Genomic DNA, 56,635 nt, shown 5'->3' with positions numbered 1-56,635 from the left:
TTCCAGCGCCTGCCAGCGTGCCAGAGGCACGATGGCGGGGGTGGCAGCCGGAAGCTCCGCTTCGGCGTCGCGAATCAGCGCCCAGCGGTCGTCGGCCGGCTTGCCGTCACGGATGAAAGGGCGCTGGGTGGCGTTCTGATCAGGCATAGACCCGCTCCTTGAATGGCTTGAGGCCGATACGGCGATACGTTTCGATGAAGGTCTCGCCTTCGGCACGCTCGCCGACGTAGACCTGCAGCACCTTGTCGATGACGTCGGGCACGCTCTCGCGGTCGAACGAGGGGCCGAGAATCTTGCCCAGCGAGGAGTCGTTGCCCTGGGCTCCGCCGAGGGAGATCTGGTACCACTCCTCACCCTTCTTGTCGACGCCGAGAATGCCGATGTGGCCCACGTGGTGGTGACCGCAGGCATTCATGCAGCCGGAAATGTTGAGATCCAGCGGCCCCAGGTCATAGAGGTAGTCGATGTCCTCGAAGCGCTCCTGAATCGCCTGAGCCACCGGGATCGACTTGGCATTGGCCAGGGCGCAGTAATCGCCGCCGGGGCAGCAGATCAGGTCGGCCAGGGTGCCCACGGTGGGGTTGGCCAGGCCCAGCTCTTCCAGGCGATGCCAGAGTTCCTCGAGGCGGTCCACCGCCACGTCGGCCAGCACCAGGTTCTGCTCGTGGGTGACACGGATCTCGCCGTAGCTGAACTCGTCGGCCAGATCGGCCACCTGGTGCATCTGCTCCCAGGTCAGGTCGCCCGGAGAATGGTTCTTGCGCTTGAGCGAGAGGGTGACGGCCTTGTAGCCCGGCACCTTGTGGCCGTGCACGTTGTTGGTGACGAAACGCGCAAAGGCGCGATTCTCGCCGCGCAGGCGCTCGAACTCGGCAATCGCCTCTTCACCGATGGCGCGGCGCTCCGGGTCGACGAAGTGAGACTGCATCGCCTCGACGGCTTCGCGGGTCAGCGTCTGGGGGCCATCCTTGAGATGCGCCCACTCGGCGTCGACCCGGCGACGGAATTCCTCGACGCCCAGCGCCTTGACCAGGATCTTGATGCGCGCCTTGAACTTGTTGTCGCGGCGGCCGAACTGGTTGTAGACGCGAACCAGCGCCTCGAGATAGGTCAGCAGGTGCTGCCAGGGCAGGTCGTCACGCACTACCTCGCCGATCATCGGCGTGCGGCCGAGACCACCACCGGCCAGCACCTTGACCCGCACCTCGCCTTTGTCGTCGCGCCACAGGCGCAGGCCGACGTCGTGCACCTGGATGGCGGCGCGATCCTCGGCGGCACCGGTCACGGCGATCTTGAACTTGCGCGGCAGGTAGGTGAACTCGGGGTGGAACGTCGACCACTGACGAATCAGCTCGCACCAGGGCCGCGGATCGACTTCCTCGTCCTCGGAGATGCCGGCGAACTGATCGGTGGAGGTGTTGCGAATATCGTTGCCGCTGGTCTGGATGCCGTGCATCTGCACGCTGGCCAGTTCGGCCAGCATGTCGGGCACGGTTTCCAGCTTCGGCCAGTTCAGCTGCAGATTGGTACGGGTAGTGAAGTGACCGTAGCCGCGATCGTAGTCACGTGCCAGATCGCCCAGCTTGCGCAGCTGATAGGAGGCCAGCATGCCGTAGGGGATGGCGATACGCAGCATGGGCGCGTAGCGCTGAACATAGAGGCCGTTCTGCACGCGCAGCGGCAAGAATTCTTCGTCGCTGATCCGTCCGGCCAGATAGCGGTTCATCTGGTCGCGAAACTGAGCGACGCGTTCATTGACCAGAGTCTGATCATGGGTGTCGTAGCGATACATTCAGCCGGTCCTGCTGCAGGGGAAATGGCGGAGCGTCAGGGGGCACCTTAACGCCCCTGGCATATTCTTTGAAAGAATAAATATTCATATTTTTTATACGTAAAGACATATAAAGGTCAAGTCACCTCTCTATCACCTCTCTATCACCTCTCTGTCAGATCTCCAGCCGCAGCCACTGCCGCCGCTGCCAGATCGTCACGAACCATAGCGAGTTGAGACAGCGATAGCCAAGCTGCACCCACCAGATGCCCAGCAGCCCTTGCTCCATGACCACACCGACCCACCATGCCAGCGGCAGGAAGACCAGCCACTGAAGTGAGAGCGTGGTGGTCATCACGGTGCGACTGGCACCGGCACCCAGCAGGGCCTGGGCCAGCACCAGAGCGGCGCCGTCCAGCACGATCATGACCGCGGTGAGCTGCAGCGGCAAGCGAGCGAGGGCGATGAGCTCGGGGTCGCGCAGGAAGATGCCGAGGATCTGTTCCGGAAACAGCGCCATGGGCAACGCCAGGGCCGCCAGGCACAGCCAGGCGAGACGTACCACGTCCCAGCCCCAGCGATGGGCGTCGCCATGAGCCTGACGACCGAGTGACTGGCCGACCAGGCTCATGGCGGCCATGCCCAGCCCCACGCCGGGCAGGATCAACAGCAGCGAGAGGTTCACCAGCACGTGGCCAACGGCGACGCTGGCCGTGTCGATGCGCCCCAGGATCCAGAACAGCACCGCATAGCCGGCAGCGAACCACAGCTGCTGAAAGGAGTGGGGCGTGGCCAAGCGCAAAGTGGTCAGCAGCGCCGGGCGGCGGGGCACGCCCGCGAGAAAGCCGCTGGGCACGGCGTGGCGCAGGCTCAGCAGCGCCCAGAGCGCGAGGCCGACGTAGAGCGAGAGCGTGGTGCCCGCACCGGCGCCGGCGGCGCCCATGGCCGGCAGCCCCAGGTAGCCGAAGATCAGGCACACGCTGGCCGCCACGTTGACCGCGTGCATCACCAGCATGATGCGCAGATAGAAGCCGCTCTGCTCGATGCCGTTCCAGTAGCCTCGGAAGCAGAAGATCATGGCCACGGCGACGAGCGACAGCACGCGCCAGCGGAAGTACTCGACCGCGACGGCATTGACCGCGGCATCGGGGTTGATGAGGGCCATTAGGCGCGGCGCCTGCCACAGGCACAGCAGCGTCAACGGCAGCGAGACGAGCAGGGCGATGGCCAGCCCGGCATTGAGCGGCCTGGCCCGCAGCTGCCAGGCCTCTTCGCCATGGCGCCTGGCCGTCTGCGACTGCACGCCGGAAGAGAGCCCGAAGACCAGGGCCGTGACCAGGAACATGGCATAGCCGCCGATACCGACGCCGGCCAGCGGTACCTCGCCGAGCGAGCCGACCAGCGCCGCATCGATCAGATTGATCAGGCTCTGGGTCAGCATCGCGGCGATGATCGGCGTGGCTAGGCGCAGGATACGTCGACGGCGGATCGAATCTGGCAGCATGCTCTATCGTTGGGTTCGAGAATGCCCCGCGCCGGGGCACGGGGCATCAGGGGTCGTCGTCTCAGGCCGGATCGTAGGAGAGTACCGGCGAGAGCCAGCGCTCCAGCTCCGCCAGGCTCATACCCTTGCGCTCGGCCAGGGCCTCGACCTGGTCGCGGGTGATCTTGCCGGTGGAGAAGTACTTGGCCTGGGGATGCGAGAAGTACCACCCCGACACCGCGGCAGCCGGCCACATGGCGAAGTTCTCGGTCAACTCGATGCCGGCGTTCTCGGTGGCATCGAGCAGCTGGAACAGGGTGCGCTTCTCGGTGTGGTCGGGGCAGGCGGGGTAACCCGGCGCCGGCCGGATGCCCTGGTACTTCTCGGCAATCAGGGCGTCGTTGTCCAGGGTCTCCTCGGGCACGTAGCCCCAGAACTCCTTGCGCACCCGCTCGTGCATGCGCTCGGCAAAGGCCTCGGCCAGACGATCGGTAAGAGCCTGCACCATGATCGCGCTGTAGTCGTCACCGGCGGCCTTGTAACGTTCGGCCAGCGCTTCCACGCCGTGGCCGGTGGTCACGGCAAAGCCGCCGACCCAATCGAGCTGATCGCGCTCGTTGCCGTCGGCGTCGTAACGAGGGCTGACGAAATCGGCCAGGCTGTAGCAGACGCCATCACGGTTCTTGGTGGTCTGCTGGCGGATGTGGTGCAGGCGGGCGATCACCTCGCTGCGCGACTCGTCCGCATATACCTCTATGATGTCGTCGTCGACGCTGTTGGCCGGCCACAGACCGATCACCCCGCGCGCCTCGACGTGCTTGCCGTCGATCAGCTTGCGCAGCATCTGCTGGGCATCGGCGAACAGGTTGCGGGCGGCTTCGCCAACCACCACGTCGTCGAGAATTTTCGGGTACTTGCCCGCCAGCTCCCAGCTCATGAAGAAGGGTGTCCAGTCGATGCGCTCGACCAGCTCCTCGATGTCGTAGCCGTCGAATACCTTGAGCCCGATGATGGCGGGCCGGGGCGGCGTGTAGCTGTCCCAGTCGATGGGCAGCTTGCGCTGGCGGGCCTCGGCGTAGCTCAGGTCCGCCGCCTTGGGGCGGCGCTTGGCGTTACGCTCGCGCACCTGCTCGTACTCCGCCTTGATCTCGGCCACATAGGCGGGCTTGAGCGTGGGGGAGAGCAGCTTGCCGGCAACGCCCACCGCCCGCGAGGCGTCGGTCACGTAGATGACCGGTTCGTCGTACTGCGGTTCGACCTTCACCGCGGTGTGGGCCTTGGAAGTGGTGGCACCACCGATCAGCAGCGGCAGCTTGAAGCCCTGGCGCTTCATCTCCTTGGCCACGTGGACCATCTCGTCCAGCGAGGGCGTGATCAGCCCCGAGAGGCCGATGATGTCGGCATTGACCTCGCGGGCCGTCTGCAGAATCTTTTCCGCCGGCACCATCACGCCCAGGTCGACCACATCGTAGTTGTTGCACTGCAGGACCACGCCGACGATGTTCTTGCCGATGTCGTGCACGTCGCCCTTCACCGTGGCCATGACGATCTTGCCCTTGGCCTGAGTGCCTTCGCTCTTCTCCGCCTCGATGAAGGGGATGAGGTAGGCCACCGCCTGCTTCATGACCCGCGCCGACTTGACCACCTGGGGCAGGAACATCTTGCCGGCGCCGAACAGGTCGCCGACCACGTTCATGCCATCCATCAGCGGTCCTTCGATCACTTCGATGGGGCGCGCGGCGCGCTGCCGGGCCAACTCAGTGTCCTCTTCGATGAATGCGGTGATGCCCTTGACCAGGGCATGCTCGATACGCTTCTCCACCGGCCAGGAGCGCCACTCCAGGTCCTCTTTCTTCGCCGCGCCGCTGCCGTCGCCCTTGTACTTATCGGCCAGATCGACCAGGCGTTCGGTACCATCGCTGCGACGGTTGAGCACCACATCCTCGACCGCCTCGCGCAGCTCCGCCGACAGGTCGTCGTAGACCGCCAACTGGCCGGCGTTGACGATGCCCATGGTCAGACCGGCACGGATGGCGTGGTAGAGGAACACCGAGTGAATCGCCTCGCGCACCGGATCGTTGCCGCGGAAGGAGAACGAAACGTTGGAGACCCCGCCCGAGACCATGGCGTGGGGCAGGTGCTCGCGGATCCAGCGGGTGGCCTCGATGAAGTCGACGGCGTAGTTGTCGTGCTCCTCGATACCGGTGGCGATGGCGAAGATGTTGGGGTCGAAGATGATGTCTTCCGGCGGGAAGCCGACCCGTTCGACCAGCAGCTCATAGGCGCGCTGACAGATCTCGGTCTTGCGCGCGAAGGTGTCGGCCTGTCCGGTCTCGTCGAAGGCCATCACCACCACGGCGGCCCCGTAGCGGCGGCACAGCGTGGCCTGCTCGAGGAAGGCTTCCTCGCCCTCCTTGAGCGAGATGGAGTTGACCACCGCCTTGCCCTGGACGCACTTGAGGCCGGCCTCGATGATCTCCCACTTGGAGGAGTCGATCATGATCGGCACCCGGGCGATGTCGGGCTCGCCGGCGATCAGGTTGAGGAAGCGCACCATCGCCTCCTGCGACTCCAGCATGCCCTCGTCCATGTTGATGTCGATGATCTGGGCGCCGTTCTCGACCTGGTCCAGCGCCACTTCCAGGGCGGTGGTGTAATCCTCTTCGACGATCAGGCGCTTGAAGCGCGCCGAGCCGGTGACGTTGGTACGCTCGCCGACGTTGACGAACAGCGAGCCCTTCTCGATGTTGAAGGGCTCCAGCCCCGCCAGGCGGCAGGCACGCGGACGCTCGGGCACCTTGCGCGGCGCCATGCCCTGGATGGCGGCATGAATCGCGGCGATGTGCTCGGGCGTCGAGCCGCAGCAACCGCCGATGATGTTGACCAGGCCGCTCGAGGCGAACTCGGCGACGATGGCCGCCATCTCTTCGGGGGTCTGATCGTACTCGCCGAATTCGTTGGGCAACCCGGCGTTGGGGTGCGCCGAGACGAAGGTGTCGGCCTTGGTCGAGAGCTCTTCCAGGTAGGGGCGCAGCTCCTCGGCGCCCAGCGCACAGTTCAGGCCGATGGAGAGCGGCTGGGCATGGCGCACCGAGTTCCAGAACGCCTCGGTGGTCTGGCCGGAGAGGGTGCGACCGGAAGCGTCGGTGATGGTGCCGGATATCATCACCGGCAGCCGCTCGCCACGGTCGTCGAACAGCGCCTCCAGGGCGAAGATGGCCGCCTTGGCGTTGAGGGTGTCGAAGATCGTCTCGATCAGGATCAGGTCGGCGCCGCCCTCGATCAGCGCTTCGGCCGCCTCGTAGTAGTTGTCACGCAGCTGGTCGAAGGTGACGTTGCGCTTGGCCGGGTCGTTGACGTCGGGCGAGAGCGAGGCGGTGCGCGAGGTCGGCCCCAGCACCCCGGCCACGTAGCGCGGCACACCGGTCTCTGCCGCCACCGCATCGCATGCCTCGCGGGCCAGACGCGCCGATTCGCGGTTGATCTCCGGCACCAGCGCCTCCATGCCGTAATCGGCCTGGGAGAGGCGGGTGCTGTTGAAGGTGTTGGTCTCGATAATGTCGGCGCCGGCCTCGAGATAAGCGCGATGAAGGCGCGTGACGAGATCGGGGCAGGTCAGTGCCAGCAGGTCGTTGTTGCCCTTGAGTTCCGAGGGCCAGTCGCCGAATCGCTCACCGCGGAAGTCGGCTTCCTCGAGCTTGGCATTCTGTATCATGGTACCCATGCCGCCATCCAGCATGAGGATGCGCTCGCCGAGCCGTTCGGTGAGAGTGGCGGTCAGTGCAGAGGGAAGGGCGGCCATGGGTCGGGTCTGTCTCCAGCGAAGTCACGTCCAGGTATGTGACCGCCCTTGGATCCTGGTGCTCTTTGGCAGGGGCGGCCTTGTCGGCCGGCTATGGTAGCAAAACCAGCGGCTTGAGGGCAGGGTTGCTCAAAAACCGAGCAAAACAGTCGGGATTGTCTCGAAGCCTGCTTTTGCTTACCATGATGGCATGTCACCTATGGCCGGCCCCGTTGCCGCGTCCGACCAGCGAGAACATCATGAGCGAGATCATCCAGATTACCGACAGCGCCCAGGAATACCTTGCCGAGCTGCTGGCAAAGCAGAACGTCGAGGGCATTGCGGTGCGCATCTTCATCACCCAGCCGGGCACACCCTACGCCGAGACCTGCCTGGCCTACTGCCGGCCCGGCGAAGAAGAGCCCACTGACGAGCGTCTGGAGCTCGACAAGATCGCCGTGCTGCTCGACAAGAACAGCATCCCTTTCCTCGAAGAAGCGGTGGTCGACTTCAACGCCGACCGCATGGGTGGGCAGCTCACCATCAAGGCGCCCAACGCCAAGATGCCCAAGGTCAACGCCGACAGCCCGCTCGAGGATCGCGTCAATTATATCCTCTACAGCGAGATCAATCCGGGCCTTGCCGCCCACGGCGGCGAGATCAAGCTGGTCGAACTGACCGAAGATCAGGTCGCGGTTCTGGCCTTCGGCGGCGGCTGCCAGGGCTGTGCTGCGGTCGACTTGACGCTCAAGGAAGGGGTGGAGAAAACCCTGATGGAGCGCATCCCGGAACTGGCCGGCATTCGCGACGTGACCGATCACACCGACACCACCAACGCCTACTATCGCTGAAATCGGGCTCCATCCGCCCATACCCTTCGCAACAGCACCCTTCGGATAGCAAGCGACGCGCCGCTCGAGGCGCGCCGCCTCATGCTCAACGAACGCTTTCGGAAGGTGCCGTCTCGGCGCCTTTCAGCGTTTCACCTCCTTCTCCTACGCGGCCTTCGTCCGCGCGCCGAGCGACGCCTTCCTCGACGGGCTGCCAGGTGCGCCGCATGAGTTCGGCGTCCTGGGTGCGCAGCCGGGCCGCCTGCTCTTCGATGTGGCGCTTCTGGTCCTCGATGCGCGCCTGCAGCAGCGACTGTTCGTGGCGCAGCGTATCGATACGCTCTTCGGCGCGACTCCTCGCCCACTGGGTCTCGCGGTGCTGCTTCTCCTCGCGGCCCAGCGCAGCCTGGGTCTCGTGCAGCTGACGCTGCAGGTTCTCCTGACGCTTCTCCAACTGCTGGGTCGCGGCATCGTAGCGCTTTTCGGCCGCCACTCGCTCCTGGCGCGCCTCATCCAGCAGCGTCATCAGGCGCGCTTCGGCGGCCTCATGGCGCTGCTCCTCCTGATTGAGGCGAGCCAAGTGCTGCGCATCACGGTCGGCCAGGGCCTGCTGATGCGCCTGAGCCTGCTGCTCGCTTTCCTGCTGTAGCTTGTCGAGCTGCTGCAGGGCACGACTCAGACGCTCCTCGAACTGGCGAGCGCGCTCCTGCCACTGATCGCGCTCGGCCTCGACCCGCGCCAGGGCGGCGCTACGCGCCTCCAGCCGCTGCTCGGTACCCGCCACGTGAGCGGAGAGGGCGGCTTCGCGCTGCTCGGCATCCTCGACCTGCCGCTGCGCCTCCTGCATGGCTTCCTGCGCCTCGGCAACACGGCGGTCGGCGCGCTCGCGATACTCCGCCAGCGCCTCGCCGGCTGCCTCCTGGGCCTTGTGCCAGAGGGTTTCCGCCAAGCGCTGCACTGGCTCGGGCATGGCTTGCGACGCAGGCGGCTCGCGGCTGCTTTCCCGCCGCAAGCGCCATTCGCGCAGATGATCGCTGATAGTGGTGAAGCTACCGGTACCCAACACTTCGCGAATCTTCTGCACGCTGGGGGCTTCTCCCCGCGCCTGCAGGGATTCGATGGCGCCCAGTACATCCTCGTATTGCACACCGCTGCGTGCCATGTCGATCTCCTTGATGGTGTGGCTGCTGCTCCATGCATCACGCGGCGGGCGACGCTTGTTCTTGCTCTGCCATGCGCCCGCTTGAGTGGTTCAAGCATAGCCGTTTTCCCGGCTGCGGGGAAGGAAATTACATTTTATGTATTACGTAATTTACATTACGTTATTAATCAAAATTCATGATTACCCGTCTTATCTTGAAAAAATGATCGATATGTCTGACCCTGAACGCTCAGGGAATGGGATAAGGGCCCATCAGGATGTCGAGCGAGACAAGCAGGGCAGAGGCGGGCTCACAGCCCGAACCGCAATCAAGCGAGGTAGCGCCCATTGGCGGACTGATGCCCGGCCGCCCGCGCGCAGGCCATGTCCATATCGCCGCACACAGCGACACCGAAGCCGTAGCACGCTGGCTTGCCGAATATCGCGACAGTCCGCGAACGCTGCGCACCTATCGCCGCGAGGCCGAGCGGCTACTGCTGTGGCTGGAACGGGAAGGGCGGGGGCTGGCCGAACTGCGCCGTCACGACCTGGATGCCTATGAGGCGTTTCTGGCCGCCCCCACACCGCGCGAGCATTGGGTAGGGCCGCCGCGGCCGCGCCATGCTCCCGACTGGCGCCCGTTCCGCGGGCCGCTGTCGCCCAGCAGTCGGCGGCAGAGCCTGGTGATCCTGCAGGGCATGTTCGCCTGGCTGGTGGAAGCGGGGTGGCTGGCACACAACCCCTTTCGCCTGATGCGCGACAAGCGCCGTCGGCTGAACAACCGCCAGACCGGCATCGAGCGCTACCTGGAGCGGCCGCTGTGGAAATGGCTATGGCAGTGGCTGAACGAGCCACCGACACAGGAGGCCAGCCTCAGGGAGCACTATCTCCACCAACGACGGCGACTGATCTTCGGCTTTGCCTATCTGCTGGCACCGCGTATCGGCGAGATGGCCGCCGCCGAGATGAGCGACTTCTTCCTACGCGAAGGACGCTGGTGGTGGCGCGTGGTGGGGAAGGGCGACAAGCTGGCACGCATTCCCGTACCGCCCGACATGCTGGAGCTGCTGGAGCAGTGGCGGGAAACGCTGGGGCTTTCGCGCCACCCCAAGCCCGGAGAAGCCGGAGCGTTGCTGCGCGGGCTGGACGGCCAGCGCCGCCTGGGTGACAACCAGCTCTACCGGCTGATTCGCAGCACCTTTCACGCCGCCGCCGACGCCCTGCAAACCGAAGCCGGCGAGACGGCTGCCGCTCAGGTGGCACGGCTGCGCGCCGCCACGCCGCACTGGCTGCGCCACACCTCACTGACCCATCAGGCTCAGGCCGGGGTCGAGCTGCGCTACCTGGCCAGCACCGCACGCCACGCGCGGCTCGACACCACGGCGCAATACCTGCACACCGAAGACGAGGAGTGGCATCGTCAACAAGCCGCTCACGGTTTGCCCGGCGGGGCACCCTAACCGGTATAATGACCTTCGAGTCATCACGGGAGGCCACATGACCACCGAAGCCACGGCCGAGCAGGCCCAGCAGGCACTGCTGGAAGAGTTCGAGATGTTCGACAACTGGATGGACCGCTACCAGTACATCATCGACATGGGCAAACAGCTGCCGCCGTTTCCCGAGGAGTGGAAGACCCCGGAACGCAAGATCCAGGGCTGTCAATCCAACGTCTGGATTCACCATCGCCGCGAAGGCGAGGCGCTGCACTTCGACGCGGTATCCGATGCCGCCATCGTTTCCGGGCTGATTGCCGTGCTGATGCGCATCTTCAACGACCGCCCGCCGGCCGAGATCCGCAGCACCAGCCCTCACTTCCTGCAGGATCTGGGGCTCGACAAGCACCTGTCGCCGACGCGCAGCAACGGTCTGCACGCCATGCTGGCAAAGATCTACGAAGTCGCCGAGAGCGAGGCCGCCTGAGGTCTCGCTGCGCGCCGCCCCGCGGCATGGCGTCGCCGCTCCCTGGCCAGTATGCCTTCGGCGTCAAGGCTGGCGATGGCCACATCCGGCTGCGCGGGGATCTCACCCGCCAGCTGCAGCGCCTGATAACGGCCGCAGCACACCCTCAGAAAGGAAGCGAAGTTGGCGGGATCGTGGCCGGCCTCGGCGCACTCCCGCGCCAGCCTGGCCACCAGCTGACTGAGTGACAGTCCGTCACGCCTGCCCACCTCTTCGAGTACCGCCCAGAAGAAGCGCTCCAGACGCACGCTGGTGGAAACGCCATCGATACGCATGGAGCGCGTCTGCGGCTCCCAGAGATCTGCTTCGGCACCGATGAAAAGCCTGCACATGACTCTTTCCCCCTGATCCGGCTCGCGACGATGCCTTCAGCATGGCGCCGGTCGCGAGCCAGGGCAAGGTGGCCAGCACTGACCGTTCAAAGTTCGATACGCGTTCCCAGTACGGCGAGGAACTGGGCCAGCCAGGCGGGGTGAGCGGGCCAGGCGGGCGCCGTCACCAGCTTACCGTCGGTCACGGCATCGTCCACGGCGATATCGGCATAACGGCCACCGGCCAGCTCCACCTCGGGCCGACAGGCGGGATAGGCCGAGCAGGTGCGGCCTTCCAGCACCCGTGCCGCGGCCAGTAGCTGAGCGCCATGACAGATCGCCGCCACCGGCTTGTCTTCGGTGAAGAAATGACGCACCACCTCGATGACCCGCTCATTGAGGCGCAGGTACTCGGGGGCGCGTCCTCCGGCGACCACCAGGCCGTCATAGTCGGCAGGGTCGACGGCGGCGAAATCGGCGTTCAAGGTAAAGCGGTGGCCGGGTTTCTCGCTGTAGGTCTGGTCGCCCTCGAAGTCGTGAATGGCGGTGGCGATACTTTCGCCTGCCCGCTTGTCCGGGCAGACGGCATCGACGCGGTGCCCCACGGCCTGCAGCGCCTGGAACGGCACCATGGTTTCATAGTCTTCGGCGAAATCGCCGCAAAGCAAAAGCAGTCGCTTGGCAGACATGGCGTGTTTCCTCATCGGATCGTTGTGTTGGGTGTGCCATTGAGCAGTCTGGCACGGGCGAACCGGGTGAGGGTGGTAGCGGGCTACTACAGTGGGACGACTACAGCGAGGAAGATGCAGGACGGATGCAAGGGCAGGGTAAGGTGATGGCGGCGGTCGGGCGCACTCTACGCCATCTTCAATGCTTGGTCACGTGCTGCGAGCAGCAGCGATAGTGCTCGTCGAGCTCCGGATCTTCACGGCACAGGCGTTCACTGGGCCCGCCCGGCACGGGGTCGATACCGCCATCGCTGCCGGGATGACAGCGTACGATGCGCTTCACCGCCAGCCAGCCGCCGCGCAACGGACCGTGCACCTGAACGGCCTCGACGGTGTAATGGGAGCAGCTGGGCCAGTAGCGGCAGCGTGGGCCGAGCAGAGGACTGATAACCAGTTGATAGAGCCTGACGAGAGCGATCATCGCCAGCCCCAGGGCGCGCGCCATCAACCCGCCGAGGCGCTGCAGCCAGGCCGCCGGGCGAGCCACGCTCAGCCTTCCTTCGACGGCTTGCCGTACAGGGTGTCTGGATCGATCAGCGGCTCGCTGGTGATCCTCGCTTCGCCGCCCTCCAGCGCTACGTAGAAGCAGCTGCGCCGGCCGGTATGGCAGGCCGGGCCGCTCTGTTCCACCTGCAGCAGCAGGGTGTCGCCATCGCAATCGAGGCTGGCCGCACGCAGATGCTGCTGCTGACCGGAAGACTCCCCCTTGCGCCACAGCTTGCCCCGCGAGCGCGACCAGTAGCAGACACGCCCGCTGGCCAGGGTCTCTTCGAGAGCCTCACGGTTCATCCATGCCATCATCAGCACCTCGCCGCTATCGTGCTGCTGAGCGATGGCCGGGATCAGACCGTCTTGATTGAAGCGCACTTCCGCCAATACGCGCTCGATGGGGAGGCGGGCATCGAGCTCGGCGCGCTCGAGCTGTTTGAAGGTATCGCTCATGACGTTTCCGTAGTGGCTGGCTTGTCGTCTCTTGCCGGCGCGGCAAGGCAAAGGTCGCAGCTGCCCAGGAGTTCGATGGTCTGACGCTCGACGCGAAACCCGAGTTCCCGCGCCCGGGTGCTCAGCTGCGCATTGACGTCATCCAGATGCAGCTCTTCGACGCGGCCGCAGTGACGACAGATCAGCAGTTGGAAGCCGTGAGCATGCTCGGGGCAGGGGCAGGCCACATACGCATTGAGGGACTCGATGCGGTGCACCAGCCCCTGTTCGATCAGAAAATCGAGCGCACGATAAACGGTCGGCGGGCGGGCAGCGGCATGCTCGACGGCGAGCCGGTCGAGTAACTCATAGGCCTTCAGACCACCGCTGGTTGCCGCGATCATCTCGAGCACGCGGCGCCTGATCGGGGTGAAGCGAACCCCACGAAGCTGGCATTGTCTTTCGGCCTGCGCAAGCAGGGCAGTAGCGTCGGTCATGGTAGAGCCGATGTTTAGGGAATGGCATTCATTCTACGTGCTGAGGCTTGCCTCGGCCAGCACGGGCTCAGGAAGCGCCTTGAGTTCGCCATGACGCGCGAAGTGGCGCTGCGAGAAGGCGACTCGCTCCTTGACGCTCACTCCTTCGGGTTGCTTCTCCACCAGGTCCAGACGCGCACGCAACCCTTCGCCATTGGCCATCTGAATGGCCAGGCCGGGGCGGGCATTGAGCTCCAGCAGCATGGGCCCACGGTTGCGATCGATGACCATATCGGTGCCCAGATAGCCAAGCCCCGTCATCTCGTAACAGCCGGCCGCCAGTTCCAGCAGGTTGGACCAGTCGGGAATCCGCAGGCTGGCGAGCTCATGGCCGGTATCGGGATGGTCGCGCCTGGTACGGTCGAACTGGACGCCGCGTACCGCCGTGCCCGTGGCAATGTCCAGCCCCACGCCCACTGCACCCTGGTGCAGGTTGGCCTTGCCGTCGGAAGCCGCCGTGGAGAGACGCATCATGGCCATCACCGGATAGCCGCGGAAGATGATCACGCGAATGTCGGGTACGCCTTCGTAGGTGTACTCGGAGAGCTTCTCGTCGAAGTTGATCAACCCCTCGATCATGGCCACGTCGGGCGTACCGCCCAGCGAATAGAGACCGGAGAGGATATTCGAGACGTGGCGATGGAGATCCTCGATGCTCAGGCGGGCACCGCTGGGCTTGATGAAACTCTCTCCATCGACATGTTCGATGACCAGGATGCCCTTGCCGCCGCTACCCTTGGCGGGCTTGATGACGAACCCCGGATGACCGGCAATCATGCTGCCCAGCGCCTTGACGCCGAACTGGGTGGACACGGTGCCGATCAGCGCCGGTGTGGTGATCCCGTGTTTTTCCGCCAGCAGCTTGGTCTTCAGCTTGTCATCCACCAGCGGGTACAAGCGCCGGCTGTTGTAGCGCCCGATATAGCGGATGTTGCGCCGATTCATGCCGATGATGCCTCGGAGCTTGAGCTGCTTCGGTCGTGCCCACATGGGACTCAATCCTCGGTGACCGGTTTGAAGCGTCGCAGCTCGAGCAGCCGATATCCCGTGTAGTTACCCAACAGCAGGATCAGCGACATGATGATGAGCTGCACGCCCAGGAAGTTGAAGGTGAGATGGCGTATCCAGGGGTTGTTCATGGCCAGGTACGCCAGTATGGCGGTAATGAGGCTTCCGCCGCCTTGAATCAAGACCTCCTTGGGACCCTCTTCCTCCCACAGGATCGACATCCGTTCGATGGTCCAGGCCAGGATGATCATCGGGAAGAAGGTGATCGTCAGGCCTGCATTGAGTCCCACTCGATACGATAGCACCGAAAACAGAGAAATGATCGCGATCACCGTGATGATGACCGCCGACACTCGCGCCACCAGCAGCAAGTTGAGGTAGGAGAGGTAGTTACGTATCACCAGTCCCACCGCCACGATCAACAGAAAACCGATCATGCCGGTTGGCAGAGTCGTCTGAATGAAGGCGAGGGCGATCAACACGGGCATGAAGGTGCCGGAGGTCTTGATGCCGACGATGATGCGCAGGAAAACCACCACCAGAGCCCCGATGGGGATCAACAGGATGGTCTGGAAGAGGGCCTGTTCCTCCAGCGGCAGACTGTGGATCGAGAAGTTGAGCAGGGTATCGTCCGCCAACTGGCTGCGCACCGCCGCCGCTGCCGGTTGATTGCGCGACAGCATCGAGAAGGTCACGCGCGAATTGGTCCCGCCCTGAACTTCGAGCACGGCGCGCCCGCCGGCTTCCCACAGCAGCAGGTTGTCCGGCTGCCCCTGGTCGGCGGTACGGGGATTGAACAGGGTCCAGTTCTGCTCGTCCTCGAACACCATGATCCAGGATGTCAGCGACTGCCGGCGGCGGCCATCCTCGAGCATCAGCCCGCTCACCTCGCGGGCATGTACGCCGGCCTGGTTGAGCAGCCGTACCAGCAGCGGGGTGCGCTCGAATTGGGTCAGCAAAAGACGCGCGTTCTCGCCCTGGCGGTCTTCGCTGAAGTCGCGGATCAACTCGCGGGTGAAGGTGTAGGGGTCGGCGCTGCGCATCCAGGCCCGCTCGATGACTTGGGCGGCGGCGGTATCGTAGGGCCGCTCCCAGCTGATCTCTCGCAGCGGCGGGCGCACCATCTGCTGCTGACGCCTGTCTTCGGTCACCTGCAAGCGCACGGAGTAATAGAGCTGCTGGCTGCCCGTGGCACTGCGAATCGACCACTGCGCGCGGCGACTGCGCTCATCCTGCAGAAACGAGAGGCCGTAGCCCGGCGAGGCCGTATTCTCGGTCAGAATGCGATAGCCACGCTGGTGCGAAGGCAGCGCCAGATCGACCCGCACGGGATCGCCAAGTGCGGAGAAGTCGACGATGGCCTCGACCTCCCAGATCTGGCGTTGCTCACCGGGCGTCCAGGGCACCTCCATCTGAATGTGCCGATGCAGGCTCGTGCCGATGCCAAGCACCATCAGCAGGCCCACGATGAGGTAGAAGGGCAGTCGTGACATGTAGAATCCTTGCAGGTAGGGCAGTCAGGCCACGATCAGCCTTCTTCTTCGTCCCGGTCGTTGATCTGGTCCTCGGCCGCCTCGGAGGCAGGGCGGCCACCGGGGAATTCGGGACGGGGGTGGAGATAGTTCTCTGCCACGTCGATCAGGGCGATGTCCATGAGGAAACGACGACCGAGCAGCACCGGATAGTTGAGGTGAGTACGGTCACTCAGGGTGAACTCCACGGTTTCGCGGATCGGACCCAGCGTCATCATGAGGCTGACGACCGGGCGCGACTCGCTGCCGGCGGCCTGCATGATGCGTACCCGGCGCTCGACCGGGCGCTCGATCCACTCGTCGCGCACATGCTCGACGACGATATCGTTGTCGGTGAGGCCTAGCTTGAAACGCACCCAATCCTCACCGTCGCGCTCGAAGCGAGTGACGTCCGTCGCACTCAGCGAGGAGGTGTTGGCCCCGGAATCGACCCGGGCGCGCAGATAGGTACCCACCTCCGGCAGCCCGATCCATTCGGCACGACCCACCATCTCCTTGGAGGAGAGCGCTTCGCTCAGCTCGTTGTTGCATTCGGCCGGAACAAGGATCGGCTCGTCGCCGCTACGTTGCTCGAGCCGCTCGATGTCGCCACGCAGGTGGCGCAGCGTGACACCCGCATCGCGCAGTTCGGCAAGCAGCTCGGCCTGGTGGCGCTCATGCTGTGCGAAGTGAGCCTCGGTCTGGTCGCAGCGCAAGGCCATGCGTTCCTCGAGCTGGCCGATACGCGCTTCGAAAAGGTCGGGACTCAGTGTGGGCTCAGGCTCGACCTGAGGCCCGGAATTGAGGGCGCATCCGCTGATCAACAACGAACTCAGCAACCAGACGGCGGGGGCGGATAGCGTTCTCGGTTGCATGAAAATCGACAGCCTCCATTTGGACAGCGCATTGGGCGCAGCGACAGTGGGCTTGGCACAATCCCGGGTAACACCGGGGTCTGGGGCGCTTGGGCAATCGCGCCGGGCATGACGGGGGATGATAAGGATTTCGAGGTGGGCTTGTCCAACATCGTAACAGATAGCTGATTTAACATAATATACATTATGCGAACTATCGGGATGCAGAATCACTGCGCTCGGGCGATGCCGTCCTTACCTGTCTCTTTCCTTGATACGCCAGACCCCGGTGCCTTGATACGCCAAACCCCGGGCGTTGGCCGGGGTTGCGGTCTGTACCTGAGCCTTTGAGTCTATCAGGCTTCGTCGGGCGGCGCGTAGGAACCGTCCTCGCGATGCACTTCCTTGCCGGTGATCGGCGGCGTGAACACACAGGCCAGATGCATGGTCTTGTGTGCGCGCAGCAGGTGTTCGTCGTGCTGGTCGAGAACGTAGATGTCACCGGGCTTGATCGGCCAGATCTTGCCGTCGGCCAGAGTCTCCACTTCACCTTCGCCTTCGATGCAGTACACCGACTCGTAGTGATGCTTGTAGTGAATGTGAGTCTCGGTGCCTTCGTAGATCCGCGTGATGTGGAACGAGAAGCCGCCACCATCGCTGGCCAGCACCAGACGCGTGCTGTCCCAGGTGCCGCTTTCCGACTTGACCAGGCGGTCGGTCTTACGCGCTTCCTCGAGATTGCGAACGATCATTGCTCTGTCACTCCATACGATCCATGGACTGGCCGGCTGACACCGCAGCCGGCCGGTTTCTGCCCGTTGCTCGGCGAATCGCCGCTCAACCAAAGACTTCCTTTACGCTGGCCTCGAGGATATCCAGCCCCTCGAGCAGATCCTCGTCGGGAATCGTCAGCGGACACAGACACTTGACCACCTCGCCGGCCTGACCACTGGTCTCGATCACCAGCCCCTTCTCGAAGGCCTTGGCGGTGATCTTGTCGGCCAGCTCGCCGTCGCCCACATCGATGCCGCGCATCAGACCACGGCCGCGCTCGCTGGCATTCACACCCTGCTCGCCAATCCAGGCGGCAATCTTCTGGAAGCGGTCCTCGACCACCCTGCCCTTGCGCTGAACGTCACGCTCGAAGGTGTCGTCCTGCCAGTACTTTCGCATGGCCGCCGCGGCCGTGGCAAAAGCCAGGTTGAAGCCGCGGAAGGTGCCGTTGTACTGGCCGGGCTTCCATTTATCGAGTTCCGGCCGCATCAGCACGTGAGCGAACGGCAGGCCGAAACCGGACAGCGATTTGGAGTTGGTGACGATGTCGGGCGTGATGCCGGCATGCTCGAAGCTGAAGAACTTGCCGGTGCGGCCGCAGCCGGCCTGAATGTCGTCGACGATCAGCAGGATGCCGTGGTCGCGGCAGATCCGCTCCAGACGTTTGAGCCAGTCGAGCCCGGCCACGTTGATACCGCCTTCGCCCTGTACGGTCTCGACGATCACCGCCGCCGGCAGGTCGAGGCCGCTGGAGTTGTCGCCCAGCAGCTTCTCGAAGTAATCGAGCGTGTCAGCATGCTCGCCAAGATAGCCGTCATATGGCATGAAAGCGCTGCCCTGCAGCGGGATGCCACCGGTGGCTTCGCGGAACTTGCGGTTGCCGGTGGTGGCAAGCGCGCCCATGGTCACGCCGTGAAAGCCGTTGGTGAAGGTCACGATGTTGTGCCGGCCCTGGGCTACCCGGGCCAGGCGAATCGCCGCCTCGACGGCGTTGGTGCCGGTCGGGCCCGGCAGATGCACCTTGTAGTCCAGCCCACGCGGCTTGAGGATCACTTCCTCGAGGGTTTCCAGGTAGTCGCGCTTGGCGGCGGTCCAGAAGTCGAGGCCGTGAACGATGCCGTCGCTATCGAGATAGTCCAGCAGCGCCTGCTTCAGGTGCGGGTTGTTATGGCCATAGTTGAGGGTGCCGGCGCCGGCCAGAAAATCGATGTACTCGCGGCCGTCCTCGTCGGTCAGGCGTGCGTTCCTGGCCTTGGTGAAAACCACCGGAAACGAGCGGGAATAGGTTCGGACATTGGATTCGAGACGTTCGAGTGTCTGGGTCTGCATGGTGACCTCCTGTCAGATGATCAGGCGAAAGGCTGCGTGGACGACCGAGCCGCTCGGCCGTCCGGCAATGGGATGGGGATCAGATGCGCCGCGTATCGAAAGGGCCGATACGTACGAGATTCTCGGGGTCGTGCTCGCCGCCGAGTTGATCCGTCGAGAAGTATTCACGGCTGTTGAGGGGTGCCTGCCAGCGATCGGCAAGGCGGCGGAAAAGCCCCCAGGACGCCTGATTGTCAGGCGTGATGGTGGTTTCCAGATGGTGCACGTCGAGCAATTCGGGGCGGCTCATGACGGCTTCTACCAGGCGCCGGGCCAGACCGGTGCCGCGCGCCTTCTCACCCACCGCCACCTGCCACAGGAAATAGGTGTCCGGTGCGTTGCTCTTCACGTAGCCGGAAACGAAGCCGACGATTTCGCCCTCTTCATTGGTGGCAACGGCACAGGTGTCGCGAAATTGGGTCGCCAGAAGCAGGTAGGCGTAGGCGGAATTGACATCGAGTGGCGGGCAGGACTTGACCAGTTCGTAGATGCCCCAGCCGTCGTCTGGGTTGGGTTTGCGGATGAACAGCGGCGAGGCATCGCTACCGACCACGGCATCGGCCACGCTGGGGCGGGCCAGGTCGGCGGAAGGAGTGAAAGGCTGCGGTGTCATGTTCATGGTCAGGTTTCGCTGTAGCGATGTTGCAGCTAATGATAACAGGGCTTAGCGACAAATCAAAACTAGCGTTATGACTGAGGCACAGTTCAATAACAAAAAATTATCAAGATTTTCCAAGCCGTACGCATCGCCTACAACGCGAAGCCGGCCTGGATAGGATCTATCGCAAGTCTAGTCCAGGATTTCACCGGCGTAGGAAATGAAACGGGCCGCCTGAAAAGGCGGCCCGACGTGAGGCACTGAGTGCTTGCAGAGAACGTGCTCGATTGGCGGCCGCTCTAGCGCCTCGACAGCGTGCGCATGGTGACGAATTCTTCGGCAGCAGTAGGATGAATGCCCACGGTGGCATCGAAGTCCGCCTTGGTGAGCCCCGCCTTCACCGCAATGGCGATGCCCTGAATGAGCTCCCCCGCCTCTTCGCCGACCATATGGGCACCGACCACCACGTCGCTGACATCGTCGACGATCAGCTTCATCAGGCAGCGCTCCTCGCTGCCGGAAAGCGTATGCTTCATCGGTCGGAAATCGGTGCGGTAGACGCGAATCGCGTCATACTCCTTGCGCGCCTGCTCTTCCGACAAGCCAACCGTGCCGATGTTGGGATGACAGAACACGGCCGTGGCGATGTTGCGGTAATCCATGGGCTTGGGCGGTGCCTCACCGAAATGCTGGCTGACCAGATGCATGGCTTCCGCCAGCGCCACCGGCGTCAGCTCCGGCCCGCCCGTTACGTCGCCCAGCGCCAGGATGGAGGGCATGGTGGTCTCGAAGCGGTCGTTCACCTTGACGGTACCGTCGGGGTTGAGGGCGATGTCCAGCGCATCGAGCCCGACACCCTCGAGATTGGGCTTGCGGCCGGTAGCCGCCAGCACCACGTCCACCTCCATCGACTCGCCGTTGGTCAGCGTCACGAGAAGCCCGCCCTCTACCTTCTCGATACTCTCGATGTTGGTCTCGAAGTGCAGGTTCACGCCCTTGACGGCCATCTGCTCACGGGTGAATTCACGCACCTCGCGATCGAAGCCGCGCAGGAACAGCTCGCCGCGATAGACCAGGTGCGACTCGCTGCCCAGCCCATTGAAGATGCTGGCAAACTCCACCGCGATGTAGCCGCCGCCCAGCACCAGGAAACGCTGCGGCATGCGCTCCAGATCGAACACTTCGTTGGACGTCACGGCCATTTCGCGACCGGGGAAGTCGGGTACCCAGGGCCAGCCGCCCACGGCCACCAGAATCTTGGCAGCGGTGTAGGCACGGCCATCGACCTCGACGCGGTGAGCATCGACTACCCGCGCCCGGCCGTGAATCAACTCGACCCCGGCGTTGGCCAGCAGACGACCGTAGATCTCGTTGAGGCGTTTGATCTCGCGCACCTTGTTGTCGCGCAGGGTGGCCCAGTCGAAGCGCGGGGCCTGGGGCAGGCTCCAGCCGAACCCTCGGGCGTCTTCGAAGGCGTCGTGAAAATGGGCGGCATAGGAATAGAGTTTCTTGGGCACGCAACCCACGTTCACGCAGGTGCCGCCCAGATAGCGATCTTCGGCAACGGCCACTCTGGCACCGGTTGCCGCTGCGGTGCGGGCGGCACGAACCCCACCGGAGCCGGCGCCAATCACGAACAGGTCATAGTCGAAGTCTGACACGCATTTCTCCTCGTCTAGCCGGGATTGGTGGCATACCCGGTCTGATCGGCAGATCATAACAGTGCAGGTGTAACCCTGTAGAGCGATGCCCCACGTAGAGCGGTGCCCCATGTAGAGTGGTACCTAGGTGCAGCTCCTGGTTGACCGACTCGGGGCATGGCGGTAAAAGGTGCCCTCCCCACTCTCTGACCTTCGGACGGACTCTGCCATGAACCAGGAAATCGACTGCCTGCTGGAAAACAACCGGCGCTGGGCAGAGCGGATGTGTCAGGAAGATGCGGACTATTTCACCCGCCTTTCCCGCCAGCAAAACCCCGACTATCTTTGGATCGGCTGCTCCGACAGCCGGGTGCCGGCCAATCAGATCGTCTCGCTGCCACCGGGTGAAGTCTTCGTCCACCGCAACGTCGCCAACCTGCTGCATCACAACGACATGAACGCCCTTTCCGTGGTGCAGTATGCCGTCGATGTCCTCAAGGTCAGACACATCATGGTGGTCGGTCACTACGGCTGCGGCGGCGTGCGAGCGGCAGTGACGGGCGGCGATTGCGGCATGGTGGATTACTGGCTGCATTCGGTGCGCGAGCTCTACAGCCAGCATCGCCCTTCGCTCGAGGATTTACCGCTGGACCAGCAGGTCGACCGGCTTTGCGAGCTCAACGTGCAGGCACAGGTCAACAACCTGTGTCGCACCAAGATCGTTCAGCTCGCCTGGCAGCGCGGCCAAGAACTTTCCGTTCACGGCTGGATCTACGGCCTGGGCGATGGTCGCATCGCCGATCTCGGCTGTACCGTGGAAGGACTGGATCAGGTGGCCACGCTTTATCGCATCGACCGGCTTCAGGCAGCGTCCGACAGTTGCTAGGCTCTGGCTGAAGCTGACCGGCTCGAAACCGCCCATACCAGGCCTTACACTTGAATCGAAGCCACCAACTGCCGGAACCTGACATGCCCGACGCTCTTGCCCCGCTTCAGAACAGACACCTCGAGGCCCTGGAACGGCGCTACGCCGAGGTGTTGGGCGCCCTGGGGTATGACGGCGTATTGATCTACAGCGGCCACCCTGCCCTGCACTTCGGCGACGACCAGCACGCTAGCTTCTGCAGCTACGGCCATTTCCAGCACTGGACCGGTCAGGCCGGCCTGACTCATAGCTGGCTGCTGGTGAGGCCGGGCCAGCGCACGACCTGCTTCGTGCATGCGCCAGACGACTTCTGGCATCTGCCGCCAAGCCTTCCCGACGAGGGCTGGACCGAATACCTCGAGGTGATCAGCGGTCGCTTCGAGACACCGCCGGCAGTGAAGGCCAGCCGCCTTGCCGTGATCGGCGACATCGATGACGACACGGCTCGCGCCCTTGGCGCCGAGCGCAATCCCCCCGCCCTGCTGATCGCCCTGGATGAGGGCCGGGTACGCAAGAGCGAGTACGAGATCGCCTGTCTGAGCGAGGCCAACCGGATGGCGCTGTACGGCCACCGAGCCGCCCAACAAGCATTCCTGACCGGCGCGAGCGAACTCGACATTCAGCTGGCCTACCTCAAGGCATCGCGACAGCGTGAAAGCGACGTGCCCTACGGCAACATCATCGGTCTCGGCGCCCATGGCGCGGTGCTGCACTATCAGCATTACGCCAATGAAGCGCCGGTGTCGCGCCATAGCCTGCTGGTGGATGCCGGGCACCGTTACCGCGGCTACTGCGCCGACATCACCCGCAGCTGGCCGGGGCCGGACGCCGCCCCCACCTTCGCCGCGCTGATAACGCGCATGCACGACATCAAGCAGCAACTGGTTGCCGCCCTGGCGCCCGGTGTCGAGTTCGTCGCGCTGCACGAGCGTATGCATCAGTTACTGGGGGAACTGCTGGTCGAGAGCGAACTGGTCAGCGCCTCCGCCGAGGCCGCGCTCGAAAGCGGTATCACCCGCGCCTTCTGCCCTCATGGCCTGGGCCATCTGCTGGGCGTGCAGGTACACGACGTGGCCGGACGCATGAGCCGTGAAGGCACGCCTCTGCCACCTCCGCCCGAGCATCAGGCGCTGCGCCTGACCCGGGAACTGGAAGCGGGAATGGCGGTCACCATAGAACCCGGGCTCTACTTCATTCCCATGCTGCTCGGACCGCTGGAGGCAGGCCCCGCGGGTAGCGCCGTGAACTGGCCGCTGGTCGAACGCCTGATGCCTCATGGCGGTATTCGCATCGAAGACAACGTGGCCATCGCCACGAACTCGGTACGCAATCTGACCTTGGAACACGAGTGAGCGACATGCGTGAACGGCAGCAAGAGGCCGACTTTGCTCCGCCGCGCGGATTGAGCAATCCGCACGTTCAGACGCTGCTGCCCCGCTTTCTGCCCCGCCCCCGACTCGCCAGTGACGTCGAGTTATTCGAACTCCCCGACGGCGACTTCGTCGAACTCAACTGGATCCGGCCGATCCCCACCAGCAGCACGGCGCCGATCCTGGTGCTGTTTCACGGTCTGGAGGGCTCGTTTCACTCCCCCTATTCCCGCTGGCTGCTCGCCACGGCCAGCCGCATGGGCTGGCGCACGGTACTTATGCATTTCCGCGGCTGCGGCAGTCAACCGAACCGCCTGCCGCGTGCCTACCACAGCGGCGACACCGCCGATGCCTATTGGTTGATCGCCGAACTTTCGCGACGCTACCCCGGCGCCTTGAAGGTGGCCGTCGGAGTATCACTGGGCGGCAACATGCTGCTCAAGCTAGTGGCGGAACAGGGTGGCAGCGGCCTCGATCTGGCCGGCGCCATCGTGATAAGCGCCCCGCTCGACCTTGCCGCCAGCGCCGATACCCTGCACCAGGGCTTTTCCCGGGTATACGAACGCCATCTACTCAGGGCCCTCAAACGCAAGGTGGCGCCACGGCTGGTGCGCGGCGAGCTGCCGCTGTCGCTGAACGGCGAGGCGCTGCAGCGAATCGACAGCCTGCGTGGATACGACGATGCCGTGACCGCCCCGCTACACGGCTTTCAGGGCGCCGACGATTATTATCGGCGCGCCTCGGCCGGAAGGCTGCTCGGCGACATCGAGCTGCCGACCCTGATCCTGCACGCCGATGACGATCCCTTCATGCCAGCCGGACTGTTCCAGCGCCTACCACAGCCTTCCGCTGCGGTGCATCTGGAAATCACCCACCATGGCGGGCACGTCGGCTTCATGGAATGGCGCCACAAGCGTCTCTCGCCATGGCTGGCCCGACGCCTCGCCCGCGAGCTGGAAGGCTGGGCCAGTCTCGGCGACTCGTGGCGCTCGATCGCCGACCACCGGCTCAGCCGATCGGACAGCTGACTCCGGTTCCCTTCAGCCCGCAGTAGCCGCCCGGGTTCTTGTGCAGATACTGCTGATGGTACTCCTCGGCCGGATAGAAGACATCGAGGGATGCGATCTCGGTGGTGATTTGGCCGCGCCCTGCCTGAGCCAGCGAATACTGATAGACGTCCCGGCTGCGCTTTGCGGCTGCCAGCTGGGCATCGCTGGTGGCGTAGATCGCCGAGCGGTACTGGCTGCCAATGTCGTTGCCCTGGCGCATGCCCTGAGTCGGATCGTGAGCTTCCCAGAACACCTTCAGCAGCGTTTCGACGTCTACCTGGCGAGGGTCGAACACCACCCTCACCACCTCGGCGTGGCCGGTCCTCCCGGAGCAGGTCTCCTCATAGGTGGGGTTGGGCGTCACCCCGCCGGCATACCCCACCGCCGTTACATACACCCCCGGGTGCTGCCAGAACAGACGCTCGGCGCCCCAGAAGCAGCCAAGCCCAACAACCAGATGCTCGTGGCCCTCGGGAAACGGCGGCAGCATCGAGCGGCCGCTGACGGCATGCACGCCGGATATCCGAAGCGGCGTGTCGCGCCCCGGCAGGGCATGAGTCGGATCGATGTTCATGACGTTATCCTCGCAGCAACACGTTGAAGGCGCTCACTGAGCGGGCTCGAGCCGTGGCGGCCGACCGGGCCGGGAGAAGATGTAAACCAGATCGACGGCCTGGGCGGCTCCGGAAACGGCCTGCACGTAGAGATTGCGCCACAGGGTATAGCGCAGCGTAAGCTCCGCGATCGGCGAGAAGATACCGACACCATAGCTGACGCGCAGATCTTCTGTCAGGTAGCCGCTCACGACCACCTGACTGTCGTCGCCGACGCCGGTCGTCTCCAGCGCCAGATCGTCGATGCCGAATGCCTGGCCGATGGCACCGACCACCCCGCCGGTCTGCCCCAATGCCAGGCCCACCAGGGCCGAGGTCAGCGCGCCGTCCGCGTCGCCGTCTCGTGGTGCCCGGCCGCGCAGCAGGTATGACAGTGCCCGCGCTTCGTCCATGGCCGGCTCGGAGAAAATCGCCAGGGTTGGCTCGGCAGCGAAGCCGGTAACGCGCAGCCCAGCAATGACGCCATCTTCGGTGATGTCGGGATTGCGTATGGCTTCGAAGTCGAGCAGCGGCTGATCCGGTGGTCCGCTGAACAGCAGCTGCCCCTGCCGAATCAGCAGATCCTGGCCGAAGGCGCGGAAACGACCGTCAACGAGGTTGACCTCGCCGAACAGCTGCACCGGGCCATCCTGCTGGCGCACTTGCAGAGTGCCGGCCAGGCCAGTTTCCAGGCCCGACGCGGCAAGCATCATGTCCGGTCCCAGATGTAGCTCGATACGCACGTCCAGTTCCATGCCCGCCTCGCGCAGCGCCACGGCGGCGGCTTCGTCACCGCCGGCGGTCGGTTCCAGCTCCTCACGCCGCTGGGCTCGGGCCTCATCGCGCCGGGTGATGATGATCTCGTCTGGACTGGGACTGACTGCCGCCGGCGGCGCCTCGCCGATCTCCAGTCGTGCCCAAGGCACCTGAACGTCGCCCCGCACGCGCAGTGCCTGCGGGGTAATCCTGACGGCGATCTGAGGGGAGACTCGCAGGCGGCCGAACTGCGGCATGCTCACCAGCAGCGGCCGCCGTGTACCGTCAAGGTCCATGGCGATGCGCCACTCGTCGAGCGAGGGCCAACTGGCGTTGCCGTCGATCACCAGGCGCCCGTCGTCGCTGGCGACATAGCCCATCAGGCGTGCACTGTCGCCGTTGAATTCAATGCGAATGCGGCCATCCTCCACGATCAGCGGCACATCCAGCCCCGAAGCGCGCAACCCGGTCAGTTCCAGCGCACCATCCAGGCTGGGGTTGTCACGGTTTCCGGAGATTCCGACCCGGCCGGCCAGGGTACCTTCCAGCATGTCGAGCCCGGCTGCCAGAGTCTGGTAGCGGGACAGATCGAGAGCATCGACGACGAGACTACCGTCAAGCTCTCCGCTGCCCAGCGGGTCGTTCAGATCGAGATTCAGGGCCAGCCGCCCGGCATCGCCAAGGCCCAGGTCGAGAGCCAGCGCCATACGCGCCTGGTTGGCATCCAACTGCACGTCGAGGCGAGTCGCGGGCATCGCCCAGGGCTGCCCATAGATATCCACCCCTTCCAGGTCGAGCTGGCTGGCCAGATTCGCCTCGGCGCTCCACTGCCGACCGCCCTGTCGCCAACCGGCCTGCAGCTGTAGGTCGGTCTCGCCGCTGGCTCGCCAGTCCTCCGGTAGCCACTCGTCGAACATGCTCATGGGCAGCCCGCGCACGGCCAGACTCACTTGGCCCTGGTCGGCGCCGGCCTGCAGCGTCTCCTCCACACACAGGTGTCCGCCCTGCTCTCGACGCAGGCAGAATGGCTGTACCTGAGCCCGGCTCGTCGCCAGATCGAAAGTGAACGTCACGGGATCAGCGAGTCGCATCTCGCCGTAATCGGTATCGACCTCCAATGGATCGATGCGACCACTGTAGCGCTGGCGCTCGGTGGAGAGCCCACCCTCGAGCACCAGCGAGGCACGCGACAGCGGCATGCCCCGCCCGGCAAGCGCGGTCAGTTCGGCCCGATGGGACGACAGCCGGCCGGACAGGGCCAGCGACACCTCGCTGAAACGTTGGCCCCCGGCGCTTAGCTGCTCGATGACGAGATTGCCATCGAGGGTCGGATCGTCCAGCCCCTGGACGCTAGCGGTGAGCTGCAGCGCCTCGAGGCGGTTCTCGGCAAACGCCAGGGTCTGGCCTTGCAGGTCGAGCTGCAAGCGTGGGTTCTCCGGTGTACCGGCGGTGCGGAAGCGACCGCTCAGGCTTCCGCTGAGGTCGTCGTGCAGGCTGCCGAGCTCGGTCAGCGAGATGTCGCCGCTGAGGTCCATGCGCTGCTCGGTAATGGCGCCGGCAGCGGTGATGCGGTTCTGCCCCTGGCGGAAATCGAACTCCTGTACCTGCCAGCGCATGTCACTGTCACCGGCCAGGCGTGCCCGCAGCGACAGCGGCAGCTCCTGCAGCTGACCGTCGATGGCCAGCCGCGGCACCCGCAGCTGCCAGCCTGCTTCGACCTGATTGAAAGCGAGGTCTATATTCCCGCTGAGGCGCCCCTGCATGGCATCGGTGAACTGGCCGGGGTCGAGATTGTCGAGGCGCACGGTGGCATCGAGCGCCAGGCCGTCATGCCATTCGATGCGCCCACGGCTGACCACCGAGGCATTGCCGAGGCTCAGGGAGAGCGGGGTCCAGGCAAAGTGCTCCAGGTCGCCGCTACCGGTAAGTGCAATCCGGGTCAGCGGCACCTCCGGCCCCTCGACCCGGGCCGAGAGTGCCGCGCTGTACTGGTCGAGAGTGCCCGACAGACGCAAATCGAGGTCCTCGATCACATAGGGGTCGTCGAGCGCGTCATCCTCTTCGGCGAAGGCGGCCGCCATCGGCAGCGGCCACTGCAGGAACTCGCTGCGCAGCCTGGCGGAGAAAGGCACCTCAGGATCGAGCACATCGGCCTGGGCGGTCAGTCGCGTGCCCACCGGGCCGCGTGCCACGAGCTCGGCGTCAAGCTCGGCCAGCGTGCCGTCGAGCCTGAGGTCGAGCCGCTGCCCGGCAAGTTCGGGCATCAGCTCCGGCAGCCACAGCGCGGCCTCCAGCCGCGCCTGGAGCGGGTAATCGTCACGCAATTCGATGCGGGCGCCGAGCCTGACGTCGGCGTCCAGGCTGGCGGCTTCCAGAGCAACGATCTCGACCACGTGGCCGCTGGCCTCGAAGGCCAGGGTGAGATGACGCAGGTCATAATCGAGCGGCCCCCGCACCTCGACGTCGTCGAGATGAATGCGCGGCGCCGCTATCGTCAAGGGCAGGACGATTTCCGGCAGTGCGATGCGCTCGCGCTGCGCCAGTGGCTCGTCGGGCTCACCGGCCTCGATCGGCAGCGGTGCCCGAGCAGCGGCCTCGGCGGCGGCCAGTGCCTGAGCGCTCAGCACCGGCGTGCCTGCCGGCGCCTCCAGCGCCAGTTGCTCGGCCCCGCCCGATGGCAGACTGACCTGTAGCCGCTCGAGCCGTGTGGGCAGCAGCGTCAGCCGTTCGCCCTCGGCCTCGATCCCGGTATGCAGTCTGTTCCAGGCAACCTGGGTGCCGTCGCCCAGCCGCAGCACGACATCTTCGATGACCAGCTCGGGGGCCGTGATGTCGAGCGGGAAGTGGAACGGCGCCGGCGCGGTGGCCGCCGGCAGCTCATCGGGAGCATCCGCTGCCGGCGGAGCGGCCCCCTCGCCCGCCCTCTCCTCCACGGCTTCGGGATTGGCGGGCAGCGTCACGTTCAGGCCTTCGGCTCGTGAAGCACCGAGCTGCAGTCCTGAATTCTCGGCCATGGCGGTGGTATCCAACTGAGCGAGTTCGACCTGCGTGCCGTCGGCCAGACTCACCCGGGTATCCACCAGCACCAGTTCGCGCACCTCCATGGGGAACGGCAAACGGATCGGATCGCTCGCCTCGGCCTCGTCCTGGGCCGCTGCTGCGGGCGCTTCGTCAGCGGCCTGTCCCGGCTGCAGCCGTACCCGCCCCCCCTGCATGGCCAAGCGTTCGATACACAGACGCCCCCGCAGCAGGCAGTCATCCGCCCAAACGAGTTCGAGCCGTTCGGCGGCGATGTCGGCAGGACCCGCCTCGATCTGGAACCCATGCAGCACGAGTCGATCCAGCGGCGCCCCTTCGATACGCTCCAACTGATAGAAACCACGCTTGGCCCCTTCTTCGAGCAGCAAGCCGGCCCCCCAGGGTGACAGTGCCAGGCCCAGCACGAGGAAGAGCATGCCGATGGCCACCAGCGGCAGCACGATCAGTAAACGGAGCAGCGACCACAGCAGCAGGCGCATTCTCAGAATTCCGGGCCGATGGCGAAGTGCAGACGCCACGAGTTCTCCTCGTCATCGAAGGGGTGAGCGATATCGAAACGCACCGGCCCGACGGGGGATATCCATCTGACGCCGAGGCCGGCACCGGTATTGAGGGTTTCCGGCCACCAGTCGTCGAAGGCATCGCCGCTGTCGACGAAGGCGGCGCCCCACCAGTTGCCGGAGACACGCCGCTGAAGCTCGGCGCTGCCGACCAGCATCTGCTGCCCGCCGCGCAACAGACCTTCTTCGTTACGTGGCGCCAGAGTCTCGAAGCCGTAGCCCCTTACCGAACGGTCGCCGCCGGCAAAGAAGCGCAGCGAGGGCGGCACCTGGGAGAAGTCATCGGTTTCGATGGCTCCGACCCCCAGCCGGGTGATGAAACGCAGGTCGTCGCCCAGCATGCGGATCCATTCGGTGTTGCCGGTCATGCGCAGAAAGTCGGCATCGGAGCCCCACACGCTGTCCGAATACTCGAAGGTAATGCGCTGGCGATCGCCCCAGGTGGGAAAACGGGGGTCGCGGGTGCGCGTACGCGACCAGCTCACCCCGGGGTAGTAGATGAAAACACTTTCGGCTTCACCCCCCTGGGTGAAGTCCTCGTAGGTAGCGCGCACGAACAGGGTCTGTACCCAGCGGTTGTCGAACTCCCAGCGGCGTGCCGCTTCGATGGTGGCTTCGTTGGTACGCGTGTCCTGATTGTCGCGATGGCGCAGGCCGTACTGGAAGCGATACTGATCGCGCAGCGGGTCGTCGAGCGGCAGCAGATAGGTACCGGTGAATTGTTGCTCCGGCTGCGAGACGAACAGATCGTGTTCGAGGCTGTGCCCAAAGCGGTTGATCCAAGGCTGATTCCAGCCGAAATTCATGCGTGGCCCCACGTCGGTGGCATAGCCGATGCCGGTTTCGAACTGGTGACGATCGGCCGGGGCCAGGGATACGTCGATCGGCATGCTGGGCTGCTCCGGCGCGTGCACCCGTGCAACGGCAGCCAGCGCCGAGGCGGAGAGCCGGGGGCCGGTCGCCAGGGCGGTGCGCGTCGAAGGCACCTGTGGCAATGCGGCCTCGCCCTCGGTCGCCACCGCGTTCCACCACCCTACGGTTGGCGGGGCCAGGGCAAGCTCACGGCGGGCATCGAGCCTTGGCCGTACGCTGACTGAGCTGAACCAGTTGGTCTGCCCGAGCCGCTGGGCATAGAGCGCCACCTGACCGGCAAGATAGGGCTGGCCGGGTTCGAAGGGCGCGATGTTGCGCAAGCGATCTTCGACGATATGGTGGCCGCGTATGGTGATATTACCGAAGGTGTAGCGTCGCCCGCTGTCGAGAGTGAGGTAGAGCCTGGCGCTCTCGTCGAAGGGGCGCACTTCCATGCGTCGGTCGGTGAAAGACCAGTCGAAATAGCCCCGTTCCAGGGCGAGGTTGGCCAACCGATTGCGCATGCGATCCCAGGGCGCATGCTCCAGGGGATCTCCCACCTGGAGAGGCAAGTCATCCACGGTGTCACGAAAAGGCCCGTCGCGGGCAGCGTCGCCCTCGATGCGAACCTCGAGCACCTGCACGACGACCTGCGGGCCGGGATCGATGGCCAGTTCGACGTAACGCGGCGGCTCCTGCTGATCGAGCCGGGGGCTGATACGCGGCTCGTAGTAGCCGTAGACGCGCATGGCCTCGCGAGCACGACGCACCACCACGCCTTCGAGGCGACGGCGGTCGTACTGGGCGGCCTCCAGTTCGCTGAGATAGTGACGAATGTTCTCCGCAACCGGGTCCGTCACCCCGTCGACTCGTGCCTCGAGTGCCAGCGCTCCATGCGCCATGCCAAGACACAGGGCCGCCGCCCCCATGCGTGAAATCACGCCTCTTCCCATATTCACGGCTTCCCGTCTTGACTGCTGCCGGCCTGCCCTGGCCCCGGCTATCCTACCGCAGGGCCTCCAGCCCAGCGCTCAGCGACAGCTGCTCCTGGCGCAGCTCGCGCAGTTCCGCATCGATGCCTGCCAGCCTGGCGCGCAGCTCATCGACGACCTGAGAGGTTTCGTCGGCTTCAGCGACAGTCTCGATGTCGCCGGCCAGCGTCTCGAGCCGCTCCTCCAGCGCTGCTTCGCGAGCCTGGAAGGTTTCATCCAAGGCAGCAAGCTGCTGCTCGATGAGCTGCTGGACATGCTCGTCCAGGGCTTCGAGCCGCTCATCGAGCGATGCTCTCATGCTCTGCTGCTCTTCTGCCAGCGCTTCTTGGGCGCTTTGCAGCTCCTCGACATGTTGTACAACACTTTCATCATCTTCGGCCAGTGCATCGATTCTCGCCGCCAGGACCTCGCGCCCCTCTTCGCCTGCCCGCTCGAGCGCATTCAGCGATGAGCGTACCGCACCCAGCAACGCCTCGCGGTCTTCGGCCTCGGTGACTATTCGCTCGACGTTTCCGGAAAGATCATCGACCAGCAGAGCAATGTCGTCGATACGTTCATCGATGGCTTCGAATCGCGAACCGTCCCGCTCACCGACCTGCTGTACGTCGACTTCCAGACTGGCCATCCGTGCCACCAGGGATTCGGCATGATCCATGACCGCCGAGAGGCGCGACTCGAGGCGCTCGAAACGCTCGCCGCGGCCCTCCTCGGCATCGAAGCGGGCATGGACATTGGACATCTCGGCAGTGATCTGGAGCACCTGCGCATTCATTCGCTCACGCTCCTGCCACCCCAGCCAGCTCACCCCAACCAGCATGACCAGCAACAGCAGCACGGCCAATTTCAGCGGCCACAGGCGGGGCTGGGGCGTCATAGGGCGGCGCGGCCTTGTCAGGCTGGTATCAGGATCGGGCACGATGGGACGTCGCTCGGAAGGACGCGCTTCGGGCATGTCGAACTCCTTGTTGGCAGGTGCGGCAGGCGCCTCACCATTGTAAGCAGGTTGCACGCCTGCGCGCACACTGCCACCTCAACGCGTCGAGCTCTCTCCGGGTTCGGCACGCCGACCGATACCACGGTAGGCCAACCCCCAACTGGCGACGTGGGTGGGATCGTAGATATTACGGCCATCCAGCAGCAGCTTCTCATGCAGCAGCTTGGCCAGCCGAGACCAGTCGGGATTCCAGTAGTGCTTCCACTCGGTGACCAGCATCAGCGCATCGGCATTTTCACAGGCGGCATAGGGATCGCCGTCGAACAAGCTGAGCAACGGGTGGTCCCCCACTTCGGCGCGCAGCGCCGGAACGGCTGCAGGGTCGTGAAGCTGCACCCGCACTCCCTGAGCCCAGAGTGCCCGAAGCAGCGTCAACACCGGTGCATGATCGATACGCGCCGAGCCGGGCTTGAAGGCGGCGCCCCAGATCGCCACGGTGCGTCCTTCGAGCTGACCGTGGAAATGGGTCCAGAGCTTGCGGAACAGGGTCTCCTTCTTCTGCTCGTTGATGTCCAGCACCTGTTCGAGCAGCGCGGATTGACGCCCGCTGGCCTCCTGTACGTCGGCCAGTCGCATCAGATCGCGGGAAAAGTGCGGACCGCCGAAACCGCAGCCCGGGTAGAGGTACTCATAGCCGATGCGGGAATCGGCCCCCATCCCCTGGCGCACGTACTCCACGTCGACGCCCAGGCTGTCGGCAAGACCGGCAATCTCGTTCATGTAGCTGATACGTGTCGCCAGCATGCCGATGGTGGCCAGCTTGGTCAGCTCCGCGGCGCGGCGCGGCATGAGCTGCATCACGTCACGCCGCCGGTTGAAGGCTCGCAACAGCTCGCGTACCTGCGCCTCGGCATGCTCGTCGTCACAGCCCAGCAGCCAGCGGCCAGGACGGGTGAAACTGGCCCAGGAGCGCCCTTCCTCGATCATGTCGACCAGGGCGACGGCGCGCCGACCGTTGCCGCCGAGACGCGCCTCGAGGCGTTCGGTCTCGCCCACCGGAAAGGTGGAGTTGTTGACCAGGATGAGCGCTCCCTGCTGCCGTCCGGCGACCTCAGCCACCAGCTCGTCGGCTTCCTCGCGCTGCTCCGGCGAGAGCGCGAGCCAGAGAATGTCGATGGCCTCGCCCGAAGCCGCGCCTTCACCATTGGCCAGGCTCAAGGTGCCCTGCTCCAACCCCTCTTCGAGACGCTCGAGCAAGTCGGGCTCACGACGCAGCCAGTCGGCGGCCTGCAGCGCCGGCCAGCGCATCGAGGCATGCGGCACCCAGCGGACCTGGTGGCCGACCCAGGAGAGCGCAGCGGCGGCCGTAGCCGCCGCCAGTTCGCTGCCATGTATCTGTACGCGCATGACACTTACCCCGCTTGGCTATAGCGAGCGAGCAGTTCGCGGAATCCCTCGCCAAAACGGGGGTGGCGCCGGGCATAGACCAGGGTGGCCTCGAGATAGCCGAGCTGATGCCCGCAGTCGTAGGTCTTGCCGCACATGCGCCAGGCATCGACGCCGTCGCGCTGGCGCAGCGTCTCGATGGCGTCGGTGAGCTGGATTTCGTCGCCGGCCCCGGGCGGCGTCTCGGCCAGCAGCGCAAAGATGCTGCCCGGCAGCACGTAACGCCCAATCACGGCCAGATTGGATGGAGCATCCTCCCGGGCCGGCTTCTCGATCACCCCGGCCAGCGGACAGGAGTTGCCGGCAGCGGGCGGCTCGCCCTCAGGGCTCACGATGCCGTACTTGTGCACGCTATCCCAGGACACCTCCTCCACCATCAGCTGCGAGCGCCCGGTCGTCTCGTAGGCATCCAGCATGCCGGCGAGATCGTTGCGCTCTAGCCCTTCGTCGTCCACCAGCACGTCCGGCAGCAGCACCGCAAACGGCTCGTCGTCGCCGATCACCGGTCGCGCACAGAGCACGGCATGACCGAGCCCCAGCGGCTCGTGCTGCCGTACGCTGATGATGTTGACGTCGGCGGGTACGATGGAGCGCAACTCATCCAACAGCTCCTGCTTGTTCTTGGCCTCGAGAGTGGCTTCCAGTTCGAAATGGGTGTCGAAGTGGTTCTCGATGGCGCTCTTGCTGGCGTGGGTCACCAGCACGATGTCGCGAATACCGGCCTTGACCGCCTCGTCGACCACATACTGGATCACAGGACGATCGACGATGGTGATCATCTCCTTGGGAATCGCCTTCGAAGCCGGCAGACAGCGGGTGCCGAAACCGGCAACGGGGAGTACGGCCTTGCGGATCATGGTGCCTTCCTTGTCGGTTGGTGGAAAAGAACTTCCCGGGCCTGTCCTAGATTCCGTCATGGGAAAGCCCGGGCAGCTACGGGTACAATAGCGCATGATACCGAAGGTAAAGAATGTTGCCAGGGTGCCAGCCCAATTGACACGGAGAGATCACATGAGCGCAAGTTTCCACCACAACGTCGACCAGGGCGAGATCGCCAAGTTCGAGGCTCTGGCCAGCCGCTGGTGGGATCCGCAGAGCGAGTTCAAACCGCTGCATGACATCAATCCGCTGCGTCTGGACTTCATCGATGCCCGCTGCGGCCTGGCCGGGCGCAAGGTGCTGGACGTCGGCTGCGGGGGCGGCATACTCGCCGAGGCCATGGCCCATCGCGGCGCCAAGGTCACCGGTATCGACATGGGCGAGGCGCCCCTCGCCGTGGCACGCCTGCATGCTCAGGAGAGCGGCGTCGATGTCGAGTATCGCCAGGCCAGCGCCGAGGCCATGGCCGCCGAACAGCCCGGCGAATACGACGTGGTGACCTGCCTCGAAATGCTCGAGCACGTGCCCGATCCGGGTTCGGTCATTCGCGCCTGCACCTCGCTGGTCAAACCGGGCGGGCAAGTGTTCTTCTCGACCATCAACCGCAACCCCAAGGCCTACGCCCTGGCCATCGTCGGGGCCGAATACCTGTTGCAGATGCTGCCTCGTGGCACCCACGAGTATCGCAAGTTCATTCGCCCTGCCGAGCTTGCCGGCTGGTGCCGCGAGCACGGCCTCAGCGTCCGCGAGCAGAGCGGCCTGGTCTACAATCCGCTGACGCGGCGCTATCGCCTCTCCAGCAACGACGTCTCGGTCAACTACCTGATGCACTGCCAGCGGGAGCAGGCATGAACGCGTCGCCTCCCGCAGCATTGCTGTTCGATCTCGACGGTACCCTTGTCGATACCGCCCCCGATCTGGCACGCGCCACGAACGCCCTCCGGGCTCATCACGGCATGGAGCCGCTGCCCTACCCGGTGATTCGGGCCCAGGTGTCGAATGGCGGCAGCGCCCTGGTCGCCCTGGCGCTGGGTCTGGACAAGACGCATCACGGCCATGACGAAGCGCGCCAGTTCCTGCTTGATGCCTATGGCCGGGCAGTAGCCGACGAGAGCTGCCTGTTCCCCCACCTCGACCGGTTGCTGACCAGGTGGGAAGCGCAGCATCGCCCCTGGGGCATCGTCACCAACAAACCGCGCGCCTACGCCGCACCGCTGATCGAAAGCCTGGGACTGACCCCGGGCGCCCTGCTCTGCGCCGACGACCTGCCGCAGCGCAAGCCAGCACCGGAGCCGCTGTGGGTGGCAGCGGAACGGCTGGACGTCTCTCCCGCCCGCTGCTGGTACATCGGCGACCACCTGCGCGACATGCAGGCAGCCCGCGCCGCCGGCATGGTCGCCGTCGCCGTGGGTTACGGTTACATCGAGGAGGGTGAGGATTACCGGCAGTGGCCGGCCGATCTCTGGTTCGAGACCTGCGAAGCGCTGGTTGAAGCCCTAATACAACCTGCCTGAGACGCCTCAGGCAGACTGTAAAAAAGGGCAGCCATTTGCTTACCTGGGCGGCTGGGCGTCGAAGCGCTCTCCATTATACCCCTTGCTATCCGGCCCCATCAGCCACAGATAGGTCGGCATGATCTCTTCCGGCGTACGCAGCGTCTGCGGGTCCTCGCCCGGATAGGCATTGGCACGCATCTTGGTGCGGGTCGCACCCGGGTTGAGGGTGTTGACCCGGATCGTGCCCAGGTGCTCGACCTCATCCGCCAGCACTTCCATGAAGCCCTCGGTGGCGAACTTGGAGACGGCATAGGCGCCCCAGTAGGCACGCCCCTTACGTCCCACGCTCGACGAGGTGAATACCACGGAAGCATCGGCTGAAGACTTCAGCAGCGGCAGCAGAGCCTGGGTCATCCACACCGGGCCGTTGATGTTGATCTGCATGACCTGATCCCACAGCTCGGGGTTGTACTGCTCGAACGGGGTGATGCGACCGAGCAGGCCCGCGTTGTGCAGAATGCCATCGAGCCGGCCGAACTCCTTGTCCAGCGTCTCGGCCATGTCGTGGTAGTCCTTCAGCGTGGCGCCTTCGAGATTGAGCGGAAAGATGGCCGGCTGAGGCCCGCCGGCGGCCTCGATCTCGTCGTAGACCTTTTCCAACTTGGCGATGGTGCGTCCCAGCAATACCACCGTGGCACCGTGACGGGCATAGGTCAGCGCCGCGGCGCGACCGATACCGTCACCGGCCCCCGTCACCAGGACGATGCGATCGCGAAGCAGATCGGCGGGCGCCTCATAGTCGAACTTGCAGGTCATCTTCACTCCTTTGGCAGGGCCAGTGCGTTACAGCGACTGGCGCAGGAAATCGTTGGCGAGGCCAGCGGCACTACTGTCAGGATAGTCGTCACGCACCCGTTCGAGCAGGCCACGGCTCTCCTCGAGCTCGCCCTGACGTGCCTTGATCAGGCCCAGCTTGTACAGAGCATCCGGCACCTTGCTGCTTTGCGGATAGTCGTCGATGACCGTGCGGAATGCCGTCTCCGCCTGATCCAGGTTGGCCTCCGCCGAATGCAGCTCGCCCAGCCAGTAGTAGCCGTTGGCCGTGAGCGTGGTGTCGGGGTGGTCGACGACGAAGGCATCGAAGGCCTGGATGGCCTCGCCGAACTGGCGCGACTGAACCTTGGCGAAAGCGGCCTGATAGGCAGCCTGCGCATCGGCGCTGGTGCCGCTGGGAGACGGCGTCTGCGCTACCTGGCGAGCCGCGTCCTGATCGACCTCGGGACTGGTCTGAATACCGGCGCTGCCGGCGGTGATCCGCTCGTCGAGGTCCATGTACTGCTGGCGGGTCTGGTTGCGCAGCTGCTCGAGCTGGTGACGCAGCTCCTCAATCTGACCGCGCAGCTGCTGCATCTCGCGTTGATGGTCCTGCAACTGATTGTAGAGCACCAGGCTGCCACCGGGCTCTTCACGCACTTCGGCCTGCTCCATGAACCCGCGGGGCTGAGCGGTGCGGTCTTCCACGATCGGGCGCTGCTGCGCTTCGACAAGGCTCATCACGGACAGCGGGAGCACCAGGGCTCCCGCGCCGCACAGCCTTTTCAGACTGTGTCTCATGCTTTACTCCCTCGGCGCTTATCGGCGCCTGTTCGCTCAGTAGGCAAAGACCACGCGACGATTCTGGGCATGTGCATCTTCGCCGTTGCCACGCACCGCCAGACGCTCTTCACCGTAGCTGACCACCTGGAGCTGGGACGGAGAGACGCCCTGCACCTCGAGGAAGCGCTTCACCGAGTTGGCACGACGCTCACCCAGCGCCATGTTGTACTCGCGGGTGCCGCGTTCGTCGGTGTGGCCTTGCAGCACGACGCGGGCATTGCCGTTGGAGCGCAGGTAGCGGGCATGGGCGACCAGGACCGATTCGAATTCCGAACGGATGGTGTCACGGTCGAAGTCGAAATAGATGGTGCGAACGTCGGGGATACGACCGTCGGCCTGCTGGCCGGCACGATCGCCGCTGACACCGGTACCGCTGACCTGTCCAGCGCCGGCAGTTCCCGTGCCGACGCCACCATCGGCGCGTGTGCCATCCATGGACCCGTCACGGCTGCCACCGGTGCTGGAACAGCCGGCAATCAGGGCAAGAGACAGGGCAATTGCCAGAGTTCTGGCATGTGACTTGAATTGCATCGTCAAACTCCTCAAAGGACTCGAATGACACGTACCACTAGTTCAAGAACGGTGACCATGCGGGTTCTCGCACGTCACCACGCGCCGAAGGCAACCGGTAGGACGCCCGTCCATCGGCCGAAACGGCCCCCAACACCCCGCTGTTACCTTGCTGGGTGGCGAAGATTACCATGGTCCCGTTGGGCGCAACACTAGGCGACTCATCCGAACGGGTCTCACTGATCACGACAAGACGGCCGGAACCGAGATCCTGGCGCGCAACCTGGAAACCGTTGTTGCTGCGGTGGATCAAGAACAGCGCCTCCCCATCCGGCGACAGACGCCCACGGGCGTTGTAGTTACCGGTGAAGGTCAAGCGCTCGGTCTGGCCGCTGCCGAAGCTGTAGCGGTAGATCTGCGGGCCGCCGCTGCGGTCCGAGGTGAAGATCAGGCTGCGACCGTCCGGCGCCCAGGCCGGCTCGGTGTCGATGCTCGAGTTGTTGGTGATGCGCTCGAGATTGCGCGATCCCACGTCCATGATGTAGATGTCCGGCTGACCGTCCTTGGACAGGGTCATGGCCAGACGACGACCGTCCGGCGACCAGGCCGGTGCGCCGTTGATGCCATCGAACGACGCCACCTGGGCGCGCTGCCCGGTGCCCACATCCTGCACGTAGATCGCCGGGCGCTCGGTCTCGAAGGAGACATAGGCCAGCTTGCGTCCATCCGGCGACCAGACCGGTGACAGGATCGGCTCACGCGAGTTCAGCACCTGCTGGCTGTTGTGTCCGTCGGCATCGGCCACGTAGAGACCGAACTGCATGTTCTGATCGACGCCCTGGGCCGTGACGTAGGCAATGCGGGTCGAGAAGGCACCACGAATGCCGGTGATGGCCTCGAAGATCTGATCGCTCACGTAGTGCGCACCGCTGCGCAGCTCGTTGCTGCCGGCGCTGACGCTTTCGCCGAGCATGCGGCGCTGGCCGCTGACGTCCATCAGCTCGTAGCGAATGCGATAGCCGTCAGCCCCACGGCTGACCTGACCCACTACCAGATAGCGCACGTCCAGCGCGCGCCACTGGCCGTAGCGCACCTCGTCGCCGGAAGAGGGACGATCGTACATGGCATTGCGCGGCAGCGGCGCGAAATAGCCGCTGCGCTCCAGATTGTCACTGATGATCTGGGCCACATCCTCGGGCAGGCTTTCGCCGTCGGCGGAGAACGGCACTATGGCAATGGGGGTGGCCCGGTCACTGCCGCGTGTGATCTCGATGGTGAGATTGGCCTGGGCAAGCGAGCTGAACAGCAACAGCATGGCGCTCAACCAGATGGTCATCAGGGCTTTCATCAGCGTACATCTCCCGGTGTGAAACGCAGATTGAACTGGCGGAAGTCACGTTGTGCCGCCGGCGGCAATTGGCGCAGTTCGCCAAAGGGTGCGGCGGCTTCCACAGCCTGTAGGGCGGAACGATCGAAACTGCTATCTCCGCTACTTTGAGTAATGGTAGCGCCAAAAAGCTCCCCCGAGGGACCCAACTGGACCTGAACCGTGGCCGCAAGCCCACCGCCGGCTCCAGGGGGAATCACCCATGCCTGTTCCACGGCGCGGCGCACCAGATTGATGAAGCTATTGGCAGCTTCCTGCGCCTGCCGGGCGTTGGCTACGGCATCCGACTCACCCTCGATGGCGCGATCGAGCCCCTGACTGGCGGCTTCGGCCGCACGCCGGGCTTCCTCTTCGCGGCGGCGCTGCTCCTCGGCTTCGCGCTGACGTCGAGCTTCCTCTTCTCGGCGGCGCTGCTCCTCGGCCTCGCGCTGACGCTGGGCTTCCTCCTCGCGGCGACGCTGCTCCTCGGCTTCGCGCTGACGCTGGGCCTCCTCCTCGCGACGGCGCTGCTCCTCGGCTTCGCGCTGACGCTGGGCCTCCTCCTCGCGACGGCGCTGCTCTTCGGCTTCACGCTGACGCTGGGCCTCCTCCTCGCGGCGACGCTGCTCCTCGGCTTCGCGCTGGCGCTGGGCTTCGGCTTCCTGCTGACGTCGCGCCTCCTCTTCGGCGCGCTGCTGAGCCTCCTGCTGGCGCTGACGCTCGGCTTCCGCCGCGGCTTCCTGTTGACGCTGACGCTCCGCCTCCTGCTCCTCGCGCAGCCGCGTCTGACGCTCGGCTTCCTCGGCTCGACGCTGGGCCTCGGCCTCGGCTTCCTGTCTGGCCTCCTGCAACCGGCGTGCTTCTTCCTCACGCGCCGCCTGCTGCTGCTCGGCTTCACGGGCACGCTCTTCGGCGGCCTGACGCTCGGCTTCGGCGCGCGCCTGTTCCTCGGCCTCGGCCTGACGCGCTTCTTCTTCCTGGCGCGCCTCCTCTTCCGCCTGCCGCGCCGCAGCGCGAGCCCGCGCCTCCTCGGCGCGCTGGGCCTGGTCGGTGGTGGTCTCGGTGCTGACCAGCGTCGCCTGCACGATGGAGGTCGACTCTGGATCGGCCGGCTGACGCTGCGGCAGGGTGACCAGACTCAGCACCACGACCAGCACGTGCAGGCCGATAGCCAGCAGAGTGGGCACGCCATAGCCGACCGGCTTGTCATAGCTGCGCGAAGGGCCGCGCTGACCTCGGGCCATCACGTCTCCTAGTGTCCTGGTCAAGAAGCGCTTAATCACGCGGCGGCGGCTCGGAAATCAGCCCGACGTTGGTCACGCCCGAAACCTGCAGCGTACTCATCAGGGTCACGACCTCACCGTAGGGCACGAAACGATCGCCGCGCACCATGACTGGCGTGCCAGGCTGTTGATCGAGCAGGATCAGCACTCGGTCGCCGAGCTCCTCCAGATCCACGGCCATCTCTTCACCACCGACCGACAGGTAATACGCGCCCTCTCGATCCACCGATACGATGATGGGATCGCGGTCTTCCTGAGAGTCGATGGGCTCGGAGGTGACCTGGGGCAACTCGATCTGAACGCCCTGGGTCAGCATCGGTGCCGTGATCATGAAGATGACCAGCAGAACCAGCATGACGTCGATGAAGGGGACGACGTTGATCTCCCCCATCGGCTTGCGGCGGCCGCCACGATTGAAAGGACCATGCATGTCGCGACTCCCTCAGGCGGCGCCGGCTTCGCTGCGACCCTGCAGATTGCGGTGCAGGATGGAGTGGAACTCCTCGGCGAAGTCCTCGTACTTACCCAGCAGCCGGTCGGACTCGGACGACAGGCGGTTGTAGAAGATAACGGCGGGGATGGCCGCGAACAGCCCCATGGCGGTGGCGATCAGGGCCTCGGCAATCCACGGCGCAACGGTAGCCAGCGTGGCCTGCTGGGCCATGGAGAGCGCCTGGAACGAACCCATGATGCCCCACACCGTACCGAACAGGCCGATATAGGGGCTGGCCGACGCCACGGTGGCAAGGAACACCAGATGCAGGGTCAGGCGCTCCTCCTCCCGCGACCAGGCCACGCGCATGCTGCGCTGAACGCCGTCGAGGATGGCATCGGCGCTCTTGGTCTTGGCCATCAGCCGGTTGAATTCGCGAAACCCGGCGCGAAAGACATGCTCGGCGCCCTGGGTTTCCTGCTCCGACGGCGTTTCACGATAGAGTTCGTTGAGATCGACACCCGACCAGAAGCGCTCCTCGAAGGTCTGGTGCGCCGCGCGGGCCCGGCGCATCACGAAAGTACGCTGGAAAATCACCACCCACGAGAGTATCGAGCCTAGCACCAGGATCAGCATGACCAGCTGCACCACGGTGCTGGCGCTCATGATCAGGTGGGGTATTGACATAGAGTCGTTCACGGGCATCCTCGCTGATCTTGCATTCAAGCATTGAGAACCGCGGCGAGTGCCGGCGGCCAGGGTCTGGGTTTGAGGCGTTCGGCATCCAGACAGGCGATGTCGACACGCGCTTCGCATAAGGGTTCCCCATCACGCTGCACCGACTGAGTGAAACTCAGCCGACAGCGTCCGCTCGATTCGACGGCCGCGGTGACGCAGAGCTCGTCGTCGAGCCGGGCGGGCTTGGCATAGCGGCACTCCAGGCGGTGCACGACCAGCTGCACGCCGGCATCGAGCAGCTCGCGCTGAGTGAAGCCGTGCCGGCGCAGCCATTCACTGCGGGCCCGCTCCATATATTTGAAGTAGTTGACGTAGTAGACGATGCCGCCGGCATCGGTATCCTCGATGTAAACACGCAGCGGCAAACGAAATTCACTCACGGACGCACCTCACCGCTGGCATCCAGCGCCTGCTCGTGGGGTACCAGCTCGAAGTGCTGCCAGGCCTGGCGCGTCACCACCCGGCCCCGGGCGGTACGCATCATCAGCCCCTGCTGGATCAGGTAGGGCTCGATCACGTCCTCGATGGTGTCGCGCTCTTCGCCGATCGCCGCCGCCAGCGAGTCGATGCCCACCGGCCCGCCGTCGAACTTCTCGATCATCGCCAGCAGCAGGCGGCGATCCATGTGGTCGAGGCCATGATGGTCCACGTGCAGCATGTTCAGCGCCTGATCGGCGATGGCCGCGTCCACCCGACCGTTGCCGCGCACCTGGGCGAAATCACGCACCCGGCGCAGCAGGCGGTTGGCGATACGCGGCGTTCCGCGCGAGCGGCGTGCCACTTCGCGGGCACCCTCACGGTCCGCCTCGACCCCGAGCAGCCTGGCCGAGCGGGTGACGATCTCGGTAAGCTCCTCGATGTCGTAGAACTCCAGACGCTGGACGATACCGAAGCGGTCGCGCAGCGGTGAAGTGAGCAGTCCCGCCCGGGTGGTGGCACCCACCAGCGTGAACGGCGGCAGATCGAGCTTGATGGAGCGTGCCGCCGGCCCCTCACCGATGACGATATCGAGCTGGAAGTCCTCCATGGCGGGATAGAGGATCTCCTCCACCACGGGAGAAAGACGGTGGATCTCGTCGATGAACAGCACGTCGCCGGGCTGCAGGTTGGTGAGCATGGCGGCCAGGTCGCCGGCACGCTCCAGCACCGGGCCGGAGGTGGACTTCAGCCCCACGCCCATCTCGGCGGCGATGATGTTGGCGAGCGTGGTCTTGCCAAGACCGGGCGGGCCGAACACCAGCGTGTGATCGAGGCTCTCGTCACGTCCACGAGCGGCGCTGATGAAGATTTCCAACTGCTCACGCACGCGGGGCTGGCCGATGTACTCGGCCAGCGTCTTGGGGCGGATCGCGTGATCGACGCGACTCTCACCCTCGCGCTCCTCGGCGGCGATCAAGCGATCATTCTGCATCATGTCGAACACTCGCGGCGCTCATGAAAAGTTCAGGACGAAAGTCCCTGTCTCCGATCGAACGACTGTTGGATTCTATCGAGTCGAGGCCCGCCATGCGCGCCCTACCCGGCCATCCGCTTGGTCAAGGCCGCCTTGATCAGGGCTTCGGTCGACAAGCCCTCTTCCAGCCCGGACAGCATCTTCGCGGCCTCGGTCGGCTTGTAACCCAGGCTGACCAGCGCCGCTTCGGCATCGGCCAGCGGATCCTGGCGTTCGCGCTGGCCGCTGGGCAGCGTGGCGATGCCAGACGGATCGGCGGTAGCGCTCTGCTCCCAGTGCGGGAAGCGGTCGCGCATCTCGATGATCAGGCGCTCGGCAGTCTTCTTACCCACCCCGGGCAGGCGCGTCAGGCTCTTGACGTCATCCTCCATCACGCAGCGGATAAACGCCGTCTCGTCCATGCCGGACAGGATCGCCAGGGCCAGCTTGGGGCCGATACCGTTGACCTTGATCAGGGCACGAAACAGCGCCCGCTCCTGCTCACGGGCAAAACCGAACAGCAGGTGGGCGTCTTCACGCACGGTAAGATGCGTATAGAGCGACACCGCTTCTCCCACCCCGGGCAACGCCACCAGCGTGGTCATCGAAGCCTCTAGCTCATAGCCGACCCCTGCCACGTCCACGACCAGCCAGGGCGGTTGTTTCTCGAGCAGAGTGCCACGCAAGCGTCCTATCATTCGGCATTGTTTCCCGATGCGAATACGTCCAAGGCGCACGGCCTTCCTGGCGCCACTATACTGGTCGCTCAAGCGGCTGACCAGCCCACTACAAACGGTGTTCGAAAATTATTTTGCCTAAAGCGTCAATGCGCTTTCAAGGCTGGAAGTCGCGCCAGGAGCTGCCGCGTCGACGCGTCCTATGGCCGCCGAAGCTACCCTGTGTGACCAGACCCAGCCGGGCATGAGCATGGGTCAGCGCGATGGCCAACGCGTCGGCGGCATCGGCCTGTGGCGTACCGTCGAGCCCCAGCACCGCCACCACCATGTGCTGGATCTGGGCCTTGGTCGCCGCCCCGCTGCCGGTCACCGCCTGCTTGATCTGACGCGGCCCGTATTCATGTACGGCCAGACCGTGATTGGCGGCGCAGACGATGGCCGCACCGCGCGCCTGGCCCAGCTTCAGGGCGGAATCGGGGTTCTTGGCCATGAACACCTGTTCGATGGCCAGCTCCCCGGGGCGATACTCGCCGATCAGCTCGGCAATGCCGGCGTAGATGCGCGCCAGACGCTGAGGCAGCTCGACGTCCTGCAAACGGATACAACCGCTGGCGACGTAGCGCGGCTTGGGCGTAGTGACGTCGAGCACGCCATAGCCGGTGGTACGCGAGCCGGGATCGATACCGAGAATCAGCACGACACGTTCTCCCTCACGTGGGCGCTGCGCACGCCCATGGCACGGCCACTCTGGCAGCATCGCGAAACCGGCGCCACATGGGCGCCGGTCTCGTTCATCGCATAGCAGGCTGGCGTACTCACTCCTGCCCTTCCGCCTTGGCCTTTTGGCGCAGACGAATGTTGAGTTCGCGCAGCTGATCGCCGCTCACCTCGCCCGGCGCGTCGGTCATCAGACAGCCCGCACTCTGGGTCTTGGGGAAGGCGATCACTTCACGAATGGTGCGCGAACCCGCCATCAGCATCACCAGACGGTCGAGGCCGAAGGCCAGGCCACCGTGGGGCGGCGCACCGTAGTGCAGGGCGTCGAGCAGGAAGCCGAACTTCTCGCGGGCCTCCTCTTCGCCGATGCCGAGGATCTCGAACACGGTGCTCTGCATCTGCTGGTCGTGGATACGGATCGAGCCGCCACCCAGCTCGGTGCCGTTGAGCACCATGTCGTAGGCCCGCGAGAGCGCGCCCGCCGGGTTGGCCTTGAGCTCCTCGGGGCTGCACGAGGGCGAGGTGAACGGGTGGTGCAGCGGGCTCAGGCGACCGGCGTCGTCGGCTTCGAACATGGGGAAGTCGACCACCCACAGCGGTGCCCAGGGGCGGGTGTAGAGATTGAGGTCCTCGCCCAGCTTGACCCGCAGCGCACCCAGCGCCTCGTTGACGACCTTGGCCTTGTCGGCGCCGAAGAAGACGATGTCGCCGTCTGCCGCGCCCACGCGGTCGAGCAGCTCCTCGATCACGTTCTCCATGAACTTGACGATCGGCGACTGCAGCCCCTCGATACCCTTGGCACGCTCGTTGACCTTGATCCAGGCCAGGCCCTTGGCGCCGTAGATGCCGACGAACTTGGTGTAGTCGTCGATCACCTTGCGCGACATGCTGGCCCCGCCCGGCACCTTGAGCGCCGCGACGCGGCCGTCGGCAGCGTTGGCCGGGCCGGAGAAGACCTGGAAGTCGACTTGCTTCATCAGGTCGTCGACGTCGACCAGCATCAGCGGAATGCGCAGGTCGGGTTTGTCCGAGCCATAGCGATCCATGGCCTCGGCCCAGCTCATGCGCGGGAACTCGGGCAGCTCCACGTCGAGTACGTCCTGGAACAGCTCGCGGATCATGGCCTCGGTCACGCCCATGATATCGCTCTCCTCAACGAAGGAAGCCTCGATATCGATCTGGGTGAACTCCGGCTGACGGTCGGCGCGCAGGTCCTCGTCGCGGAAGCACTTGGCGATCTGGTAGTAGCGGTCGAAGCCGGCCACCATCAGCAGCTGCTTGAACAGCTGCGGCGACTGCGGCAGCGCGAAGAAGCTGCCCGGGTGGGTGCGGCTCGGCACCAGATAGTCGCGGGCGCCCTCGGGCGTGGCACGGGTCAGGATCGGCGTCTCGATGTCGAGGAAGCCCTGCCCCTCGAGGAAGGCGCGTACGTGATGCGAGATGCGCGAACGCAGGCGCAGCTTCTCGATCATCTCCGGGCGGCGCAGGTCGATGTAACGGTGCTTGAGACGCACCTCCTCGCCGACCTTGCCGTGTTCGTCGAGCTGGAACGGCGGCGTGGCCGCCGTGTTCAGCACTTCGACCTCCTTGGCCAGCACCTCGATCATGCCGGTGGGCATCTTGGGGTTCTGGGTACCCTCGGGGCGCAGACGCACGCGGCCGGAAATGCGCAGCACGTACTCGCTGCGAGCACGGTCGGCAGTGGCGAAGGCCTCGGCGGTATCGGGGTCGACCACGACCTGGGCGATGCCGTCGCGATCGCGCATGTCGAGGAAGATCACGCCCCCGTGGTCACGGCGGCGGTGAACCCAGCCGCACAGGGTGACCGTCTGGTCCACCATGGTCTCGTTGAGCTGGCCGCAATAATGGCTGCGCATGTCGTATCCTGTTTCGTAACGTTATCGATTGAAGGGTCGGTCGCGGTCAGGCCGCGGCGCCGTCCTTGGCCGGCGCCTTGCTTTCTTTGCTCTCTCCGCCGCCGCCAGCGGAGTCGCCGGCCAGATTTTTCTTGCTGCCGGACTTGAAGTCGGTTTCGTACCAGCCGCCGCCGGCCAGACGGAAGCCTGCCGCGGAAACCAGGCGGGAAAGCGCCGGTGCTTCACAGGCAGGACAGTCGGTCAGAGGGGCGGCGCTGAGCTTCTGGAGCTTCTCCAGACGATGGCCGCAGGCCTTGCACTGATATTCATAGATGGGCATGGTTCAATTCACTCCTGATTCGACAGCGCGCAACCAACGGCGATATAGGGTCGAGCGGTGCACATTCCAAGCCTGCCGTGAAAGCCCGATAGTATAACGTGCCTGGCAAGGCGTGTCCCAGCCCTGCCGCGGCGAACCAACACAAGGAATTCAGCATGAAAGCCGTGATACTCGATGCCGCCAGCCTGGGTCCCGACATCGACCTCTCCGCCATCCGCGACCAGGTGGAGACGCTGGAGGTCCATGAGGCAAGCACCACCGAGCAGAGCCGCCAGCGCCTGACCGGCGCCCAGGTGGCCATCGTCAACAAGGTGGTGCTCGATGCCGCCACCCTCGAGGCCCTGCCGGAACTCAAGCTGATCTGCGTGCTGGCCACCGGTACCAACAACATCGACATGACCAGCGCCGAGCGGCTCGGCATCGCCGTGCGCAACGTCACGGCCTACGGCACTGCCAGCGTGGCCCAGCACAGCCTGATGCTGATCCTGGCGCTGGCCAACCGGCTACCGCTCTATCAGCGCGACGTGGCGACTGGACGCTGGAACGAAAGCCCCTTCTTCTGCCTGATGGACCACGGCACCCTGCAGCTCGAAGGCAAGCACCTGGTCATCGTCGGCCAGGGCGAACTGGGTAGCCGCGTGGCGGCGCTCGGCGAAGCCTTCGGCATGCGCGTCAGTTTTGCCGCCCGCCCCGGTAACGAGGGCAACGATACCCGCCCCGGGATCACCGAACTCGCCCCCGAGGCCGACGTCATCAGCCTGCACTGCCCGCTCACCGACGCCACGCGACACCTGGTCGACGCTGCCCTGATCGCCACGCTGAAGCCCGATGCCCTGCTGGTCAACTGCGCTCGCGGCGGCATCATCGACGAAGAAGCGGCGCTTGCCGCACTGCGTGAAGGCCGGCTGGGCGGCCTCGGTGTCGACGTGCTTCCGGCGGAGCCGCCGCGGAACGGCCACCCGCTGCTCGATGCCCTGGCCGAGCCGCTCAACCTGATCGTCACGCCGCACAATGCCTGGATCACCCCGGAAGCCCGCCAGCGCATCGTGACGCTCACCGGTGAGAATCTGCGCCGCTGGAAGGCCCAGCGGGACGGAGCATGACCATGCTGCACAACTCCATGCTTCACAACCTGGGCTCGATCAATCTCGATCACTTCTATCGCGTGCCGCACCTGGTCCATCCCGGCGAGACGCTGGCCAGCCGTAGCTATCACCTCGGCCTCGGCGGCAAAGGGGCCAACCAGTCGCTGGCCATGGCGCTGGCCGGTGGCCAGGTGTGTCATTGGGGCCGCCTGGGCCGCCAGGACGCCTGGGCTCGGGACCGTCTGGCCCGCGCCGGGGTCGACGTCACCCACGTGGAGCTGGTGGACGAACCCAGCGGACACGCCATCATCCAGGTCGACGATCGCGGCGAGAACGCCATCATCCTGTTTCCCGGCGCCAACCACGGCTTCACGCGTCGGCATCGCGACGCCCTGTGCGAAGCGGCCAAGCCCGGCGATTGGCTGCTGGTGCAGAATGAGTGCAACGCCCTGACCGAGCTGCTCGAATGCGCGCGCAGGCAGGATCTGGCCGTTGCCTTCAATCCCGCACCGATGTCCGACACGGTGCTGGAGCTGCCCCTCGACGCCTGCCAACTGCTGTTTGTCAATCGCGGCGAGGCGGCCTGGCTGGCCGGCCTGCCCGAGACCAGCGATGCCCAAGCCCTGCTTCAGGGCCTGCAGAAGCGGCTGCCGCAGACGGCAACGGTGTTGACCCTGGGCAGCGAGGGCGCCTGGTACCAGGCGGGCGACGAGCGCCACTTCCAGCCCGCCCTGCCGGTCGAGCCGGTGGACACCACCGGCGCCGGCGACACCTTCATCGGCTATTTCATGGCGGCCCTGCAGGAGCAGCGCAGCGTACCCGACTGCCTGGCGCTGGCCGCCCACGCTGCCGCACTCGGCGTGCAGCAGCCCGGTGCCGCCGACAGCATTCCATCGCGCGACGAGGTCGAGCGATATCTCACCGGCTCACAGAGCGCCTGACACCCACAAGGAGGCAACGTGTCGCACCCGATCATCTTCGATACCGACCCCGGCGTCGACGACGCCCAGGCCATCGCCATCGCCCTACGTCATCCCGACATCGAGCTGCTCGGCTTGACCACCACCTACGGCAACGTCGACATCGAGACCGCCACCCATAATGGCCTGCTGCTGTGCGAACTGGCCGGGCGCGGCGACGTACCCGTCGCCCAGGGCGCTGCCGGCCCCATGGTCAAGCCGCGTCATCCCGCGCCGGCCCATATCCACGGCGCCAACGGTCTGGGCAACATCGAACTGCCCGAGGTGAAGGGCAAGAAGGATGCCCGCAGCGCCGCGCAGTTCATCGTCGACACCGTCAACGAGCGTCCCGGCGAAGTCACCCTGGTCGCGGTCGGGCCGGTGGGCAACCTGGCTGCCGCCTTGCAGCTCGACCCGGCGCTCACCGAGAAGGTCAAGCGGGTGGTGATCATGGGGGGCTCGGTCCGCGAGGGCGGCAACGTCACGCCGGTGGCCGAAGCCAACATGTTCAACGACCCCCACGCCGCCCAACGCGTGCTCACCGCCGGCTGGCCGCTGACTCTGGTAGGGCTCGACGTGACCCACCGTTGCGTGCTGACGCCGGCCCACATGCAGCGCATCGAGGCGGGACAGGGCGAGCTGGGCAAGGTGCTGGCCGGCAGCTACGCCTTCTATCGCGACTTCTATCGCGAGTTCCTCGGCATCGACGGCTGCTGCCCCCACGACAGCTGCGCGCTGGCCTGGCTGCTGCGCCCTGAGCTGTTCACCACCGCCCCGGGGCATCTGGCGGTCGTCACCGAAGGTCTGGCCGAGGGTCAGACCCTGTTCGCCCCCGAAGGGCGCGGCTTCATCCAGGAGCGCTGGTCGCAGACGCCCCTGGTGGAAGTATGCCTCGAAGTGGACGGTGAAGCCGTGGTGGAGTGGATAGCCGACACCCTAAGCTAAGAGCTTCCACGGGTCACAGGCAGACGAAGTTGTCCGGGTCATGGCACTCCAGCGCTTCCAGCTCGACGTGCGTGACCCGGGCATTGGGCGGCCCCTGCCACAGCCACGCTGACACCTGGTTGACCGCCTCGCCATTACCGCACAGCAGCACCTCGACCTGCCCATCAGGGAGATTCTTGGCGTAGCCGGTCAATCCGTGCTGCAACGCCTGCTCCTGAACCGCACGGCGGTACCACACTCCCTGCACCTTGCCGGCCACCAGCGCCTTCACACAGCGTTTGCTCATTTTCGTCTCCTCATTGACTGAAATGGGTGCGCACGGATGCTCTAACCTTGATACTAAGGATGCGGTCACGCCACAAGCAACGACCGCCCAACGGAAGCAGTGCCAACCACTGCGCTCCACATCACAACAACGCATCCTCACAAGGGAGATATCGCCATGCAGATCTTCGACCACCCCGAGTTCGACCATCACCAGCAGATCGTCTTCGGCGGCGATGAGGCCAGCGGCCTGCGCGCCATCATCGCCATCCACGACACGCGCCGCGGCCCTGCCCTGGGCGGCCTGCGCATCTACCCCTACGCCAGCGAAGCGGACGCTCTGACCGACGTGCTGCGTCTCTCCCGTGGCATGACCTACAAGTCGGCCCTGGCCGACCTGCCCCTGGGCGGCGGCAAGGCCGTGATCATCGCCGACCCGCGGCGCGACAAGACCCCCGCCATGCTGTGCGCCATGGGCCGGCTGGTGGAATCGCTGGGCGGCCGATACATCACCGCCGAGGACTCCGGCAGCGGCGAGGAGGACATGCGCCTGATTCGTCAGGAGACGTCACATGTCAGCGGGCTGGGCCACGACGGCAACTCGGGCGACCCCTCGCCCTTCACCGCCCACGGCGTTTTCTGCGCGCTCAAGAGTGCCGTACGCCATCGCCTCGGCCGCAGCGACCTGCAAGGACTGCGCGTCGCCATCCAGGGGGTCGGTCACGTCGGCGCCCACCTTGCCCGCGAGCTGCACGAAGCCGGCGCCAAGCTGGTACTGACCGATGTCGACCGCGACAACCTCGGCATGCTGGTCAGCGAACTGAGTGCCGAGAGCGTCACGCCCGATGCCATTTTCGATGCCGACGTGGACGTCTTCGCCCCCTGCGCCCTCGGGGCGGTACTGACCGACGAGGTAGCCGAGCGCCTCAAGGCCAAGGTGATTTGCGGCGCAGCCAACAACCAGCTGGCGACGGCGGCAGTTGCCGGACGATTGCAGGCCCGCGGCATTCTCTACACGCCCGATTACGTGGCCAACGCCGGCGGCGTCATCGAAGTCGAGGCCCAGCGCCACCAGCGCTACAACCGCGACTCAGTCATGCGCCACGTGGAGCGAATCGCCGAGACGGTGGACGAGATTCTCGGCCGGGCGCAGAGCGAGGACAAGAGCCCCGCCGCCGTGGCGGATCAACTGGCACGCGAGCGCCTCGCCGACTGAGGCTATGTACGGCCAGGGCCGGGCGGCGCATCCGCCCGGCCTGTCACCGCTCGCGGCCCGTTCGTCAATCCATCACCAGCTCACGCTTGACGAGAACGGCGCTGTTGCGCGGTACCACCTCGCGCCCTCTGGCCAGCAGATAGCTGCGAGTGAACGCCGCTCCGAACAGAAGAATGAGGGATGAGTAATAGACCCACAGCAGGATCATGACCACCGAGCCGGCGGCGCCGTAGGTCGAGGCGGTCGCGGTATAGGCCAGGTAGGAGGCGATCGCACTGCGCCCGATGGCGAACAGCAAAGCGGTGACCACGGCCCCCAGCAGCACGTCCCGCCAGCTCAGCACCACGTCGGGCAGAACCTTGAAGATGGTAGCGAACAGCGCCGTGATCACGGCCATGGCAACCAGGAACTCGGCGCCGGCCGTCAGAGCGCCGAGCAGCGGCATGGCATCGCCCACCGCCTGCAGCATGGCACGAATCATGATCCCCACCAGCAGCGACACCAGCAGGATGAAGCCGATCGCCAGTACCACGGCGAGCGATAGCAGGCGCTGCTTGAGAAATATGAGCACGCTGTTGCGGCTGGGCTTGGCCGTCACGCCCCAGATGGTATTGAGCGAGAACTGCATCTGGGCGAAGACCGTAGTCGCCCCCACCAGTAGGCCACCGACACCCAGCAACGTCGGCAGGATACCCGCCTGCTCGATGCGCGACGCTGCCACCGCCTGCTCCACCGCCCTCGCTGCCTCCTCGCCCAGAGTGCCCTGCAGCTGTGCGACGATCTGCCCTTGAGCGGCATCCTCACCGAAGACGATGCCGATCACGGCTACGGCAATGATGACCGTAGGCGCAAGCGAGAAGAGCGTGTAGAAAGCCAGCGAGCCGGCATAGCTGAAGGCATTGCGCTCCAGCCATAGAGAAATCGCTTGCTGAACGGTATTCCACCAGAGCCGGATCGAAAACCTGTGCACGACGCCTCCTTCGTCTTTGGCCGTCATTTCAGCATACGCTACTGCAAGCCGTCTGTCGGCACATGGCCCCGCGTTGCAGCCCCAGGCCACCCGCGCCCATAATGGTGCGCCCAACCACCAGCCAAGGAAGCGCGATGAGCGATACCGATCACGAATTCGACTGCCTCGTATTCATCGGACGTTTTCAGCCGCCGCACCTGGGACATCTGGCGGTAATCAACGAGGCCCTGCGCCATGCGCGACAAGTGATCGTCCTGGTGGGGTCGGCCTGGCAGGCGCGCTCGCTGCGCAACCCCTGGCGCTTCGACGAGCGTCAGGCGCTGCTGCGTAGCTGTTTCGACGAAGAGGAAAATGCGCGCCTCGAGATCGTGCCGCTGCTGGATGCACTCTACAACGACGACGTCTGGGTGCGTGACGTACAGCGTAAGGTGCGCGACATAGCAGGCCACCATCACGCCCGCCTGCCACGCATCGGCCTGATCGGCGCCAGTCGCGGCCAGTCGAGCTACTATCTTTCGCTGTTTCCCCAGTGGGAATCGGTCAGCGTGCCGCTGGTCGAAGGCATTTCGGCCAGCCAGATCCGCGAGCGATTGTTCCGTTCCCCCTCCTCCACCGAGGATTACCTCAGCACCGGCGCCACCCATGACTTGCCGCCCGGCGTCTGCGAGGCGCTACGGGATTTCGCCGGCGAAGAGGCACACCTGCAGCTGATGGAGGAGCAGAAACTGCTGGAGCAGTATCGCCAGGCCTGGGCCAACGCCCCCTACCCCCCTATCTTCGTCACGGTGAACGCCGTGGTGGTGCAGTCGGGTCACGTGCTGCTGGTGCGGCGTACCGCGGCCCCGGGGAAAGGGCTGCTGGCGCTGCCCGGCGGCTTCATCAACCCTCACGAGCGCCTGCTCGACGCCTGCCTGCGCGAGCTGCGCGAACGGGTCAGACTCAAGGTGCCAGAGCCGGTACTCAAGGGCTCGCTGCGCGGCCAGCGACTGTTCGACGAACCCCACCGCAGCTGGCGTGGCCGCACCCTGGCCGAAGCCTTCTACTTCGCCCTGCGCCCCGACCAGCAGCTTCCCCAGCTCAAGCCAGTCAAGGGCGGCGACCACGCCCGCTGGGTACCGCTGGCCGAACTCGAACCGGACAGCCTGTTCGAGGATCACTTCTTCATCATCCAGAATTTTCTCGGCCTGCCGGCCGATTTCGGCGGGATCTAAGCCTGCAAGAAGTCGCGGGGAAGCTTCATCATCTGCCGCCACAGCTTCTCGACCCCCGGCTTGTGCACCAACGAGCAGCGGTAGAGACGGATCTCCAGCGGCACGTCCCACTGTTCGCCGCCGGCGCGTACTAGCTTGCCGCTCTTGAGCTCTTCGCGCACGCAGAAGTCGGGAATCCAGGCCAGCCCCACCCCTTGCAGCACCATGCCCTTGAGCCCTTCCGCCATGGCGGTTTCGTAGACGGTGCGCAGGCGCAGGCGCAGTGGATCGTTCTTGAGCAGCATGCGCACGCTGCGCCCCAGGAAAGCACCCTGGGTATAGGCCAGATAGGGGATCGTCTCCTTGCTTTCGAGGCTGAAGCGCGGCCGCCCCTTGGCATCGGGGAGACTGATGGGCAGCATCTTGACCTGGCCGATGGAGAACGAGGGAAACACCTCCGCATCGAGCTGCATCGTCGCGTACGGGTCGTGGTAGGCCAGCATCAGATCGCAGTTGCCCTCACGCAGCACGTGAATCGCCTCGCCTACGTTCATGGCCACGAGGCGCGTGGGCAGCTCACCCAGCCCTTCCTGCAGCCGCGAGATCCACTCGGGATAGAAGCTCAGTGCCAGGGAGTGGGCGGCGACGATGTCCAGCGCCTCGCGCGCCATGGAAACGCCGCGCAGATGCCCTAGGCACTCGTTGAGCTGCTCCACCAGATTGCGCGCCGTGACCAGGAACAGCTGCCCTTCCGGCGTCAGGTTGATGGGCGTGGTGGAGCGGTCGACGAGGGTCACACCCACGGCCTGCTCCAGGGATCGAATCCGGCGGCTGAAGGCCGGCTGGGTGACATGGCGCTGCCGGGCGGAGGCGGAGAAGCTGCGGGTGTTGGCCAAGGCCACGAAATCTTCCAGCCATTTTGTCTCGAGGTTCACCGGGACTCCCGCTCACAGCAATCGCAAATCAAGTTGGGTGCCCTGCACAAAAACTCAGAAATGAGAGAATGTTAGGCGTTGCCTAATTTACCCCAGCTGCCTACTTAACCCAAGCGACTTCGGCCGCGCCCAGCACGACTATCGCAGCGCTACTGAATGGGCGCCGTGAGATAGGCCGCCCGCGAGACGAGCTTGCTCCACAGGGGGCGATTCTGCAGCTCGTCGTAGCCGATGCGGCGGCAATCGGCGAAGTCGCGCTCCAGCATCAGGCGCACCTGGGCGGCAAAACGCCGGTCGGGAATGAAGGCGGTGATCTCGAAATTCAGGCGAAACGAGCGGTTGTCGAGATTCACCGTACCCACCGATGCCGCGCTGTCGTCGATGAGAATTACCTTTTGGTGCAGAAAGCCCGGCTGATAGCGATACACCTTGACCCCAGCCCGCACCATATCGGGCAGGAACGAAAAGGCCGAGAGGTAAATGAGCAGATGATCGGGATGCTCGGGCATCATGATGCGCACGTCGACGCCGCGCATGGCGGCAAGCCGCAGGGCATCCTGCACGCCCTGATCGGGAACGAAATAGGGGCTCGTGACCCACAGCCTCTCATGGGCGCTGTGGATGGCATGCTGCACCAGCAGACTGGCCGTCTCCTGACGGTCGGCAGGCCCCGAGGGCACGATCACCACGTTGTGGCACTCCTCGCAGGTGACGTGCGGCTCCCAGCTCAGGTTGAGTACCGCCCCCGTGGCCCAGTGCCAATCCTCCCAGAACGCCTCCTGCAGCCCCAGCACGCTAGGGCCGGTGAGTTTGAGATGGGTATCGCGCCAGGGGCCGTGCCGTGGATGCTGACCCAGGTACTCCACCCCGACGTTGAAGCCACCGAGCCAACCCTCGTAGCCGTCGACGACGAGGATCTTGCGGTGGTTGCGGAAATTGAGCTGGAAGCGATGCTTGAAGCCCCGTGAGGAGCGGAACGCGCTGACCTCCACGCCCCCCTCCCTCAGCTCATGCAGGTAGCCTTCGGCAAGCTTGCGACTGCCGATCTCGTCAAACAGGAAATAGACCCGAACCCCTCGCTGCGCGGCGCGCAGCATGTGCTCCTTGAGCCGGCGCCCCAGCGCATCGTTGCGTACGATGAAGAACTGGATCAGCACGTAGTCGCGAGCGGAATCGATGCCGGCGAACAGACTGTCGAACGTGGCCTTGCCGTCGATCAGCAGCTCGGCCTGATTGCCGCTTGTCAACGGCATCATCGCCAGCTGCTCCACGGCGCGGATATCGGGATCGCGGGTATAAGCCAGGAACGGCTCCAGCCGCTCCCGATAGCGGGCGAGAATTCGCCGCAGTACGGTATCGCGCTCGCCGCGGGCGGAAACGTAGCCATAGAAACGCGGCCGACCGAAAATCCAAAACGCCGGCACCGCCAGGTAGGGAAAGGTGACGAGAGAGATGATCCAGGCCACGGCCCCCTGCGAGGTGCGGCTGGAAAGCAGCGCCAGGACCGCCGAGACGAAGCCCAACAGATGTACCATGAATATCGCCAGGCCGAACAGCCAGGATGCCATGATCTCTCCCTGTAATCCTAAAGGCTGACAATATTCCTTATAATCCGTTGTTTACAAACGGATATTTCGCCGCCTTCAAAAATCAGTACCCCAAAACGTACCCCATAAAAAAGCGGCCCCTACCCTACCCGACAGCCACGGGGTACGTCCTAGGATACCTAATATGGGTGTGGAGGCATAAGGATGTACGACAGCGGGCGCACGATCTGACCGGCACGCTCGATACGGTAGGACGCCAGACGGCTACCACAACATGCTGACGCCCATGAGTTATCGTCAAATCTGGTGGATGGCGATCAGGCCGCATTCCTGTCTGATTGATCAACCACTTGCTCCCCGTCCTGGAACTTGACGTTGCTGACGACCAGTTCCAGCTTCTGGAAGTGC

The 56,635-nt window shown here is 65.0% G+C and carries 53 protein-coding genes (1 of these 53 cut by a window edge); 13 read left to right on the top strand and 40 right to left on the bottom strand.

Annotated elements, in window-relative coordinates; genetic code table 11:
* From HOP58_RS10590 to metH, 4 genes are all read right to left on the bottom strand, one after another.
* Nucleotides 1-147: the beginning of a DUF934 domain-containing protein gene (locus HOP58_RS10590; protein ID WP_234260261.1), read on the bottom strand. 390 nt of this gene lie to the left of the window's left edge; the window shows 147 of its 537 coding nt (coding positions 1-147); its start codon is at nt 145-147; its stop codon lies beyond the left edge, outside the window.
* Nucleotides 140-1,792 (bottom strand): nitrite/sulfite reductase, encoded by a 1,653-nt coding sequence (locus HOP58_RS10585; RefSeq protein ID WP_010628580.1) that lies wholly within the window; start codon nt 1,790-1,792, stop codon nt 140-142. The genes HOP58_RS10590 and HOP58_RS10585 overlap by 8 nt, the downstream gene beginning before the upstream one ends.
* A 154-nt stretch (nt 1,793-1,946) precedes the next feature.
* On the bottom strand, nt 1,947-3,275 hold the full coding sequence (locus tag HOP58_RS10580; protein ID WP_234260260.1) for an MATE family efflux transporter: 1,329 nt from the start codon (nt 3,273-3,275) through the stop codon (nt 1,947-1,949).
* A 61-nt stretch (nt 3,276-3,336) separates the two neighbouring features.
* Entirely contained in the window at nt 3,337-7,056 is a 3,720-nt protein-coding gene (metH, locus tag HOP58_RS10575) for a methionine synthase (RefSeq protein WP_234260259.1), read from the bottom strand.
* Between the two features lie 239 nt (nt 7,057-7,295).
* Between metH and nfuA the strand changes: the two genes are divergently transcribed.
* Nucleotides 7,296-7,886 carry a Fe-S biogenesis protein NfuA gene (gene nfuA, locus HOP58_RS10570; RefSeq protein WP_010628583.1) on the top strand — a complete coding sequence of 197 codons (591 nt, stop codon included), beginning with the start codon at nt 7,296-7,298 and terminating at the stop codon, nt 7,884-7,886.
* 85 nt (nt 7,887-7,971) lie between these two features.
* Here nfuA and HOP58_RS10565 read toward each other — a convergent pair whose 3' ends face one another.
* Entirely contained in the window at nt 7,972-9,027 is a 1,056-nt protein-coding gene (locus HOP58_RS10565) for a DNA-binding protein (protein WP_234260258.1), read from the bottom strand.
* 338 nt (nt 9,028-9,365) lie between these two features.
* On the opposite strand from HOP58_RS10565, the gene HOP58_RS10560 reads away from it, so the two are divergent.
* On the top strand, nt 9,366-10,466 hold the full coding sequence (locus tag HOP58_RS10560) for a site-specific integrase (RefSeq protein ID WP_234260257.1): 1,101 nt from the start codon (nt 9,366-9,368) through the stop codon (nt 10,464-10,466).
* 37 nt (nt 10,467-10,503) lie between these two features.
* Nucleotides 10,504-10,929 carry a SufE family protein gene (locus HOP58_RS10555; protein WP_010628586.1) on the top strand — a complete coding sequence of 142 codons (426 nt, stop codon included), beginning with the start codon at nt 10,504-10,506 and terminating at the stop codon, nt 10,927-10,929.
* Here the strand turns inward: HOP58_RS10555 and HOP58_RS10550 are convergent.
* The 12 genes from HOP58_RS10550 to gorA form a co-directional block, all read right to left on the bottom strand.
* Nucleotides 10,899-11,300 carry a ribbon-helix-helix domain-containing protein gene (locus HOP58_RS10550; RefSeq protein ID WP_010628587.1) on the bottom strand — a complete coding sequence of 134 codons (402 nt, stop codon included), beginning with the start codon at nt 11,298-11,300 and terminating at the stop codon, nt 10,899-10,901. The two genes, HOP58_RS10555 and HOP58_RS10550, sit on opposite strands and share 31 nt — an antisense overlap.
* 86 nt (nt 11,301-11,386) lie before the next feature.
* Entirely contained in the window at nt 11,387-11,968 is a 582-nt protein-coding gene (locus tag HOP58_RS10545; RefSeq protein WP_010628588.1) for a DJ-1/PfpI family protein, read from the bottom strand.
* A gap of 178 nt (nt 11,969-12,146) precedes the next feature.
* Nucleotides 12,147-12,452: a membrane protein insertion efficiency factor YidD gene (gene yidD / locus HOP58_RS10540; RefSeq protein ID WP_234254112.1), complete on the bottom strand. Its 306-nt coding sequence runs from the start codon at nt 12,450-12,452 to the stop codon at nt 12,147-12,149.
* Nucleotides 12,453-12,496: 44 nt separating this feature from the next.
* Nucleotides 12,497-12,949: a phosphoribosyl-AMP cyclohydrolase gene (hisI, locus tag HOP58_RS10535; RefSeq protein WP_234254029.1), complete on the bottom strand. Its 453-nt coding sequence runs from the start codon at nt 12,947-12,949 to the stop codon at nt 12,497-12,499.
* Nucleotides 12,946-13,425 (bottom strand): transcriptional repressor, encoded by a 480-nt coding sequence (locus HOP58_RS10530; RefSeq protein WP_010628591.1) that lies wholly within the window; start codon nt 13,423-13,425, stop codon nt 12,946-12,948. Before HOP58_RS10530 ends, hisI begins: the two co-directional genes overlap by 4 nt.
* Nucleotides 13,426-13,458: 33 nt before the next feature.
* Nucleotides 13,459-14,454: an alpha-L-glutamate ligase-like protein gene (locus HOP58_RS10525; RefSeq protein WP_010628592.1), complete on the bottom strand. Its 996-nt coding sequence runs from the start codon at nt 14,452-14,454 to the stop codon at nt 13,459-13,461.
* Between the two features lie 5 nt (nt 14,455-14,459).
* Nucleotides 14,460-15,965, bottom strand: a complete 1,506-nt coding sequence (locus HOP58_RS10520) for an inactive transglutaminase family protein (protein WP_234254030.1) — start codon at nt 15,963-15,965, stop codon at nt 14,460-14,462.
* A 35-nt stretch (nt 15,966-16,000) separates the two neighbouring features.
* Nucleotides 16,001-16,858 (bottom strand): ATP-dependent zinc protease, encoded by an 858-nt coding sequence (locus HOP58_RS10515; protein ID WP_234254031.1) that lies wholly within the window; start codon nt 16,856-16,858, stop codon nt 16,001-16,003.
* A gap of 335 nt (nt 16,859-17,193) precedes the next feature.
* Nucleotides 17,194-17,589, bottom strand: coding sequence for an ectoine synthase (locus HOP58_RS10510; RefSeq protein ID WP_010628596.1), 396 nt, complete (start codon nt 17,587-17,589; stop codon nt 17,194-17,196).
* Nucleotides 17,590-17,674: 85 nt separating this feature from the next.
* Complete coding sequence (gene ectB, locus HOP58_RS10505; protein ID WP_010628597.1) at nt 17,675-18,940, bottom strand: diaminobutyrate--2-oxoglutarate transaminase; 1,266 nt, start codon at nt 18,938-18,940, stop codon at nt 17,675-17,677.
* A 79-nt stretch (nt 18,941-19,019) separates the two neighbouring features.
* Nucleotides 19,020-19,598, bottom strand: a complete 579-nt coding sequence (ectA, locus tag HOP58_RS10500; protein ID WP_010628598.1) for a diaminobutyrate acetyltransferase — start codon at nt 19,596-19,598, stop codon at nt 19,020-19,022.
* A 278-nt stretch (nt 19,599-19,876) separates the two neighbouring features.
* Nucleotides 19,877-21,238, bottom strand: a complete 1,362-nt coding sequence (gene gorA, locus HOP58_RS10495; protein WP_234260256.1) for a glutathione-disulfide reductase — start codon at nt 21,236-21,238, stop codon at nt 19,877-19,879.
* A gap of 208 nt (nt 21,239-21,446) precedes the next feature.
* Between gorA and can the strand changes: the two genes are divergently transcribed.
* The 3 genes from can to HOP58_RS10480 all read left to right on the top strand — a co-directional run bounded on the left by can (nt 21,447) and on the right by HOP58_RS10480 (nt 24,540).
* On the top strand, nt 21,447-22,103 hold the full coding sequence (can, locus tag HOP58_RS10490) for a carbonate dehydratase (RefSeq protein ID WP_010628600.1): 657 nt from the start codon (nt 21,447-21,449) through the stop codon (nt 22,101-22,103).
* Nucleotides 22,104-22,186: 83 nt separating this feature from the next.
* Entirely contained in the window at nt 22,187-23,494 is a 1,308-nt protein-coding gene (pepQ, locus tag HOP58_RS10485) for a Xaa-Pro dipeptidase (protein ID WP_234260255.1), read from the top strand.
* 5 nt (nt 23,495-23,499) lie between these two features.
* Entirely contained in the window at nt 23,500-24,540 is a 1,041-nt protein-coding gene (locus tag HOP58_RS10480; protein ID WP_234260254.1) for a hydrolase, read from the top strand.
* On the opposite strand, the gene msrA is transcribed toward HOP58_RS10480, so the two are convergent.
* From msrA to galU, 6 genes are all read right to left on the bottom strand, one after another.
* On the bottom strand, nt 24,521-25,135 hold the full coding sequence (gene msrA / locus HOP58_RS10475; RefSeq protein ID WP_234260253.1) for a peptide-methionine (S)-S-oxide reductase MsrA: 615 nt from the start codon (nt 25,133-25,135) through the stop codon (nt 24,521-24,523). The genes HOP58_RS10480 and msrA overlap by 20 nt on opposite strands.
* Nucleotides 25,136-25,168: 33 nt before the next feature.
* Entirely contained in the window at nt 25,169-29,467 is a 4,299-nt protein-coding gene (locus tag HOP58_RS10470; protein WP_234260252.1) for a translocation/assembly module TamB domain-containing protein, read from the bottom strand.
* A complete protein-coding gene (locus tag HOP58_RS10465) occupies nt 29,431-31,302 on the bottom strand; it encodes an autotransporter assembly complex family protein (protein WP_346657457.1) in 1,872 nt (623 codons plus the stop codon). Before HOP58_RS10465 ends, HOP58_RS10470 begins: the two co-directional genes overlap by 37 nt.
* 64 nt (nt 31,303-31,366) lie before the next feature.
* Nucleotides 31,367-32,305, bottom strand: coding sequence for a hypothetical protein (locus HOP58_RS10460; protein ID WP_010628606.1), 939 nt, complete (start codon nt 32,303-32,305; stop codon nt 31,367-31,369).
* 78 nt (nt 32,306-32,383) lie between these two features.
* Nucleotides 32,384-33,694: a nucleotide sugar dehydrogenase gene (locus HOP58_RS10455; RefSeq protein ID WP_010628607.1), complete on the bottom strand. Its 1,311-nt coding sequence runs from the start codon at nt 33,692-33,694 to the stop codon at nt 32,384-32,386.
* A gap of 5 nt (nt 33,695-33,699) precedes the next feature.
* A complete protein-coding gene (galU, locus tag HOP58_RS10450; RefSeq protein WP_010628608.1) occupies nt 33,700-34,590 on the bottom strand; it encodes a UTP--glucose-1-phosphate uridylyltransferase GalU in 891 nt (296 codons plus the stop codon).
* Between the two features lie 154 nt (nt 34,591-34,744).
* On the opposite strand from galU, the gene ubiG reads away from it, so the two are divergent.
* Nucleotides 34,745-35,464, top strand: coding sequence for a bifunctional 2-polyprenyl-6-hydroxyphenol methylase/3-demethylubiquinol 3-O-methyltransferase UbiG (ubiG, locus tag HOP58_RS10445; protein WP_010628609.1), 720 nt, complete (start codon nt 34,745-34,747; stop codon nt 35,462-35,464).
* On the top strand, nt 35,461-36,126 hold the full coding sequence (locus tag HOP58_RS10440) for an HAD-IA family hydrolase (protein WP_234260251.1): 666 nt from the start codon (nt 35,461-35,463) through the stop codon (nt 36,124-36,126). The genes ubiG and HOP58_RS10440 overlap by 4 nt, the downstream gene beginning before the upstream one ends.
* A gap of 39 nt (nt 36,127-36,165) precedes the next feature.
* On the opposite strand, the gene HOP58_RS10435 is transcribed toward HOP58_RS10440, so the two are convergent.
* The 13 genes from HOP58_RS10435 to HOP58_RS10375 form a co-directional block, all read right to left on the bottom strand.
* A complete protein-coding gene (locus HOP58_RS10435) occupies nt 36,166-36,924 on the bottom strand; it encodes a YciK family oxidoreductase (protein ID WP_234260250.1) in 759 nt (252 codons plus the stop codon).
* A gap of 27 nt (nt 36,925-36,951) precedes the next feature.
* Nucleotides 36,952-37,722 carry a tol-pal system protein YbgF gene (gene ybgF, locus HOP58_RS10430; RefSeq protein ID WP_010628612.1) on the bottom strand — a complete coding sequence of 257 codons (771 nt, stop codon included), beginning with the start codon at nt 37,720-37,722 and terminating at the stop codon, nt 36,952-36,954.
* A 36-nt stretch (nt 37,723-37,758) separates the two neighbouring features.
* Nucleotides 37,759-38,295, bottom strand: a complete 537-nt coding sequence (gene pal / locus HOP58_RS10425; protein WP_010628613.1) for a peptidoglycan-associated lipoprotein Pal — start codon at nt 38,293-38,295, stop codon at nt 37,759-37,761.
* Between the two features lie 37 nt (nt 38,296-38,332).
* The gene (gene tolB, locus HOP58_RS10420) at nt 38,333-39,622 is read right to left on the bottom strand and encodes a Tol-Pal system beta propeller repeat protein TolB (protein ID WP_010628614.1); all 1,290 of its coding nucleotides are present in this window, start codon (nt 39,620-39,622) and stop codon (nt 38,333-38,335) included.
* On the bottom strand, nt 39,622-40,884 hold the full coding sequence (tolA, locus tag HOP58_RS10415; RefSeq protein ID WP_234260249.1) for a cell envelope integrity protein TolA: 1,263 nt from the start codon (nt 40,882-40,884) through the stop codon (nt 39,622-39,624). Before tolA ends, tolB begins: the two co-directional genes overlap by 1 nt.
* Before the next feature lie 31 nt (nt 40,885-40,915).
* Complete coding sequence (tolR, locus tag HOP58_RS10410; RefSeq protein WP_010628617.1) at nt 40,916-41,353, bottom strand: protein TolR; 438 nt, start codon at nt 41,351-41,353, stop codon at nt 40,916-40,918.
* A gap of 12 nt (nt 41,354-41,365) precedes the next feature.
* Complete coding sequence (gene tolQ / locus HOP58_RS10405; RefSeq protein ID WP_026038145.1) at nt 41,366-42,055, bottom strand: protein TolQ; 690 nt, start codon at nt 42,053-42,055, stop codon at nt 41,366-41,368.
* A 23-nt stretch (nt 42,056-42,078) separates the two neighbouring features.
* The gene (gene ybgC, locus HOP58_RS10400; protein WP_026038146.1) at nt 42,079-42,474 is read right to left on the bottom strand and encodes a tol-pal system-associated acyl-CoA thioesterase; all 396 of its coding nucleotides are present in this window, start codon (nt 42,472-42,474) and stop codon (nt 42,079-42,081) included.
* Entirely contained in the window at nt 42,471-43,508 is a 1,038-nt protein-coding gene (gene ruvB, locus HOP58_RS10395; protein ID WP_026038147.1) for a Holliday junction branch migration DNA helicase RuvB, read from the bottom strand. The genes ybgC and ruvB overlap by 4 nt, the downstream gene beginning before the upstream one ends.
* A 101-nt stretch (nt 43,509-43,609) precedes the next feature.
* On the bottom strand, nt 43,610-44,224 hold the full coding sequence (gene ruvA / locus HOP58_RS10390) for a Holliday junction branch migration protein RuvA (RefSeq protein WP_026038148.1): 615 nt from the start codon (nt 44,222-44,224) through the stop codon (nt 43,610-43,612).
* Between the two features lie 136 nt (nt 44,225-44,360).
* The gene (gene ruvC, locus HOP58_RS10385; protein ID WP_010628622.1) at nt 44,361-44,900 is read right to left on the bottom strand and encodes a crossover junction endodeoxyribonuclease RuvC; all 540 of its coding nucleotides are present in this window, start codon (nt 44,898-44,900) and stop codon (nt 44,361-44,363) included.
* Nucleotides 44,901-45,018: 118 nt separating this feature from the next.
* Nucleotides 45,019-46,797 (bottom strand): aspartate--tRNA ligase, encoded by a 1,779-nt coding sequence (gene aspS / locus HOP58_RS10380; RefSeq protein WP_234254040.1) that lies wholly within the window; start codon nt 46,795-46,797, stop codon nt 45,019-45,021.
* 46 nt (nt 46,798-46,843) lie between these two features.
* On the bottom strand, nt 46,844-47,116 hold the full coding sequence (locus tag HOP58_RS10375) for a zinc ribbon domain-containing protein (RefSeq protein ID WP_010628624.1): 273 nt from the start codon (nt 47,114-47,116) through the stop codon (nt 46,844-46,846).
* Between the two features lie 155 nt (nt 47,117-47,271).
* Here HOP58_RS10375 and HOP58_RS10370 point away from each other — a divergent pair, with 155 nt between their 5' ends.
* Genes HOP58_RS10370 through HOP58_RS10360 form a run of 3 tightly spaced genes read left to right on the top strand, consistent with a single transcriptional unit; the run spans nt 47,272 to nt 50,105 of the window.
* Complete coding sequence (locus HOP58_RS10370; protein ID WP_234254041.1) at nt 47,272-48,219, top strand: D-2-hydroxyacid dehydrogenase; 948 nt, start codon at nt 47,272-47,274, stop codon at nt 48,217-48,219.
* Nucleotides 48,216-49,142 (top strand): ribokinase, encoded by a 927-nt coding sequence (locus HOP58_RS10365; RefSeq protein ID WP_234254042.1) that lies wholly within the window; start codon nt 48,216-48,218, stop codon nt 49,140-49,142. Before HOP58_RS10370 ends, HOP58_RS10365 begins: the two co-directional genes overlap by 4 nt.
* Before the next feature lie 18 nt (nt 49,143-49,160).
* Complete coding sequence (locus tag HOP58_RS10360; protein WP_234254043.1) at nt 49,161-50,105, top strand: nucleoside hydrolase; 945 nt, start codon at nt 49,161-49,163, stop codon at nt 50,103-50,105.
* Between the two features lie 13 nt (nt 50,106-50,118).
* Here HOP58_RS10360 and yccX read toward each other — a convergent pair whose 3' ends face one another.
* Entirely contained in the window at nt 50,119-50,391 is a 273-nt protein-coding gene (gene yccX / locus HOP58_RS10355) for an acylphosphatase (RefSeq protein WP_010628628.1), read from the bottom strand.
* 156 nt (nt 50,392-50,547) lie between these two features.
* Here yccX and HOP58_RS10350 point away from each other — a divergent pair, with 156 nt between their 5' ends.
* Nucleotides 50,548-51,585: a Glu/Leu/Phe/Val dehydrogenase gene (locus HOP58_RS10350; protein ID WP_010628629.1), complete on the top strand. Its 1,038-nt coding sequence runs from the start codon at nt 50,548-50,550 to the stop codon at nt 51,583-51,585.
* A 64-nt stretch (nt 51,586-51,649) separates the two neighbouring features.
* Here the strand turns inward: HOP58_RS10350 and HOP58_RS10345 are convergent, their stop codons facing one another.
* Nucleotides 51,650-52,555: a YihY/virulence factor BrkB family protein gene (locus HOP58_RS10345; RefSeq protein ID WP_234260248.1), complete on the bottom strand. Its 906-nt coding sequence runs from the start codon at nt 52,553-52,555 to the stop codon at nt 51,650-51,652.
* A gap of 134 nt (nt 52,556-52,689) precedes the next feature.
* On the opposite strand from HOP58_RS10345, the gene HOP58_RS10340 reads away from it, so the two are divergent.
* Nucleotides 52,690-53,766, top strand: coding sequence for a bifunctional nicotinamide-nucleotide adenylyltransferase/Nudix hydroxylase (locus HOP58_RS10340; protein WP_010628631.1), 1,077 nt, complete (start codon nt 52,690-52,692; stop codon nt 53,764-53,766).
* On the opposite strand, the gene HOP58_RS10335 is transcribed toward HOP58_RS10340, so the two are convergent.
* Nucleotides 53,763-54,680 carry a LysR substrate-binding domain-containing protein gene (locus HOP58_RS10335; RefSeq protein WP_010628632.1) on the bottom strand — a complete coding sequence of 306 codons (918 nt, stop codon included), beginning with the start codon at nt 54,678-54,680 and terminating at the stop codon, nt 53,763-53,765. The genes HOP58_RS10340 and HOP58_RS10335 overlap by 4 nt on opposite strands.
* Before the next feature lie 149 nt (nt 54,681-54,829).
* The gene (cls, locus tag HOP58_RS10330; RefSeq protein WP_234254044.1) at nt 54,830-56,248 is read right to left on the bottom strand and encodes a cardiolipin synthase; all 1,419 of its coding nucleotides are present in this window, start codon (nt 56,246-56,248) and stop codon (nt 54,830-54,832) included.
* Between the last annotated feature and the right edge of the window lie 387 nt (nt 56,249-56,635).

This window comes from Halomonas sp. MCCC 1A11062 (assembly GCF_021404355.1).
GTDB classification, from domain to species: domain Bacteria; phylum Pseudomonadota; class Gammaproteobacteria; order Pseudomonadales; family Halomonadaceae; genus Halomonas; species Halomonas aerodenitrificans.
The sequence above is the reverse complement of the archived record's forward strand: the minus strand, read 5'-3'. Positions and strand labels throughout refer to the sequence as shown.

What these genes read in the sequence shown, in the direction of transcription:
- galU (WP_010628608.1), bottom strand. Translation starts at nt 34,590, where the DNA reads ATGATCCGCAAGGCCGTACTCCCCGTTGCCGGTTTCGGCACCCGCTGT.
- cls (WP_234254044.1), bottom strand. Translation starts at nt 56,248, where the DNA reads ATGGCATCCTGGCTGTTCGGCCTGGCGATATTCATGGTACATCTGTTG.
- pal (WP_010628613.1), bottom strand. Translation starts at nt 38,295, where the DNA reads ATGCAATTCAAGTCACATGCCAGAACTCTGGCAATTGCCCTGTCTCTT.
- yccX (WP_010628628.1), bottom strand. Translation starts at nt 50,391, where the DNA reads ATGAGCAAACGCTGTGTGAAGGCGCTGGTGGCCGGCAAGGTGCAGGGA.
- HOP58_RS10580 (WP_234260260.1), bottom strand. Translation starts at nt 3,275, where the DNA reads ATGCTGCCAGATTCGATCCGCCGTCGACGTATCCTGCGCCTAGCCACG.
- HOP58_RS10555 (WP_010628586.1), top strand. Translation starts at nt 10,504, where the DNA reads ATGACCACCGAAGCCACGGCCGAGCAGGCCCAGCAGGCACTGCTGGAA.
- pepQ (WP_234260255.1), top strand. Translation starts at nt 22,187, where the DNA reads ATGCCCGACGCTCTTGCCCCGCTTCAGAACAGACACCTCGAGGCCCTG.
- HOP58_RS10365 (WP_234254042.1), top strand. Translation starts at nt 48,216, where the DNA reads ATGACCATGCTGCACAACTCCATGCTTCACAACCTGGGCTCGATCAAT.
- tolA (WP_234260249.1), bottom strand. Translation starts at nt 40,884, where the DNA reads ATGGCCCGAGGTCAGCGCGGCCCTTCGCGCAGCTATGACAAGCCGGTC.
- nfuA (WP_010628583.1), top strand. Translation starts at nt 7,296, where the DNA reads ATGAGCGAGATCATCCAGATTACCGACAGCGCCCAGGAATACCTTGCC.
- HOP58_RS10435 (WP_234260250.1), bottom strand. Translation starts at nt 36,924, where the DNA reads ATGACCTGCAAGTTCGACTATGAGGCGCCCGCCGATCTGCTTCGCGAT.
- HOP58_RS10370 (WP_234254041.1), top strand. Translation starts at nt 47,272, where the DNA reads ATGAAAGCCGTGATACTCGATGCCGCCAGCCTGGGTCCCGACATCGAC.
- HOP58_RS10515 (WP_234254031.1), bottom strand. Translation starts at nt 16,858, where the DNA reads ATGCAACCGAGAACGCTATCCGCCCCCGCCGTCTGGTTGCTGAGTTCG.
- HOP58_RS10560 (WP_234260257.1), top strand. Translation starts at nt 9,366, where the DNA reads ATGCCCGGCCGCCCGCGCGCAGGCCATGTCCATATCGCCGCACACAGC.
- HOP58_RS10550 (WP_010628587.1), bottom strand. Translation starts at nt 11,300, where the DNA reads ATGTGCAGGCTTTTCATCGGTGCCGAAGCAGATCTCTGGGAGCCGCAG.
- HOP58_RS10520 (WP_234254030.1), bottom strand. Translation starts at nt 15,965, where the DNA reads ATGTCACGACTGCCCTTCTACCTCATCGTGGGCCTGCTGATGGTGCTT.
- HOP58_RS10350 (WP_010628629.1), top strand. Translation starts at nt 50,548, where the DNA reads ATGCAGATCTTCGACCACCCCGAGTTCGACCATCACCAGCAGATCGTC.
- ybgF (WP_010628612.1), bottom strand. Translation starts at nt 37,722, where the DNA reads ATGAGACACAGTCTGAAAAGGCTGTGCGGCGCGGGAGCCCTGGTGCTC.
- HOP58_RS10525 (WP_010628592.1), bottom strand. Translation starts at nt 14,454, where the DNA reads ATGTGGGCACGACCGAAGCAGCTCAAGCTCCGAGGCATCATCGGCATG.
- HOP58_RS10460 (WP_010628606.1), bottom strand. Translation starts at nt 32,305, where the DNA reads ATGCCCGAAGCGCGTCCTTCCGAGCGACGTCCCATCGTGCCCGATCCT.
- ectA (WP_010628598.1), bottom strand. Translation starts at nt 19,598, where the DNA reads ATGAACATGACACCGCAGCCTTTCACTCCTTCCGCCGACCTGGCCCGC.
- yidD (WP_234254112.1), bottom strand. Translation starts at nt 12,452, where the DNA reads ATGGCGCGCGCCCTGGGGCTGGCGATGATCGCTCTCGTCAGGCTCTAT.
- HOP58_RS10565 (WP_234260258.1), bottom strand. Translation starts at nt 9,027, where the DNA reads ATGGCACGCAGCGGTGTGCAATACGAGGATGTACTGGGCGCCATCGAA.
- ruvB (WP_026038147.1), bottom strand. Translation starts at nt 43,508, where the DNA reads ATGATGCAGAATGATCGCTTGATCGCCGCCGAGGAGCGCGAGGGTGAG.
- HOP58_RS10510 (WP_010628596.1), bottom strand. Translation starts at nt 17,589, where the DNA reads ATGATCGTTCGCAATCTCGAGGAAGCGCGTAAGACCGACCGCCTGGTC.
- ectB (WP_010628597.1), bottom strand. Translation starts at nt 18,940, where the DNA reads ATGCAGACCCAGACACTCGAACGTCTCGAATCCAATGTCCGAACCTAT.
- ubiG (WP_010628609.1), top strand. Translation starts at nt 34,745, where the DNA reads ATGAGCGCAAGTTTCCACCACAACGTCGACCAGGGCGAGATCGCCAAG.
- HOP58_RS10375 (WP_010628624.1), bottom strand. Translation starts at nt 47,116, where the DNA reads ATGCCCATCTATGAATATCAGTGCAAGGCCTGCGGCCATCGTCTGGAG.
- aspS (WP_234254040.1), bottom strand. Translation starts at nt 46,797, where the DNA reads ATGCGCAGCCATTATTGCGGCCAGCTCAACGAGACCATGGTGGACCAG.
- HOP58_RS10340 (WP_010628631.1), top strand. Translation starts at nt 52,690, where the DNA reads ATGAGCGATACCGATCACGAATTCGACTGCCTCGTATTCATCGGACGT.
- metH (WP_234260259.1), bottom strand. Translation starts at nt 7,056, where the DNA reads ATGGCCGCCCTTCCCTCTGCACTGACCGCCACTCTCACCGAACGGCTC.
- tolR (WP_010628617.1), bottom strand. Translation starts at nt 41,353, where the DNA reads ATGCATGGTCCTTTCAATCGTGGCGGCCGCCGCAAGCCGATGGGGGAG.
- tolB (WP_010628614.1), bottom strand. Translation starts at nt 39,622, where the DNA reads ATGAAAGCCCTGATGACCATCTGGTTGAGCGCCATGCTGTTGCTGTTC.
- HOP58_RS10455 (WP_010628607.1), bottom strand. Translation starts at nt 33,694, where the DNA reads ATGCGCGTACAGATACATGGCAGCGAACTGGCGGCGGCTACGGCCGCC.
- HOP58_RS10585 (WP_010628580.1), bottom strand. Translation starts at nt 1,792, where the DNA reads ATGTATCGCTACGACACCCATGATCAGACTCTGGTCAATGAACGCGTC.
- HOP58_RS10530 (WP_010628591.1), bottom strand. Translation starts at nt 13,425, where the DNA reads ATGACCGACGCTACTGCCCTGCTTGCGCAGGCCGAAAGACAATGCCAG.
- ruvA (WP_026038148.1), bottom strand. Translation starts at nt 44,224, where the DNA reads ATGATAGGACGCTTGCGTGGCACTCTGCTCGAGAAACAACCGCCCTGG.
- HOP58_RS10480 (WP_234260254.1), top strand. Translation starts at nt 23,500, where the DNA reads ATGCGTGAACGGCAGCAAGAGGCCGACTTTGCTCCGCCGCGCGGATTG.
- msrA (WP_234260253.1), bottom strand. Translation starts at nt 25,135, where the DNA reads ATGAACATCGATCCGACTCATGCCCTGCCGGGGCGCGACACGCCGCTT.
- HOP58_RS10545 (WP_010628588.1), bottom strand. Translation starts at nt 11,968, where the DNA reads ATGTCTGCCAAGCGACTGCTTTTGCTTTGCGGCGATTTCGCCGAAGAC.
- HOP58_RS10440 (WP_234260251.1), top strand. Translation starts at nt 35,461, where the DNA reads ATGAACGCGTCGCCTCCCGCAGCATTGCTGTTCGATCTCGACGGTACC.
- hisI (WP_234254029.1), bottom strand. Translation starts at nt 12,949, where the DNA reads ATGAGCGATACCTTCAAACAGCTCGAGCGCGCCGAGCTCGATGCCCGC.
- can (WP_010628600.1), top strand. Translation starts at nt 21,447, where the DNA reads ATGAACCAGGAAATCGACTGCCTGCTGGAAAACAACCGGCGCTGGGCA.